This window comes from Amycolatopsis saalfeldensis (genome assembly GCF_900110575.1).
GTDB classification, from domain to species: domain Bacteria; phylum Actinomycetota; class Actinomycetes; order Mycobacteriales; family Pseudonocardiaceae; genus Amycolatopsis; species Amycolatopsis saalfeldensis.
On the sequence record NZ_FOEF01000017.1, the window covers coordinates 169,626 to 226,219 of the forward strand.

55 protein-coding genes and 1 pseudogene (2 of these 56 cut by a window edge) are annotated in these 56,594 nt (G+C 71.2%); 28 read left to right on the forward strand and 28 right to left on the reverse strand.

All coding sequences use genetic code 11. The features are described from left to right. Together BMY97_RS32020 and BMY97_RS32025 are read right to left on the reverse strand one after the other, a co-directional pair. Positions 1-254, reverse strand: the start of a protein-coding gene (locus BMY97_RS32020; protein WP_091624147.1) for a TetR/AcrR family transcriptional regulator. 343 nt of this gene lie to the left of the window's left edge; 254 of the gene's 597 nt are visible here — the first part of the coding sequence; it begins with the start codon at positions 252-254; its stop codon lies beyond the left edge, outside the window. 38 nt (positions 255-292) lie between these two features. After that, positions 293-1,189: an esterase/lipase family protein gene (locus BMY97_RS32025; protein ID WP_091624150.1), complete on the reverse strand. Its 897-nt coding sequence runs from the start codon at positions 1,187-1,189 to the stop codon at positions 293-295. A 120-nt stretch (positions 1,190-1,309) separates the two neighbouring features. Between BMY97_RS32025 and BMY97_RS32030 the strand changes: the two genes are divergently transcribed. The 10 genes from BMY97_RS32030 to BMY97_RS32075 all read left to right on the forward strand — a co-directional run bounded on the left by BMY97_RS32030 (position 1,310) and on the right by BMY97_RS32075 (position 11,774). Continuing rightward, a complete protein-coding gene (locus BMY97_RS32030; RefSeq protein WP_091624153.1) occupies positions 1,310-1,936 on the forward strand; it encodes a TetR/AcrR family transcriptional regulator in 627 nt (208 codons plus the stop codon). A 56-nt stretch (positions 1,937-1,992) separates the two neighbouring features. Then, positions 1,993-2,394 carry a MerR family transcriptional regulator gene (locus BMY97_RS32035; RefSeq protein WP_091624155.1) on the forward strand — a complete coding sequence of 134 codons (402 nt, stop codon included), beginning with the start codon at positions 1,993-1,995 and terminating at the stop codon, positions 2,392-2,394. Next, complete coding sequence (locus tag BMY97_RS32040) at positions 2,391-3,371, forward strand: aldo/keto reductase (protein ID WP_177231636.1); 981 nt, start codon at positions 2,391-2,393, stop codon at positions 3,369-3,371. Before BMY97_RS32035 ends, BMY97_RS32040 begins: the two co-directional genes overlap by 4 nt. Before the next feature lie 29 nt (positions 3,372-3,400). Further along, entirely contained in the window at positions 3,401-4,402 is a 1,002-nt protein-coding gene (locus tag BMY97_RS32045; protein ID WP_091624158.1) for an aldo/keto reductase, read from the forward strand. 138 nt (positions 4,403-4,540) lie between these two features. Further along, a complete protein-coding gene (locus BMY97_RS32050) occupies positions 4,541-6,091 on the forward strand; it encodes an NAD(P)-binding domain-containing protein (protein ID WP_091624161.1) in 1,551 nt (516 codons plus the stop codon). 2 nt (positions 6,092-6,093) lie between these two features. Continuing rightward, positions 6,094-7,137: an alpha-hydroxy acid oxidase gene (locus BMY97_RS32055; RefSeq protein ID WP_091624163.1), complete on the forward strand. Its 1,044-nt coding sequence runs from the start codon at positions 6,094-6,096 to the stop codon at positions 7,135-7,137. Then, positions 7,134-8,534 (forward strand): cytochrome P450, encoded by a 1,401-nt coding sequence (locus BMY97_RS32060; protein ID WP_091624166.1) that lies wholly within the window; start codon positions 7,134-7,136, stop codon positions 8,532-8,534. The genes BMY97_RS32055 and BMY97_RS32060 overlap by 4 nt, the downstream gene beginning before the upstream one ends. Then, entirely contained in the window at positions 8,534-9,814 is a 1,281-nt protein-coding gene (locus tag BMY97_RS32065; RefSeq protein WP_091624168.1) for a cation:proton antiporter, read from the forward strand. The genes BMY97_RS32060 and BMY97_RS32065 overlap by 1 nt, the downstream gene beginning before the upstream one ends. A gap of 93 nt (positions 9,815-9,907) precedes the next feature. Continuing rightward, a complete protein-coding gene (locus BMY97_RS32070; RefSeq protein ID WP_091624354.1) occupies positions 9,908-10,555 on the forward strand; it encodes a response regulator transcription factor in 648 nt (215 codons plus the stop codon). Between the two features lie 13 nt (positions 10,556-10,568). Continuing rightward, positions 10,569-11,774 (forward strand): sensor histidine kinase, encoded by a 1,206-nt coding sequence (locus BMY97_RS32075; protein WP_091624171.1) that lies wholly within the window; start codon positions 10,569-10,571, stop codon positions 11,772-11,774. Positions 11,775-11,783: 9 nt separating this feature from the next. Here BMY97_RS32075 and BMY97_RS32080 read toward each other — a convergent pair whose 3' ends face one another. Next, positions 11,784-13,283 carry an FAD-dependent monooxygenase gene (locus BMY97_RS32080; protein ID WP_091624174.1) on the reverse strand — a complete coding sequence of 500 codons (1,500 nt, stop codon included), beginning with the start codon at positions 13,281-13,283 and terminating at the stop codon, positions 11,784-11,786. Further along, complete coding sequence (locus BMY97_RS32085) at positions 13,280-13,891, reverse strand: PadR family transcriptional regulator (protein ID WP_091624177.1); 612 nt, start codon at positions 13,889-13,891, stop codon at positions 13,280-13,282. The genes BMY97_RS32080 and BMY97_RS32085 overlap by 4 nt, the downstream gene beginning before the upstream one ends. A gap of 378 nt (positions 13,892-14,269) precedes the next feature. Here BMY97_RS32085 and BMY97_RS32090 point away from each other — a divergent pair, with 378 nt between their 5' ends. Together BMY97_RS32090 and hisS are read left to right on the forward strand one after the other, a co-directional pair. Then, a complete protein-coding gene (locus BMY97_RS32090; protein ID WP_091624357.1) occupies positions 14,270-14,653 on the forward strand; it encodes a hypothetical protein in 384 nt (127 codons plus the stop codon). A gap of 36 nt (positions 14,654-14,689) precedes the next feature. Beyond that, positions 14,690-15,988 carry a histidine--tRNA ligase gene (gene hisS, locus BMY97_RS32095; RefSeq protein WP_091624179.1) on the forward strand — a complete coding sequence of 433 codons (1,299 nt, stop codon included), beginning with the start codon at positions 14,690-14,692 and terminating at the stop codon, positions 15,986-15,988. Here the strand turns inward: hisS and BMY97_RS32100 are convergent. From BMY97_RS32100 to BMY97_RS32135, 8 genes are all read right to left on the reverse strand, one after another. Continuing rightward, entirely contained in the window at positions 15,985-16,713 is a 729-nt protein-coding gene (locus BMY97_RS32100; protein ID WP_091624181.1) for an alpha/beta fold hydrolase, read from the reverse strand. The genes hisS and BMY97_RS32100 overlap by 4 nt on opposite strands. Beyond that, positions 16,710-18,374: an FAD-binding dehydrogenase gene (locus BMY97_RS32105; protein ID WP_091624184.1), complete on the reverse strand. Its 1,665-nt coding sequence runs from the start codon at positions 18,372-18,374 to the stop codon at positions 16,710-16,712. The genes BMY97_RS32100 and BMY97_RS32105 overlap by 4 nt, the downstream gene beginning before the upstream one ends. A 1-nt stretch (position 18,375) precedes the next feature. After that, positions 18,376-18,993, reverse strand: coding sequence for a TetR/AcrR family transcriptional regulator (locus BMY97_RS32110; protein WP_091624186.1), 618 nt, complete (start codon positions 18,991-18,993; stop codon positions 18,376-18,378). Between the two features lie 68 nt (positions 18,994-19,061). Next, complete coding sequence (locus BMY97_RS32115; protein WP_091624190.1) at positions 19,062-20,207, reverse strand: amidohydrolase family protein; 1,146 nt, start codon at positions 20,205-20,207, stop codon at positions 19,062-19,064. Positions 20,208-20,211: 4 nt separating this feature from the next. After that, the gene (locus BMY97_RS32120; RefSeq protein ID WP_245787607.1) at positions 20,212-21,306 is read right to left on the reverse strand and encodes an MAB_1171c family putative transporter; all 1,095 of its coding nucleotides are present in this window, start codon (positions 21,304-21,306) and stop codon (positions 20,212-20,214) included. An 11-nt stretch (positions 21,307-21,317) separates the two neighbouring features. Further along, positions 21,318-21,839: a hypothetical protein gene (locus BMY97_RS32125; RefSeq protein ID WP_091624193.1), complete on the reverse strand. Its 522-nt coding sequence runs from the start codon at positions 21,837-21,839 to the stop codon at positions 21,318-21,320. Beyond that, positions 21,836-22,243, reverse strand: a complete 408-nt coding sequence (locus BMY97_RS32130) for a transcriptional regulator (RefSeq protein WP_091624196.1) — start codon at positions 22,241-22,243, stop codon at positions 21,836-21,838. The genes BMY97_RS32125 and BMY97_RS32130 overlap by 4 nt, the downstream gene beginning before the upstream one ends. A 353-nt stretch (positions 22,244-22,596) precedes the next feature. Continuing rightward, complete coding sequence (locus BMY97_RS32135) at positions 22,597-23,049, reverse strand: flavodoxin family protein (protein WP_091624363.1); 453 nt, start codon at positions 23,047-23,049, stop codon at positions 22,597-22,599. A gap of 51 nt (positions 23,050-23,100) precedes the next feature. On the opposite strand from BMY97_RS32135, the gene BMY97_RS32140 reads away from it, so the two are divergent. Continuing rightward, positions 23,101-23,442 carry a hypothetical protein gene (locus tag BMY97_RS32140; protein WP_091624199.1) on the forward strand — a complete coding sequence of 114 codons (342 nt, stop codon included), beginning with the start codon at positions 23,101-23,103 and terminating at the stop codon, positions 23,440-23,442. Here BMY97_RS32140 and BMY97_RS32145 read toward each other — a convergent pair. Beyond that, a complete protein-coding gene (locus BMY97_RS32145; protein WP_091624202.1) occupies positions 23,423-25,054 on the reverse strand; it encodes a phospho-sugar mutase in 1,632 nt (543 codons plus the stop codon). The two genes, BMY97_RS32140 and BMY97_RS32145, sit on opposite strands and share 20 nt — an antisense overlap. A gap of 102 nt (positions 25,055-25,156) precedes the next feature. Between BMY97_RS32145 and BMY97_RS32150 the strand changes: the two genes are divergently transcribed. Beyond that, entirely contained in the window at positions 25,157-26,305 is a 1,149-nt protein-coding gene (locus BMY97_RS32150; protein WP_091624205.1) for a glycosyltransferase, read from the forward strand. 7 nt (positions 26,306-26,312) lie between these two features. After that, entirely contained in the window at positions 26,313-26,822 is a 510-nt protein-coding gene (locus BMY97_RS32155; protein WP_091624208.1) for a GNAT family N-acetyltransferase, read from the forward strand. Between the two features lie 43 nt (positions 26,823-26,865). Here BMY97_RS32155 and BMY97_RS46315 read toward each other — a convergent pair whose 3' ends face one another. The 3 genes and pseudogenes from BMY97_RS46315 to BMY97_RS32165 form a co-directional block, all read right to left on the reverse strand. Beyond that, positions 26,866-27,651: a purine-nucleoside phosphorylase gene (locus BMY97_RS46315; RefSeq protein WP_143086349.1), complete on the reverse strand. Its 786-nt coding sequence runs from the start codon at positions 27,649-27,651 to the stop codon at positions 26,866-26,868. A 114-nt stretch (positions 27,652-27,765) separates the two neighbouring features. After that, a pseudogene (locus BMY97_RS48740) lies at positions 27,766-28,077 on the reverse strand (ABA4-like family protein); the annotation flags it as partial. After that, complete coding sequence (locus BMY97_RS32165) at positions 28,074-29,033, reverse strand: hypothetical protein (protein ID WP_091624214.1); 960 nt, start codon at positions 29,031-29,033, stop codon at positions 28,074-28,076. The gene BMY97_RS32165 and the pseudogene BMY97_RS48740, both read right to left, overlap by 4 nt. 104 nt (positions 29,034-29,137) lie before the next feature. Here BMY97_RS32165 and BMY97_RS32170 point away from each other — a divergent pair, with 104 nt between their 5' ends. After that, the gene (locus BMY97_RS32170; protein ID WP_218156926.1) at positions 29,138-29,776 is read left to right on the forward strand and encodes a MerR family transcriptional regulator; all 639 of its coding nucleotides are present in this window, start codon (positions 29,138-29,140) and stop codon (positions 29,774-29,776) included. Here BMY97_RS32170 and BMY97_RS32175 read toward each other — a convergent pair. Beyond that, a complete protein-coding gene (locus tag BMY97_RS32175) occupies positions 29,773-31,671 on the reverse strand; it encodes a serine/threonine-protein kinase (RefSeq protein ID WP_245787609.1) in 1,899 nt (632 codons plus the stop codon). The two genes, BMY97_RS32170 and BMY97_RS32175, sit on opposite strands and share 4 nt — an antisense overlap. A gap of 191 nt (positions 31,672-31,862) precedes the next feature. Between BMY97_RS32175 and BMY97_RS32180 the strand changes: the two genes are divergently transcribed. The 5 genes from BMY97_RS32180 to BMY97_RS32200 all read left to right on the forward strand — a co-directional run bounded on the left by BMY97_RS32180 (position 31,863) and on the right by BMY97_RS32200 (position 38,880). Further along, the gene (locus BMY97_RS32180; protein ID WP_177231637.1) at positions 31,863-33,731 is read left to right on the forward strand and encodes a methylmalonyl-CoA mutase family protein; all 1,869 of its coding nucleotides are present in this window, start codon (positions 31,863-31,865) and stop codon (positions 33,729-33,731) included. Next, positions 33,728-35,899: a methylmalonyl-CoA mutase gene (gene scpA, locus BMY97_RS32185; protein WP_091624220.1), complete on the forward strand. Its 2,172-nt coding sequence runs from the start codon at positions 33,728-33,730 to the stop codon at positions 35,897-35,899. Before BMY97_RS32180 ends, scpA begins: the two co-directional genes overlap by 4 nt. A 3-nt stretch (positions 35,900-35,902) precedes the next feature. After that, positions 35,903-36,898, forward strand: a complete 996-nt coding sequence (gene meaB / locus BMY97_RS32190; protein ID WP_091624222.1) for a methylmalonyl Co-A mutase-associated GTPase MeaB — start codon at positions 35,903-35,905, stop codon at positions 36,896-36,898. Between the two features lie 151 nt (positions 36,899-37,049). Further along, the gene (locus tag BMY97_RS32195; RefSeq protein WP_091624225.1) at positions 37,050-37,385 is read left to right on the forward strand and encodes a hypothetical protein; all 336 of its coding nucleotides are present in this window, start codon (positions 37,050-37,052) and stop codon (positions 37,383-37,385) included. Positions 37,386-37,578: 193 nt separating this feature from the next. Further along, a complete protein-coding gene (locus BMY97_RS32200) occupies positions 37,579-38,880 on the forward strand; it encodes an amidohydrolase (RefSeq protein ID WP_091624227.1) in 1,302 nt (433 codons plus the stop codon). Between the two features lie 1,025 nt (positions 38,881-39,905). Here the strand turns inward: BMY97_RS32200 and BMY97_RS32205 are convergent. Then, positions 39,906-40,358, reverse strand: a complete 453-nt coding sequence (locus tag BMY97_RS32205) for a gamma-glutamylcyclotransferase (RefSeq protein ID WP_218156927.1) — start codon at positions 40,356-40,358, stop codon at positions 39,906-39,908. A 129-nt stretch (positions 40,359-40,487) separates the two neighbouring features. On the opposite strand from BMY97_RS32205, the gene BMY97_RS32210 reads away from it, so the two are divergent. From BMY97_RS32210 to BMY97_RS32230, 5 genes are all read left to right on the forward strand, one after another. Further along, the gene (locus tag BMY97_RS32210; protein WP_091624231.1) at positions 40,488-41,891 is read left to right on the forward strand and encodes an NAD(P)H-quinone dehydrogenase; all 1,404 of its coding nucleotides are present in this window, start codon (positions 40,488-40,490) and stop codon (positions 41,889-41,891) included. A gap of 59 nt (positions 41,892-41,950) precedes the next feature. Beyond that, complete coding sequence (locus BMY97_RS32215; protein WP_425425352.1) at positions 41,951-42,421, forward strand: hypothetical protein; 471 nt, start codon at positions 41,951-41,953, stop codon at positions 42,419-42,421. 205 nt (positions 42,422-42,626) lie between these two features. Beyond that, complete coding sequence (locus BMY97_RS32220; protein ID WP_218156928.1) at positions 42,627-43,157, forward strand: hypothetical protein; 531 nt, start codon at positions 42,627-42,629, stop codon at positions 43,155-43,157. 279 nt (positions 43,158-43,436) lie between these two features. Beyond that, complete coding sequence (locus tag BMY97_RS32225) at positions 43,437-44,039, forward strand: class F sortase (RefSeq protein WP_091624234.1); 603 nt, start codon at positions 43,437-43,439, stop codon at positions 44,037-44,039. Between the two features lie 99 nt (positions 44,040-44,138). Next, a complete protein-coding gene (locus tag BMY97_RS32230) occupies positions 44,139-44,945 on the forward strand; it encodes a VOC family protein (protein WP_091624237.1) in 807 nt (268 codons plus the stop codon). Positions 44,946-44,990: 45 nt separating this feature from the next. On the opposite strand, the gene BMY97_RS32235 is transcribed toward BMY97_RS32230, so the two are convergent. From BMY97_RS32235 to BMY97_RS32245, 3 genes are all read right to left on the reverse strand, one after another. Beyond that, positions 44,991-45,770, reverse strand: a complete 780-nt coding sequence (locus BMY97_RS32235) for a polysaccharide lyase family 7 protein (protein WP_091624239.1) — start codon at positions 45,768-45,770, stop codon at positions 44,991-44,993. 281 nt (positions 45,771-46,051) lie between these two features. Then, entirely contained in the window at positions 46,052-47,560 is a 1,509-nt protein-coding gene (gene glpK / locus BMY97_RS32240) for a glycerol kinase GlpK (RefSeq protein WP_091624242.1), read from the reverse strand. Positions 47,561-47,592: 32 nt separating this feature from the next. Continuing rightward, positions 47,593-48,339 (reverse strand): MIP/aquaporin family protein, encoded by a 747-nt coding sequence (locus BMY97_RS32245; RefSeq protein ID WP_177231638.1) that lies wholly within the window; start codon positions 48,337-48,339, stop codon positions 47,593-47,595. 234 nt (positions 48,340-48,573) lie between these two features. Here BMY97_RS32245 and BMY97_RS32250 point away from each other — a divergent pair, with 234 nt between their 5' ends. After that, positions 48,574-50,313, forward strand: a complete 1,740-nt coding sequence (locus tag BMY97_RS32250) for a glycerol-3-phosphate dehydrogenase/oxidase (RefSeq protein WP_091624245.1) — start codon at positions 48,574-48,576, stop codon at positions 50,311-50,313. Between the two features lie 43 nt (positions 50,314-50,356). Here the strand turns inward: BMY97_RS32250 and BMY97_RS32255 are convergent, their stop codons facing one another. The 7 genes from BMY97_RS32255 to BMY97_RS32285 form a co-directional block, all read right to left on the reverse strand. Further along, entirely contained in the window at positions 50,357-50,890 is a 534-nt protein-coding gene (locus BMY97_RS32255; protein WP_091624248.1) for a GNAT family N-acetyltransferase, read from the reverse strand. A 27-nt stretch (positions 50,891-50,917) separates the two neighbouring features. Continuing rightward, positions 50,918-51,535, reverse strand: a complete 618-nt coding sequence (locus tag BMY97_RS32260; protein ID WP_091624251.1) for a response regulator — start codon at positions 51,533-51,535, stop codon at positions 50,918-50,920. Next, positions 51,532-52,776, reverse strand: a complete 1,245-nt coding sequence (locus BMY97_RS32265; RefSeq protein ID WP_091624254.1) for a sensor histidine kinase — start codon at positions 52,774-52,776, stop codon at positions 51,532-51,534. Before BMY97_RS32265 ends, BMY97_RS32260 begins: the two co-directional genes overlap by 4 nt. A gap of 71 nt (positions 52,777-52,847) precedes the next feature. After that, complete coding sequence (locus BMY97_RS32270) at positions 52,848-53,237, reverse strand: DUF1707 SHOCT-like domain-containing protein (RefSeq protein ID WP_091624257.1); 390 nt, start codon at positions 53,235-53,237, stop codon at positions 52,848-52,850. Between the two features lie 8 nt (positions 53,238-53,245). Beyond that, complete coding sequence (locus BMY97_RS32275) at positions 53,246-53,809, reverse strand: DUF1707 SHOCT-like domain-containing protein (RefSeq protein ID WP_091624259.1); 564 nt, start codon at positions 53,807-53,809, stop codon at positions 53,246-53,248. Between the two features lie 54 nt (positions 53,810-53,863). Next, the gene (locus BMY97_RS32280; protein WP_091624262.1) at positions 53,864-55,654 is read right to left on the reverse strand and encodes an acetyl/propionyl/methylcrotonyl-CoA carboxylase subunit alpha; all 1,791 of its coding nucleotides are present in this window, start codon (positions 55,652-55,654) and stop codon (positions 53,864-53,866) included. A 93-nt stretch (positions 55,655-55,747) separates the two neighbouring features. Next, the gene (locus BMY97_RS32285) at positions 55,748-56,038 is read right to left on the reverse strand and encodes an SAV_915 family protein (RefSeq protein WP_177231639.1); all 291 of its coding nucleotides are present in this window, start codon (positions 56,036-56,038) and stop codon (positions 55,748-55,750) included. A 50-nt stretch (positions 56,039-56,088) separates the two neighbouring features. On the opposite strand from BMY97_RS32285, the gene BMY97_RS32290 reads away from it, so the two are divergent. Beyond that, positions 56,089-56,594 carry the 5' portion of a hypothetical protein gene (locus BMY97_RS32290; RefSeq protein WP_091624267.1) on the forward strand. It continues 223 nt past the right edge of the window, so 506 of the gene's 729 nt are visible here — the first part of the coding sequence; the start codon lies at positions 56,089-56,091; its stop codon lies off the right edge, out of view.

A 56,594-nucleotide genomic window follows, 5' to 3' on the forward strand; every position in this document is an offset into this window, starting at 1 on the left:
TCCGCCACGGCGTCGCCCGTGCGCTCGACCGCCGCCAGCCGCTCGCCGAACCGGCGGAAGCCCTCCACGTACAGGGCGTTGACCAGGTCGGGTTTGCTGCCGAACAGCGAGTAGACGGCGGTGGTGGACGTGCCCGCGTCCGCCGCCAGCTTGCGCAGGGAGAGCGCCCGGGGGCCGTCGGCCGAGATCAGCTCGCCGGCCCGATCGAGCAGCTTCAGCCGGAGCGCTTCGTCGTGCGTACGGGGACGGGGCATGCGCCCACCGTAACGCGACAGTGTTATGGATGCAGCCGTCAGCAGTGCACGGGCTCCGCGTGCGCGGGGTCGAGCGCGTTGCCGACCAGGCCGTACACCGTCTTCGAGTAGCTCAGCCCCGCGTGGTCGGCCAGGTCGGCCGGGCAGGTGTCCTGCACCCACAGGTTGTGCACGCCGGGCTCGTCGATGAACGCGGCGGAGCCGGCCGGGGTGACCACGAACTCGTTACGCGTCTCGATCACCGTGTAGTCCACATCGGACTGGGCGATCGGGCCGTCGCCGACGGCGCGGACCACCGGGGAGCCGACGATCTGGTCGGCGCAGGCCGGGCACGCGGCACCGACCAGTGCCTCGCCGCCGGGGAACGCCTTGGCCAGATAGGCCAGCCCGGCGAGGGTGGTGCCGTGGGTGGTCGGCGAAAGGCCGACGAAGCTGTGCACCTTCGACGCCCCGCCGAGCAGCTTCAGGTAGTACTCGCCGATCAGCCCGCCCTGTGAGTGGCCGATGAGATCCACTTGCGCCGCACCGGTTTCCGACCGGACCCGGTCGACGAGCGAGCTGATCTGCTGCGCCGAATCCGGCACCCGCCCGATCGTCTGCAGCACCGATTTCGGGGCACCGCCGATCGGGGTGCTGTAAACGCAGTAACCGGCGTTGGCCAGCGTCGGGCCGAGGCCGGCCCAGTCGTCGGTCATGTTCCCGAACGTGCCGGTGATCAGCACGACCGGGCGGGTGTGCGCGGCGCTGGGCTCGCACGAAGCCACGTTGACGCCGGGCGGCGGTGCCGACGGATCCCTGAGCGACTGCGCGATCCCGGCGAACAGGTTCGACGTCACCGGATAGGCGGGAGCGGCGACGGCCGGGGTGGCGAACGTGGTCAGCGCGATCGCCGCGAGGATCGCGGGGGACCAGCGGCGGAAATGCTTCGAGGACATCTTCGGCCTCCATTATCTGAATCATCGACGTTTCAGACTTGGACACGGACGGTAGCCCGCCGTGCACGCGGGTACAAGGCACGGTCGTCGGTGGATCGATCAACCGCTTAGGGTGACGTCGTGACCCAGCCCGGACCCCGTGGCCGCTACGCCGGCCGCACCGCCACCGAGCGTCGCGCCGAGCGGCGGGACCGCCTGATGGCCGCGGGCCTGGAGTTGTTCGGCACGGCGGGTTACGCGACGTCCACGGTCGGGCGGGTGTGCCGGGTGGCGAACCTGTCCACCCGTCAGTACTACGAGGAGTTCGCCGGCCGCGAGGCCCTCCTGATCGCGGTGTACGACCAGGTCAACAGCGAGGCGACCGCCGCGGTGGCCGACGCCTTGGCCGGGGTCGGCGGACAGCCGTTGGCCACGCGGATCCGAGTCGCGCTGACCGCGTACGCGTTGAGCACCGCGACCGACCTACGCCGCGCGCGGGTGGCGTACGTGGAGATCATCGGAGTGAATCCCGTCGTCGAAGCGCATCGGATGGCCACGCGCGCTCGCTGGGCCGGGTTGATCCGTGAGCTGCTCCGCACCGGTGTCACGGCCGGCGAGATCCCCGGCCGAGACTATCGGCTGGCCGCGAGTGCTTACATAGGTGCGGTCAACGGCCTGTTGCAGGACTGGTGCGCCACCGAGGACCGGGCGCCGCTGGCGGATGTGGTCGACGAGCTGGCCCGGATCTCGGCGGCCCTGACCGGCTGAAGTGCGCTGGTCGCGGATTTGACCTGGAGTGCACTCCAGGTCGTACTGTCGAGCGCATGAGCTACTCGATAGCGGAAGCCGCACGACGTAGCGGCCTGTCGATCGACACCCTCCGGTACTACGAGCGGATCAAGCTCCTCGACCCGCCGGCCCGCGACGGCGCGGGGCGGCGCGCGTACTCCGACGACGACCTGGGCTGGCTGGGGTTCCTCACCAAGCTCCGGCTCACCGGCATGCCCATCAAGAGCATGCGCGAATACGCCTCGCTGCGCCGCCACGGCGTGGCCAGCGCCGGGCGGCGCAAGGCGATCCTGGTCGAGCAGCGCCAGTCCGTGGCCGACCGGATCGCCGAGCTCCAGGGCTGCCTGGAGATCCTCGACTACAAGATCAGCAACTACGAGCAGATCGACCGCAAGGCGCTGGGCCAGCGGCCGGCCATGGAGGAGATCTCCGCGTGATCAGCAAGAGGAAGCTCGGCGAGCTGGAAGTCAGCGCGCAGGGCCTCGGCTGCATGGGCATGAGCCAGGCCTACGGCGTGCGCGACAACGACGAAGAGTCGATCGCCACCGTCCACCGCGCGCTGGAGCTCGGCGTGACGCTGCTGGACACCGCCAACGTCTACGGCGCGGGAGTGAACGAGGAGCTGGTCGGCCGCGCGATCGCGGACCGGCGCGACCAGGTCGTGCTCGCGACGAAGTTCGGCATCGTCTGGACCGAGGACGGCATGGCCGCGCGCGGCGACGCGGCGTACGTGAAGCAGAGCTGCGACGAATCCCTGCAACGCCTCGGCGTCGACCACATCGACCTCTACTACCAGCACCGGGTCGACCCGAACGTGCCGGTGGAGGAGACCTGGGGCGCGCTCGCGGAGCTCGTGCAGGCCGGAAAGATCCGGTATGCGGGCATTTCCGAGGCCAACGCCGCGACGATCCGGCGCGCGCACGCCGTGCACCCGGTGACCGCGCTGCAGAGCGAGTGGTCGTTGTGGACACGCGGGATCGAGGACGAGATCCTCGGCACCTGCCGTGAGCTGGGCATCGGCGTGGTGCCGTTCTCGCCGCTGGGCCGCGGGTTCCTCACCGGCCAGGTCACCTCGCTCAAGGACCTGCCCGAGGACGACATGCGGCGCGGCCTGCCGCGGTTCTCCGAGGAGAACTTCGAGCGGAACATGGCCATTGTCGAGGCGCTGCGGGCGCTGGCGGCGGAGAAGGGCGTGACCGCCGGGCAGCTGGCGCTGGCCTGGGTGCAGGCGCAGGGTGAGGACGTCGTCCCGATCCCGGGCACCAAGCGGCGGAAGTACCTCGAGGAGAACGTCGCGGCGGCCGGGCTGGAACTGTCCACTGAGGACATCGCCGCGATCGAGCGGGCGGCCCCGCAGGATGCCGTCGCCGGGGCGCGTTACCCCGAGCGGCTCGCGCGCGCAGCCGGCAAGTAACGGATTTTTCGCACCGCAGGGGAGAAAACATGAGTGGATCGACGCTGCCTGCCCGCAGGCTCGGCGAGCTGGAAGTCGGTGCGTTGGGCCTCGGCTGCCTGGGCATGAGCGAGTTCTACGGCGAGGGCGACGACACCGAGTCGACGGCCACCATCCACCGGGCGCTGGAGCTGGGCGTCACCCTGCTCGACACCTCGGACATGTACGGCATGGGGCGCAACGAGGAGCTGGTCGGCCGGGCCATCGCGGACCGGCGTGACCAGGTGGTGCTGGCCACGAAGTTCGGCATCGTGCGCGATCCGGAAGACCCGGGCAAGCGGGGCGTGCGGGGCGACGCGGAGCACGTGCGCTCGTCGGTCGAGAACTCGTTGCGGCGCTTGAACATCGACCACATCGACCTGTACTACCAGCACCGGGTCGACCCGAACGTGCCCATTGAGGACACGGTGGGCGCGATGGCCGAATTGGTGCGGGAAGGCAAGGTCCGGCACCTCGGGCTGTCGGAGGCGGGCCCGGACACCATCCGCCGCGCCCACGCCGTGCACCCGATCAGCGCCGTGCAGACGGAGTGGTCGCTGTGGTCGCGTGACATCGAGGAGGCCGTGGTGCCGGCGTGCCGTGAGCTGGGCATCGGCCTCGTGCCGTACTCCCCGCTCGGCCGCGGGTTCCTGACCGGCCGGTTCACCTCGAAGGACGACTTCGTCGAGGGTGATTTCCGGCAGCAGAACCAGCCGCGCTTTGCCGAGGGCAACCTCGAGAAGAACCTCGCCATCGTCGAGGCGCTGCGCGCGCTGGCGGCCGAGAAGGGGGTGACGGCCGGGCAGCTGGCGCTGGCGTGGGTCCAGGCCAAGGGGGACGACGTGGTCGCGATCCCGGGCACCAAGCGGCGCAGGTACCTGGAGGAGAACGTCGCCTCCGCCGCGCTGGAACTGTCCACTGAGGACGTCGCGGCGATCGAGGCCGCCTTCCCGGCCGACGCGGTGGCGGGCGCCCGTTATCCCGAGGCCGCCATGCGGATGGTTTCGCGCTGAGCCACGAGCGACGACGGCCCGTTTTCGTCCCGGCCATCGGGACGAAAACGGGCCGTCGCGGCACTCTGAGCCTTTTCTGAGATCTCCGGTCCAGGCTGACGCCGATCGGGTGACCGGGATCGGACGCAGGAGGCTTACGTGGCGGAGGACGTTCTGGACTATCTGGTGGTCGGCGCGGGGCTCGCGGGCCTGCAGCTCGGCCAGCAGCTCGACCGGGCGGGGCACAGCTACCTGGTCCTCGAAGCGGGCTCGGGGCCGGCGACGTTCTTCCGCACCTTCCCGCGGCACCGCACGCTGATCTCGGTCAACAAGAAGCACACCGGCTGGAGCGACCCGGAGCTGAACCTCCGGATGGACTGGAACTCGATGCTGGCCGCGGACGACCCCGATCCGCTGCTGTTCACCGACTACAGCGCCGAAATGTTCCCGCCCGCCGAGGTGCTGCTGCGCTACGCCGCCGACTACGCGGCCAAGCACGAGATCGCCATCCGCTACGACACCCGAGTGGGCCGCATCAGCCGCGCCGACGGGAACTTCGTGGCCACGGCCGAGGACGGCACCGCGTTCACCGCCCGGCGGCTGATCATGGCCACGGGCGTGACCAAGCCGTACGTGCCGGACGTCCCGGGCATGGAGCTGGTCGACCAGTACGCCGACTTCGACACCGACCCGGCGCAGTTCACCAATCAGCGGGTACTGGTGCTGGGCAAGGGAAACTCGGCGTTCGAGACCGCCGACAGCCTCAACGCGCACGCCGCCGTGCTGCACGTCGCAGGCCCGCGTCCGGTGAAGCTCGCCTGGCGCACGCACTTCGTCGGCCACCTGCGCGCGTACAACGCCGGCGTGCTGGACATGTACCAGCTCAAGCTGCAGCACGCGATCCTCGACGGCGACGTCCGCGAGATCACCAAGCGCGAAGACGGCTACCACGTGAAGTTCGCCTTCTTCCGGGCCGACGAGGTGATCAAGGAGCTGCGTTACGACCGGGTGATCGCCTGCACCGGCTTCCGGTTCGACGCCTCGATCTTCGACGAGGACTGCCGCCCGGAGCTGACCATCAACGACCGGTTCCCGGCGCAGACCTCGTCCTGGGAGTCGGTGAACGTGCCCGGGCTGTACTTCGCCGGCACGATCACGCAGGTCCGCGACTTCAAGAAGGCGACCAGCGCGTTCATCCACGGCTTCCGCTACGGCGTGCGCGCGCTGTCGAAGATCCTCGAGGAGCGCTACCACGGCACCGAGTGGCCGCACACGGTGCTGAAGACCGACATCGGCGACCTGGTCGACGCCGTGATCACCCGGATCAACCGCAGTTCCGCGCTGTACCAGCAGTTCGGCTTCCTGGCCGACGTGCTGGCGCTCGAACGCGGGCAGGCGCGGTACTACGAGGAGGTGCCGGTGGCGCGGGTGGCCGAGCGCTCGCCGGACGTCGAGAACGCGTTTGTGATCACCCTCGACTACGGGCCGGACCACGATCAGGTGGACCCGTTCGACTTCACCGTCAAGCGCGCGAGCCAGGACGTCGCCAACGACACCGGCGAGGGCCACTACCTGCACCCCATCGTCAAGCACTACCGGCGCGGCGAGCTGGTCGCGACCCACCACGTCACGGAGAACCTCGAGAACGAGTGGAACCGCGAGGTGCACGTGGACGCGCTCACGGCGTTCCTCACGAAGCAGCTGGCTTGACCATGCGCACGATCGCGGAGTTCGAAGCCGCGGCGCGCGAGCGGCTCGAACCGGCGCACTACGACTTCTTCGCGGGCGGGGCAGGCGACGAGCGGACCCTGCGCGCGAACGAGGCGGCGTTCGGCCGGCGTTCGCTTGTGCCGCGGGTTTTGCGCGGCAACGGAAAACGGGACCTGGCGGTCGAAATCGCCGGCTCGCCGTTGTCGATGCCGGTCTTGGTTTCGCCGACCGCGTTCCACCGGCTGGCGCACCCGGACGGCGAGCGCGCCACGGCCGAGGCGGTGGCCGCCGCCGGCACCGTCATGGTGGTGAGCATGGCCGCGACCACGGCGATCGAGGACATCGCGGCCGCCGCGCGCGCGGTCGCGGCCGACCCCTCGCTGTGGTTCCAGCTGTACCTGCAGCCGGACCTCGAGTTCACCGGGTCCGTGGTGCGCCGCGCCGAACGCGCGGGGGTGCGGGCGCTGGTGGTGACGGTCGACTCGCCGGTGTTCGGGCAGCGCGAGCGAGACCATCGAAACGGCTTCCACGATCTGCCGCCGGAGCTGGCAGTGGAGAACATGAGGGACGGCTCGGGTTCGGTGCGCGACATCGAGATGTCGGCCGAGCTGTCCTGGGACCACCTCGCCTGGCTGCGTGAGACGACCTCGCTTCCCCTGCTGCTCAAGGGAATCCTGCACCCGGAAGACGCGCGGCTGGCCGTCGCCGCCGGGGTCGACGGGTTGGTGGTCTCGAACCACGGCGGCCGCCAGCTGGACACGGCGGTGTCCACTTTGGACGCGTTGCCGGAGCTGGCCGCGGCCGTCGGCGGCGTGATCCCGCTGGTGCTGGACGGCGGCGTGCGGCGAGGCACGGACGTGGTGAAGGCGCTGGCGCTCGGCGCGAACGCCGTCGGGATCGGCCGTCCGGTGCTGTGGGGCCTCGCCGCGGCGGGCCGGGAAGGAGTGGCGGAAGTGCTGGCACGACTGCGGGAAGAGCTGGACCACACGCTCGCGCTGTGCGGGGCGGGAACCCCGGGCGAGCTGACCGCGGACCTCGTCCGATGACCCGGCTCCTGGTGCGGGTGCTGCTCGCCGGCCTTGTCCTGACGCTGCCCCGCTGGCTGCCGGGCCGGGTGGTGGCGTTGCGGATGAAGATCTTCGCCCTGGTCAACGGCGAAGAAGGGCTGCCGATCCCCGGCGAGCGCGTCGGGGTCGAGGACTTCCGGCGCGTGTACGCCGACCCGGCGGCCGGCGGGCGGAGCAAGGGCGCCGCGCTGTCGGACCTGTTCTGGTACTGGCTCGCGCCCGGTCCGCAGGTGCACCAGGAGCACCTGGAGGCGGGGCCGCGTTACGACGAGGTCGCCAAGACCACCCGCCACATCCTCGTGAAAACCAAGGCGGAGTCCGAAGAGCTGACCCGCCGCTGCGCCGCGCACGTGCTGGACCGAATCGAAATCGGCGAGGGCCGGACGATCCGGCTGCGGGACGAGATGATGCCGGTCTGGGCCGAGCTGTACTACGAGCTGGTGTTCGGCGAGCCCTGCCCGCCGCGGGCGCGGGACCTGATCGTCGGACACGCTGACGATGTGGTGTCGGCGCTGAAGTGCGTGCGGCCGCGGAACATGCGACGCCGCGCGCGGCTGACCGCGTACCTCCGCCGTCGCCTGGCCGACGTGCCGCACCCCATGCCCACCCGGCTCACCGCCGAGGAGCAGGTGTTCTACCTGCAGGGCACCTTCTTCAACACCGCCGTGGTGCAGATGTCCGAGGCGATGGCGCACCTGCTGATGATCATCGCGCAGCACCCGGACGTGCAGGCCCGGCTGGTCGCGAACCCGGACGACGACGAGTACCTGGACCGCGTGATCGACGAGGGCCTGCGCACGTACCCGCTGTTCGGCATCGCCCACCGGATCGCCACCGACGACATCGAGCTGGACCACACGAAGATCGACGCGGGTACCGTGCTGCTGTTCAGCTACCCAGACTTCCACCACGCGGGCTTCGAGCGGCCGGACGAGTTCGACCCGGAGCGCTGGAATCCCCAGCCGGCCGCCGGGTTCCCGGCCCGCACCGCGATCGCGCCGGTGCCGGCGAAGAAGGACGTCAACTTCCTGCCGTTCGGGGTCGCGCAGAACCGCGCCTGCCCGGCCCGCGGCCTCGCGCCGGTGACGATGCGGGTGGTGACGCGGGAGGTCCTGCGCCGGTTCTCGCTGGCGTCGAGCGCTGCCCACACCCGCTCGATCCCCAACCGCGGCCCGGTGATCCTCACCCCGCGCGGCTCGCGTCCCCCTTCGGCCACGGCGCTGGGCGCCCTCGCCGCCCGTGACCGCTGGGAAGACGTCTGGCGCAGCCTGGCCCAGCTCGTCTTCGGCACCTACATGGTGCTGGACGCCCGGCACAAACGCTTGTGCGCCAAGTACTTCGAGTCCCTCAGCAGTGAGAACCCCGGAGGCGAGTGATGACCCCGACCCAGGCGGCGCCCGCGTTTTTCCTGGCGGTGGTCGTGATCCTCGTGGTGTGCCGGCTGGTCGGCATGCTGGCGGTGAAGATCGGGCAGCCGCCGGTGGTCGGCGAGATGGTCTCGGGGGTGCTGCTCGGGCCGTCGCTACTCGGGCTCGTGCTGCCCGGTGTGCAGGCCGCGCTGTTCCCCGACACCGTGCGGATGCTGCTGTACCTGGGCGGCCAGATCGGGCTCGTGATCTACATGTTCGGCGCGGGCTACGAGTTCCGCGTCGGCGCGATCAAGGGCTCGGTGAAGTCCGTCGTGTCGGTTTCGGCGGCGGGCACGGTGGTCCCGCTCGTGCTGGGCGTCGGGGTGAGCGTGCTGGGCGCGAACTGGGTCGGCATCCTCAAGCCCGGGGTGTCGCCCGCGGTCTCGGCCGTTTTCGTCGGGGTGGCGATCGCCATCACCGCGTTCCCGATGCTCGCCCGGATCATCACCGAGCGAGGGCTAGGCGGCACCCGGTTCGGCTCGCTGGCGCTGGCCTGCGGCGCGCTCGACGACGTGCTCGCGTGGGTTCTGCTCGCCGTGGTGCTCGGCATGCACGCGGGCTCGAGCGGGCCGGTCGCGACGGCCGTCGGCGGCGGGGTGCTGTTCGCGCTGCTGGTGTGGCTGGTGGTGCGCCGGGTGCTGGCGAAGACGATGGCCAGCCCGCGGGTCAGCGCCGACCAGCGCATTCTCGTCACGGCGGTGTTCCTGTTCGGCGCCGCGTGGTTCACCGACGTGATCGGGCTGTACGCGGTGTTCGGCGCGTTTGTCCTCGGCATCGCGTTCCCGCGGGGCGAGGCGGCCGACGCCGTGCTCGCGAAGCTCATGCCGATCGGGCGGATCGTGTTCCTGCCCCTGTTTTTCACCTATTCCGGCCTGAACACCCGGTTCGCTTTGCTGGCGGATCCGAACCTGCTGGCGTACGCGGTGGTTGTCGTCGTTGTCGCGGTGATCGGGAAGCTCGGTGCTTCGTGGGCCGCCGCGCGATTGGCGGGGGAGCCGCAGCCGATCGCGTTACGCGTGGGCGTGCTCGTGAACGCGCGCGGGCTGATGCAGCTGATCGCGCTGAACGTCGGATTGCAGGCCGGGATCGTGTCGCCTTCGCTGTTCACGGTGCTGGTGCTGGTCGCGCTGGTCACCACGATCATGACCGCGCCGATCCTGAGCTGGCTGGACCGCCGCGACGGGCGCCGGTACGCGGGCCAGGAGCTGCCGGAGTTCCTCCGTTCGGCGCAACCGGCCCGATCATGACCGATTCCCGACGAAAGTTGAGGGTTCAAGCTAGAGATTCACTGCCAGTATGGAGCTGTGTACGAAGCGGTGGAAACTCAGGCTCCGGCCCGGGTGCTCCTGATCGAGGACGACCGTGAACTGGCCGGGATGCTCGCCGGCCTGCTCCGCGAAGAGGGCTATGAAACCGACCAGGCGCACGACGGCCAGCGCGGCCTGCACCTCGGGCTCACCGGGCACTACGACGTGATCGTCATCGACCGCCGGCTGCCGGTGATGGACGGGCTGGCCGTGCTCGCCGGGCTGCGGCGCAAGGCCGTCACGGCGCGGGTGCTGGTGCTCTCGGCGCTGGGCGAGCTGTCCGACCGCGTGAACGGCCTGGACGCGGGAGCCGACGACTACCTCGTGAAGCCGTTCGAGACCGACGAGCTGCTGGCGCGGCTGCGGGCGCTCTGCCGCCGCGACCTCGACGGCGCCGAGTCGATCCCGCTCGGCACGGCGGCACTGGACCTCCTGCGCCACGAGGTGGTGCTGGCCCGCGGCGAGCGCGTGACGCTGTCCGGGCGCGAGTTCGAGCTGCTGCGCACGCTGGCGCAGCGGCCGAAGGCGATCCACCCGCGGGCCTCGCTGCGCACCAACGTGTTCGCCGACTCGACCGGTGAGTCTATTGTAGACACCTATGTCTACTACCTGCGGCGGAAACTGGGGCGGAACGTGGTGAAAACCGTGCACGGCCTCGGTTACCAGATCGGGGCCATGTGACGGCGGTGGTGAAGTGACGGCGGTGGTCGATCCCGAAGCGCGGGTGCTGCGGCGCACGCGGCGGACGATCGCGGGCCAGATCGCCGTGGTGATCACGCTGGTGGTGCTGGCGGCGGGCGGGATCTCGTACTGGGTGCTGCTGAGCGGGCAGCACGACGAGGTCGACCGCACGCTGAACACCACCCTGGCCCGCGGCCTGTCGGTGACGCCGCCGGGCTGCGTCTACCTGGTGACGCCGGCCGGCCACGCGCCGTCCGGGCCGCTGCCGTTCGCCGTGCCGCCGCCCGCGCCGGTGCCGCACGACGGCGACGTTGTCACGCAAGAGCTTTCGCTCGGCGGCGGCACGTACACGATGCGCACGGTGAACCGCGGCGGCCAGGTTTCGCAGGTGTTCATGGACGAGTACTACCTGATCGCGGACCGCGAGCAGCTGGTGCTGGGGCTGGCCGTGGCCGAGCTGGCGGTGCTCCTGGTGGCCGTCCTCAGCGGTTACCTGCTGGCCGGCCGCGCGATCCGGCCGCTGGGCGAGGCGCTGCGGCGGCAGCGGACCTTCGTGGCGGACGCGTCGCACGAGCTGCGCGCGCCGTTGACGCGCCTGCACACGCGGACGCAGCTCATGGCGCGCCGGGCACAGGGCTCGGCGTCGTCCCCGGTGTCGCCGCAGGACTTGGACGCGCTGGTCGACGGCACCCGCGAGCTGGGCGAGGTGGTGGACGACCTGCTGCTGTCGGCGCAGGCGGCGTGCGACCGCCCGTCGCTGCAGCCGGTGGAGCTGGGCCTGCTGGCGGAGCAGGCGGTGGCCGCCGAGGCCGTCCGCGCGGGCGACCGCCGGGTCCGGATCTGCGTGCACCGTTCCCCGGGGCTGGCCGACGTCGTCCCCGGCGTGCCCACGGCGTTGCGCCGCGTGCTCTCGGCACTGCTCGACAACGCCATCGGCCACACCCCGCCGGGCGGCTCGATCGAGGTGAGCCTGGCCAACCCGGACGACCGGCACGTGGAACTGCGCGTGCAGGACACCGGAACGGGTTTCGCCCAGCGTGACGCGGAGCGTCTCTTCGAGCGTTTCGCCCACGGCACCAACGGGGAGGGCCGCCGGTTCGGCCTTGGCCTCGCCCTGGTCCACGAGGTCGTCACCGGCCACGGCGGCACCATCGCGGCCGCCGGTGCTCCTGGCGTGGGCGCGACCTTCACCCTGCGTTTCACCCGCGCGGCCCAGTAGCGGCTCCGGTCAACGCGTCCCGAGCTGCTCACCGTCGGCCGGGTGCAGTGCGTGGTCGATGGCGTTCGTGAGATCGCTGGCCGAGGCGGACCCGGTGGAACGCCAGGCGATGTAGCCATCGGGGCGGATGAGCACGGCACCGCGCCCGTAGTGTTGCGACCAGCCATCGGCGTTTTCGGCGCGGTGGGCGCGTACTGGCACCGTTCGAGCTGCTTCCATCCACTCGGGACTGTCGCAGAGCAGGACGAAATCGCCGACGCACAGGTCGTGCAGGGCGGTATCGCCGAGCCAGAGGTGCGGTGCCCTCCTGCCGACGCGTGCCTGCCGGCCGAACCCGGAATCGAACACGGGACCGGCACCGTAGCCGCCGCCGAATGCCTGGGTGCGCCCGTCCATTTCCTCCGGTTCGGGCGCGCCACTGTGCCTGGCCCGCTGATGGGCCACGATCATGGGCGCCAGGGTTTCGGCCAGCGGCCGGCGTTCGGCATCGTAGGTGTCCAGGAGGTCGTCGCCGGCCTGGTCCTTGAGCACCGAGGCGAGCTTCCACGCGAGGTTGTGCGCGTCCTGGACGCCGGTGTTCGCGCCGAGCGCACCCGCGGGCGGCCACACGTGGGCGCTGTCCCCGACCAGGAACACCCGCCCCGCGCGGTATCCCTCCGCGACGCCGACGCTTTGCTCCCAAGCGGCGACCCCTTCGATGTCGACGTCGATTTCCTTGCCCACGGCCGTGTGGACGAGCCGTACACACCGCTCCCGCGTGAAGTCGGCACTGGACTCGGTGGCGGGGTCGTAGCCGACGGACAGCTGCCAGCGATTCGGGTCGGCGCTGCTGACCAGACCGCCGAAGAACCCGTCCGGGTTGGCGATCATCCAGAAAAGGGCTCGGCGAGGAAGAAATTCGGACAGCTTCGCGCGGAACACGATGTTCATGGAGTGCTGGAACGTCATCTCGCCGGTACGAGCGATGCCCAGCCGCTGCCGGATCGGGCTCCGGTTGCCGTCGGCGGCCACCAAATAGGTCGCCCGCACGACCTGACGATGACCGGTGTCGCGGTCTTCGACCGTTGCCCGCACCCCCTCGCCGTCGGTGTCGAAGTCGAGCAGTTCGGTGTTGAACAGATGCTCGGCCCCGGCCGTCCGGGCGGCCTCGATCAGGATCGGCTCCACCGTGTTCTGGTCGGCCATGCAGAACACGCCGGCGGTCAGCTCGGGCCAGGCCCGTGGCTCCTCGGCGTCGAAGAGCCATTCCCATTCGCCCGCGAGCGAGGTGCAGCGGGCGACCCCCGATTCGGCGTCGAACGGCGCACCGGCCCGCTCGATCGCGTCGGCGACTCCGTAGGCGCGGTAGATCTCCATCGTCCGCTGGTTGATCCCTCGCGCCCGGCCGTGGATCGACACACCCGCGTGCCGGTCCACCAGTAGCGACGGGATGCCCTGTCTGGCCAGGAAGAGCGAACTGGTGAGGCCGGCGAGGCCACCACCGACTATCAGGACGGGCGCGGTCTTCATGATTGTTCCTCCTGTCGGGCGTTGAACTCCGCGGCGGCCTGCCGCAAAGACTCCTCGGACCAGGTAAGGGATCCGGTGTGCAGATCGGCGACGAGGGCGCGGAGCCAGCGCTGCTCGGCGACCAGCAACGCGTGCCCGTATTCCTCCTCCACCAAGAAGATCCGGGCCAGATCGGCCGAACCGCCGAGCATGGGTGCGATCTCGGCGAGCCGCGCGTCAACCGCGCTCAGCCGCGCCTGGAGCTGCTCCGCCGCTTCCTCCGGGGTCAGCATCATCAGGAAGGACAGGCCGACGGGAAACTCCGGGAACTCGTTCCCGGTCGTGGCGAGCATGTCCTTGATCCACGCCTTCGCGGTCGTCAACCCGGCGTCGGTGATGCCGTAGACCGTGCGTTCCGGGTGCCCCTCGACCCGCTCGACCCTGATCAGCTCCAGCTTCAGCAACCGCTCGATCGCCTGGTACACGCTCGCCCGCTGCCGGACGTTGACGACACGGTCCTTGCCGTAGTCCTTGATCAGCTTCTGGATCCGGTAAGTGTGCATCGGCTCGCCCGCGAGGATGCCGAGCACCGTCAGCCCCAGCGCGGAACGCTTGTTCGTCGTACCCATAGTCATGACATTACTATTCATGTCATGACTATGCAATGGCCCATCTCCTGCCGCCGGGCAGGTGCGCCGGCGTCTGGGTTGGCCAGGCAGGCAACCGGTTGGTGGGCCTCCGAGGCGGCGCGCTGTTCACCACCGCGGCCGCCATCGTGTCCATCGGGTGGTGCCTCGGCTACGTCGGCGAGGCGAGGCTCGTCACTGCCGCCGAGCCGGGGAAGACGGCTGCAACACGCGGGCTCGCGCCGGGGCGGCTTCGGGACCCCGGGTCGCTCCGAGCTGTCCGCCAACCACTCGATGCAGTCCGGCCGAGGTTTCGTGACAGTGTTTCAAAACAGTGTTATGGTTGCGGCGCCCGACCTGGAGCAGCCGAAGGAGAGCACCATGCACGGCCCTGTCCAGTTGTTCACCGTGATCGCCCTGGTCTCGTTGCCGACCGTGATGTACGGCGGGTACGCGCTGATGGGGGTGCTCCGGCGCGGGGACCTCACCGAGGCCCAGCGCGGGATGTTCCGCGCCGGCCACGCGCACGCCGGGGTGCTGCTGGTGCTGGTGCTCGCGGCGTTGCAGGTGCTGGACCGCGGCGGGCTCGGCGACTCCGCGCGGTGGGTGGTCTGCCTGCTGCTGCTGTTCGGGGTGCTGGCGCAGTCCGGCGGGTTTTTCCTGGCCATGCTGAAAAGCCGCGTCGGAATGCGGGTGACCACGGCCGGGGCGGTGCTGCTGGGGGCCTCGATGCTGATCACGGCGTACGGCGTCGCGTTCCCCTGAGGAAAGAGTTCGCGCCCGGTCGTTAAGCTTGGTGACGTGCCTGAATACCTGTCGACCGCGCCTGTCAAGGGGACCCGAGACTTCCTCCCCGCCGAAATGTCCGTCCGCACGCAGGTGTTCGGCCATCTCTACGAGGTGCTGGAGAGCTACGGCTTCCTGCGCTACGACGGCCCGATCCTGGAGCAGGCCGAGGTCTACGAGCGGAAGTCCGGCCAGGAGATCGCCGACCAGCAGCTGTACACGCTGACCACGCGGGGCGGCGAGCGGCTGGCGCTGCGCCCGGAGATGACGCCGTCGGTGGCGCGGATGATCGCGGGCAACGCGAAGTCGCTCTCGTTCCCGGTGCGCTGGTACAGCCACCCGAACTGCCACCGTTACGAGCGCCCGCAGCGCGGCCGCGTCCGTGAGCACTGGCAGATCAACGCGGACATCTTCGGCTCGGACAGCGCGAACTGCGAGATCGAGATGTTCGAGCTGATCCACGACCTGATGGGTGCGCTCGGCGCGTCGCCGGACACGTTCGCGGTGCGCGTGAACGACCGGAACCTGCTCTCGTCGGCGCTCACCGACGTCGTCGGCGTCACCGCCGAGCAGCTGCCGCAGGTGTTCGCGCTGGTGGACCGCTGGGAGAAGACGGCGGCGGACGACCTCGCCGCGAGCGCCGCGGAGATCGGGCTCGCGGACAAGCAGTTCGAGAAGCTGACCGAGACGCTCGCCGCGGGACCGGCGCTGCTCGACGAGCTGCCCGCCGAGGTCAAGGAGAACTCGAACCTGGTGAAGGTGCTCTCCAGCAGCGCCGCGAGCCTGGTGCGCTTCGAGCCGATGATCGTGCGCGGGCTGGCCTACTACACGTCCACCGTGTTCGAGGTCTTCGACACCTCGCCGCAGAACCGCCGCGCCCTCTTCGGCGGCGGCCGGTACAGCGACCTCGCCTCGCTGTTCACCAAGGAGCAGATCACCGGCATCGGCTTCGGCATGGGCGACGTGACGCTGATGGACTTCCTCGCCACGCACGGCCTCACGCCGTCGCCGCGCAGCGAGGTCGACGTGGTGGTGATCCCGGTGGACGAGCAGCTGGCCGATGCGGCGCGTGAGGTCGCGACGTCGCTGCGGCGCGCGGGCCTGCGCACGTCCACCCCGCTGGAGCTGCGCAAGCTGGGCAAGGAACTGACCCGCGCCGACAAGGCCGGGGCGGCCGCCGTGGTCATCGTCGGCCAGGAGGACTGGGCGGCGGGCACCGTGACCGTCCGGGGCCTGGCCACGCGGGAACAGCAGCAGGTCGCGCTGGCGGAGGTGCCGGGCGTGGTTTCCGCGTTGCTGGCCCCTACGGCCTAACCGTCCGCGAGCAGCTTCCTGAGCAATAGCGCAACTTCGGCCGGTCGGGCGCCGGCCACGGAATGGCCGGCGCCCGCCACCACCTCCACTCGCGCACCCACCGCCGCGTAACGGGCCGCGGTTTTCGCGCAGTCGTACAAGGTGTCGCGGGCACCGAGGATCACCAGCGCGGGCAGGCCCAGCTCGCGCAGCTGGACGTCCAACGGCCGGGCCGCGAGCGCGTGCCGCCGGTCGACCAGCACGGTCCGGTCCATCGCCGGACTGGTCGCGGCGAAGTCGGCGCCGAACCGCCGCACCCACGGGAGGGACGCGAGCAGCCGCAGCGGGCCACCAACCCACGGGAGAAGCCCGTGGCCCGGCGGGAACGTCGCGTAGCTGTAGTCCGGCGCCTGCCCGATCACCACGACCCGCTCGACCAGGCCCGTCTGCTCGGCCAGCGCGAGCACCACGTCGGCGCCGAAGGAGTGCCCGACGGCCGTGACCGCCGAACAACCGAGTTCCTTCAGCGCCCGCGCCAGCGCTGAGGCCTGGGAGAACGCGTCGAGGCCGGCGTGCCCGCCCGTCGAGCCGTGCCCGCGCAGGTCGACGCGCACCACGCGGTAGTCGTCGGCGAGCAGCGGGACGAGCCGGTCGTACGAGCGCACTGAGCCGCAGAACCCGTGTACCAGCAACACAACCGGCGCGTCCGGAGGCCCGTCTTCCCGGACGTGCAGCGGCGCCGTCATCCCACGGCTCGCGCCATCGCCCGGCCCGCGGCGCGGCCGGAGAAGATGCAGCCGCCCAGGAACGTGCCCTCCAGCGCGTTGTACCCGTGGACGCCACCGCCGCCGAAGCCCGCGACCTCACCCGCGGCGTACAGGCCGGGGAACGGCGAGCCGTCGTCGCGCACCGCTTGGGAGTCCAAAGTGGTCTGGACGCCGCCGAGGGTCTTGCGGGTCAGGATGTTCAGCCGGACGGCGATCAACGGCCCGTGCGCGGGGTCGAGGAAACGGTGCGGCTTGACCACCCGCGCCACCCGGTCGCCGATGAACCGGCGCGCGTTCGCGACGGCCATCAGCTGCAGGTCCTTCGAGTACGGGTTCCCGACCTCCAGGTCACGGGCGACGATCTGGCGCGCCAGCTCCGCGGCGTCGATCCGCGGCCCGCGCGAGAGCTTGTTCATCCCCTCGACCAGCGTGGGAACGTCTTGTGCGACAACGAAGTCCACGCCGTGCTGCTTGAACGCGTCGACCGGGCCCGGCGCGCCGCCGCTTGCGCGCGCGACCAGCGTCTGCCTGAGGTCCTTGCCGGTGATGTCCGGGTTCTGCTCGGAGCCCGAGAGCATGAACTCCTTCTCCAGGATCGTCTGCGTCAGCACGAACCACGAGTAGTCGTGGCCGGTGGCGAGGATCGTCTTGAGCGAGCCGTTGGTGTCGAAGCCGGGGAAGTTCGGCGCGGGCAGGCGTTGCCCGGTGGCGTCGAACCAGAGCGAGGACGGGCCGGGGATGATCCGGATCGCGTGGTCCGGCCAGATCGGGTCCCAGTTGTGGATGCCCTCGGTGTAGTGCCACATCCGGTCGCGGTTCACCACGTTCGCGCCGGCCGTCTCGGTGATCGCGATCATGCGACCGTCCACATGGGCCGGCACGCCGGGGATCATCGTGGTGGGCACCGGGCCCAGCCGCTCGACCGGCCAGTTGCGCCGGACCAGCTCGTGGTTGTGGCCGATGCCGCCGGAGCTGACCAGCACCGCCTTCGCCCGCAGCTCGAACTCGCCGGCCTTTTCGCGTGACGACTTGTGGCCGCGCTCCTCCTCGGAGGGCACCAGCACGGTGCCGCGGACGCCGACCGCCGCGCCGTCCTCGACGACCAGCTCGTCCACCTGGTGCCGGAACGCGAACCGGACCAGCCCGCGCCGCTCGCCGTCGAGCACCGGCTCGGCGAACACCCGCACCACCTCGGGTCCGGTGCCCCAGGTCAGGTGAAACCGCGGCACGGAGTTGCCGTGCCCGCCCGCCGCGCCGCCGCCGCGCTCGGCCCAGCCGACCATCGGCGTCACGCGCAGGCCCAGGTCACGCAGGTACTGGCGCTTCTCGGTGGCGGCGAAGCGCACGTACGCCTCGGCCCACTTCCGCGCCCAGTGGTCCTCGTCCTCGCGGTCGAAGCCCGCGGAATCGAGCCAGTCGCGCAACGCGAGTTCGTAGGAGTCCTTCACGCCGAGCCGGCGCTGCTCGGGGCTGTCGACGAACATCAGCCCGCCCAGCGACCAGAACGCCTGGCCGCCGAGGTTGGCGCGGTTCTCCTGGTCCAGCACGAGCACCCGGCGGCCCGCCTTGACCAGCTCGTGCGTCGCGACGAGCCCGGCGAGGCCCGCCCCGACCACGATGACGTCCGGTTCGAAGGTCATTTCACGCTCCTCGGCTTTCGGCGCTGTAGGCCGTCACGACGTGCACGGCGAGTTCGGTGCGGCGCTGCCACACCACGGGGTCCCCGGGTTCCATCAGGCACTGCACGGTGGTGCCGTCGTGCACCGCGATCAGGGCCTGGCCCAGCGCGGCGCGGTCGGGCACGGTGCGTCCGATCCGGGTGAGCAGGCCTTCGAGGAACGGCATCAGCGCCTCGGCGATCGAGTCCTCACGTGCCGTCATCCTCCGCCGCAGGCCGGGGTTGCGCAGGGCGTGCGCGGTGAACTCGGCGCTGACGCGGTACCAGGCGTCGTCCACGGGGATGGCCGGCAGCAGCAGCTCGACGGCCGAGCGCACGTCGGTGACCTCGCCCGCGCCCGCTTCGTCGAACGCCGCGCGCAGCCCGTCGATCATCGTCGCGGACCGCTGTTCCCACATGGCCAGGAACAGCTCGTCCAGCGAGGCGAAGTTCGAGTAGAACGCGCCGCGGGTGTAGCCCGCGCGCTCGCAGACTTGCTCCACAGTGGACCGTCCGAAGCCCTCTTCGGCGAACACTTCGAGGGCGGCGTCCAGCAGCCGTCGCCGGGTCTCGGTCCGGCGCCGGGGCACGCGAGTGGTCATGAGTGAGCCCCTTTCGATGCACCAACGTACTCAATACACCGGCGTATCGAAAGGGTTTGTGACGTGGCTCAGACGACGCGGCCCTCGGCCATGACCAGCAGCGGGTGCCGCAGGGCGTCGAGTTCGGCGAGGGGATCGCCGTCGACGACCAGCACGTCCGCGGCCAGCCCGGGCTCCAGGCGGCCGGTGACGCCGGCCAGGCCGAGGCCCTTGGCGCTGTCTTCCGTCGAGATCTCCAGGATCCGGCGGCGCGAGAAGCCGAGCCATTCGTACAGCTCCAGCGCGCCGACCGGGTCGTCGAAGACCGAGCCGGGCAGGCCCGCGTCGGTGCCCGCGATCAGGCGGACGCCGTGCTCTTCGAGCCAGGGCAGCCGGCCGTAGACGATGGCGGCCCGTTCTTCGCCCATCCGCTCGGCCATCATCCGCCAGTTCCGGCTGCTGGTGGAGCAGGCGGAGATGTCCGCCGCGGCCATCCGCCGGGCGACGTCCGGGCGCAGGTCCGTCTGTCCCGGGCCGGTCATGAAGGTGCAGTGCTCGATCGTCGCGACGCCCGCGTTCGTGCAGTCCTCGATCGCGTCCGCGCCATGGGCGTGCGCGGCCACCGGCAGGCCGTGCCGGGCCGCCTGCTCGACGATCACCCGCAAGGCGGCGGCGTCGAACTGCGACTCCCACATGTCCGCGCCGCCCTCGGTGATCTGGCCGCCGCTGGCCATCACCTTGATCACGTCGGCGCCCGCCGCGGCGTTGGCGTCGACCAGCGCGCGGATCTCGCTGTCCCCGGACACCGCGCCGCCGAAGAAGTGGCAGTGACCCTCCGGCACGGTCAGCGGCGGGCCGGACGCCAGCAGCCGCGGTCCGGCGCCGGGCTTCGAAACGGTGCGGCCGCCCAGGTCCCGGACCGTCGTGACCCCGCTGCGGACGAGCTGCTCCAGCCGGTCCCGCGCGCCGTCGGCCAGGGTTGGCTCGTCCGCGGCCAGGAAGTTCGGCAGCATCTCGCGGCTGGCGTCGAACGACAGGTGGACGTGGACGTTGAACAGCCCGGCGAGCACCGTCGCGCCGGGGAAGTCGCGGGTCACCGGGTCCAGCGCCAGCGGTGCCACCTCGTCACGGCGGCCCACGGCGACGATCTCGCCGTCCCGGACCAGCACCGCGCCGTGCTCCAGCGGGGTGTTCGGCCGGGGCAGCACCCGGTCCGCGGTGATCAGCGTGTCCACGGTCTCAATCGTCCTTTCCTGATACGGCCGCCGAAAGCGCCAGCAGCGGCCGGACGTCCGACTCCAGGTCGCTCGCGCCGCCGGGCAGGACCAGCTTCGCGCGGCCGTCGTTCGCCTCGCCCGCCGCGTGCCGGTCGAGCGCCCGCCGCAGCGCTTTCGCCGCCGCAGCCGGGTCTTCGGCCGTCAGTGCGGCGAAGTCGGTGTCGAGGTACGGGCTGAGCTGCACGAGCCCGTCGCGGATCTCGATCACGCGCCGGTAGTAGCGGCGGTGCACGGCGAGCCGGTCGCGCACCCCGCCCGGCGGGGTGCGCAGCACGATGGTCGGGTAGGCCGTCGCCAGCAATGTCCACAGTGGAGCGAGGCGTTCGAGGTCGTCGCGGCGGCGACGGCGGTGGCCGAGCGCCGAGAACCGCGCGCGGACGCCGGGGTAGCTGATCCCGGCCAGGAACAGGACACTGCCGAGGATCACGAACGGCACGCCGAGCAACAGCAGCGTGGGCACCGCCGGCCCGAACGCCCAGGCGACCACGATGTACAGCGCGCGGAACGTGCTGCCGATCGACGCCGATGCCAGGCCCGCCGCGGCCAGCCGCAGGCCGGTGCGCAGATGCCGGTCGGCCGTGCGCTGGTATCGGGCGATCCACCAGACGCACGCCGTGATCGCGTAGATCAGGTACAGCCCGGCGCCGAGGTAGAACAGCGCGATGCCGGAGACGTGCACGTTGGCCGGGCTCAGCGCTGCGCCCCGCAGCGGCACCGGCGTCACGGCCGTCGCCACGAACATCAGCACGACGGCGGCCGCGAGCGGCACCAGCTCCAGTAAGACCCGGCGCACGTGACCCGCACCGAGCGCGGAGCCGTGGAAGAAGATCAAGAGCGCGCAGGCGGCGCACGCCAGCAGCACGTTGTTCGCCAGCCGCGAGCCGCCGGGGGCGGTCAGCGCGTCGAACCAGTCCGAGATCCCCTTCTGCTGGAACAGGAACGCCGCGGTGAAGGCGGCGATGGTGGCCGTGACGGCCCAGTTCGGCAGCCGCGGCGAGCGCACCAGCTGGTACACCCGCCAGCCGAGCGCGAGGACGAAGAGCAGGAGAGCGAGCAAAGACGCGGAATTCACAGCCAGCCTTGGTGGTCGCCGAGCACGCCCTGGATCCGGCGCAGGTCGTGGTCGGCCGCGCGGCGCGGGATCGTGTAGTTCAGCACCGAGGCCCACTCCAGGATGATCGTGGCGACCGTCTCGGCCTCCCACTCGTGGGCCTCGTCGTAGGAGGTGCGGCGCAGGGCGCGGTGCACGGCGTCGTCCTCGAGGCCGGTGGCCGGGCCGCGCAGGAAGTCGGCCGGCTCGGCGTCGCCGCCCGGCTCGTGCTCGGCCAGCAGGTGGCCCAGCTCGTGCAGGATGATGTGGTCCTGGTGGGCCTTGGTGGTCTCCTGCTGGAAGAAGATGTAGTCGGCGGAACCGGTCGCGATCCAGCAGCCGAACGGGCCGGGCACCTCCAGCGGGTACGGCATGAGCCGGATCGGCCGCGCCCGGCTCACCCCGAGCCGCTCGCACAGCTGGACGACATCCAGCGGCGGGCTGATGTCGAGGTCGTTGAGCAGCCGTCGGCAACGCCTGCGCAGTTCGCGTTCCTTCACGTGCCTCCCGGGCCTTCCCGCTCCGCCTTCTCGTAGCGCTCCACCAGGTCCAGCAACGCCATCACCTGACGGCGGCCCTGCGGCGAAAGCTCCTGCGCGCGCATGGCCATGACCTTCACTTCGACGTCGGCGCCACCGGTCCCGGTTCCCCGTTCGGCCTCGTCTTCGAAGAAGTAGGTCACCGGCACGGCGAACAGCTTCGCGAGTGCCTCGACGTAGTGGATTTTCGGGTTGACCCGCTTGCCCGTGGCCAGTTGCTGCAAGTACGCGGGCGACATCGCGGGACCGCCGGCCCGCTCGATCGCCGCCGACATCTCCCGATAGCTGTGCGGCGCGTGGCCGTCGGCGCGGGCGGAATCGATCAAAGTGCTCAGTTTCTCCGCGAAGGTGCGCTGCGCTGGCATTGCCCGCCCCCTTCTCCCTCAGTGACCGGATAGTAGCTGCGCATCCACTGTACGCACCTGTTGACAGGTCTTGTATGCAGTGGTTTACAGTGGCCGCGTCCCGCTCCGGAGGTCCGCACTCTGGGGGTGTCCGGAACCCGGAGCGGGATCTTGTCCTGCCGCCTGGCTCGTCATGATCGGCCTGTCTGTAGTACGCTTGGCTGGGTCAAGGTCGATCGCCTCGTTGCGAACCCTTGATTTGGCCTGTTGCCGGAGGTCGACCCCCAGGGCTTCCGGTGACAGGCCCCTTACTTTTCCAGGGCTTTTCCGGTAGTCGGCTTTGTTTCCGCTCAAATGAGCATTTCCGCATCCGTTCAGGACATCAGTGTCGCCGCCAATGTGCCGCCCAATTCCTGAAGTGCTTCCAGCTCCGTTTTGCCCGGTTCGCCCGTCACGAGCACCGGTTCCGCCACCTGTTCCCAGCCCAGGCCGGTGGTGATGGCGCCGAGCTGGCGGACCGTGCCCGCGGTGTCGTTGTTGCCGTGCACGTACGCGCCGAACGGCCGCCCGCGCGTGGCGTCGAGGCAGGGGTAGTAGACGGTGTCGAAAAAATGCTTCAGCGCACCGCTCATGCTGCCGAGGTTCGCCGGGGTGCCGAGCAGGTAGCCGTCGGCGGCGAGCACGTCGGCGACGGTCGCGCCGAGCGCGGGACGGCGGACGACGTCGACCCCCTCGATGTCCGGGTGCTTGGCGCCGGCGAGCACGGCCTCGAACATCGCCTGCATCGACGGCGAAGGCGTGTGGTGCACGATCAACAACGTGGCCATGGCCAGAGCCTGCCACTTGTGCGGGCGCCCGCGCGCGGGCAAGCTGCGCAGATGATGGGGGAGATCCGCCGTCCGCGCCTCGACGTCCTCGTGCTCGGCCTGCTGGCCCTGGCCGGCCTGGTGGGCGCGCTGCTCATGGTGGTGGAGGCGTTCCTGGCCGCGCTGTCCCGGCCCTTCGAGAACTGGACGGGCGAGCTGAGCGGGCAGTGGCCGTGGCTGCTGCCGGTGCTGGTCGGGCTGGCCGGCGCGTTCCTGCTGCGGCGACGGGGATTCGCCGCCGCCTTCGCTGTGCTGCTGGTGATCGACCTGGCCGGCCTGTTCGGCCCGGGGCTGCTGGAGCCGGACCCCGAGCCGCCCTGGAACCCGGTGCCGGTCAGCTCAGCAGTGCGTTGATGTCCGCCCGGACCGCGGCGAGGCGGGCGGCCGCGGTCTCCCGCGCCGCGGCGAGGCCGTCGGTCACCGGCTGCACCGACTGGAGGTAGGCCTTGAGCTTCGGCTCGGTGCCCGACGGCCGGATCACCACGCGCAGGCCCTCGCCGCGCAGGCGCAGCACGTCGGCGTCCGGCAGCAGGTCCTCCAGCGTCACCGGGACGCCGCCGAGTGCGGACGGCGGCTGCGCGCGCAGCCCGGCCATCAGCTTGCCGCGCACGGCGAGATCGGTGACCCGCAAGGAAACCTGGTCGGTGAGGTGGACGCCGTGGCGGACGGCGATCTCGTCGAGCACGTCCAGCGGGCTCCGGCCCTCGGCCTTGAGCGAGGCGGCCAGCCCGGCGGCGACCACCGCCGCGGCGATGCCGTCCTTGTCCCGCACGAAACCGGGGTTCACGCAGAGCCCGAGCGCCTCCTCGTAGGCGAAGACCAGTCCCTCGCCCGCGCGCACCAGCCACTTGAAGCCGGTCAGCGTCTCGGCATACCGGGCGCCGGCGGCCTTCGCCAGCTCGCCGAGCAGTGAGGACGACACGATGGTGGTGGCCACCAGCGGGTCCGTACTGTCCGTTGTGGACAGAAGGTGCGAGCCGAGCAGCACGCCCGTCTCGTCGCCGCGGAGCATGCGCCAGCCGCCCTCGCGGTCGCGGACGCCGAGGGCGCAGCGGTCGGCGTCCGGGTCGAGGGCCACCGCGAGGTCGGCGTCCACTTCGGACGCCAGCGCCAGCAGCAGGTCGGTGGCGCCGGGCTCCTCCGGGTTGGGGAAGGAGACCGTGGGGAAGTCCGCGTCGGGCTCGGACTGGGCGGCGACCAGGTGGACGTCGGTGAACCCGGCCCCGGCCAGCGCCGCGCGGACCGTCTCCGCGCCGACGCCGTGCAGCGCGGTCGCGGCGATCCGGATCTCCCGCGCCGAGCCGTGCGGCAGGGCGGCGACTTCCGCGAGGTACGCGGCGCGCGGGTCGACGACCTCGGCGCCGGGCGCGCGCGGCACGCTCACCGCGGCCGGCACGGCGTGGATCGCGCGCTCGATCTCCCCGTCCGACGGCGGCACGATCTGGCCGCCGGTGCCGTCGTAGAGCTTGTACCCGTTGTCCGCGGGCGGGTTGTGCGAAGCGGTGATCTGGATGCCGGCCACCGCGCCGTAGTGCTTCACGGAGTACGCGAGCAGCGGCGTCGGCAACGGTTCAGGCAGTGTCTTCACGGCGAAACCGGCGGCGGTGAGCACCTCGGCGGCGGCCGTGGCGAAGGCCTCCGAGCCGTGCCGCGCGTCGCGGCCGATCACCACGACGCCACCGGCGTGGCCGTGCGCGGCCAGCCAGTCGGCGACTCCCGCGGTGGTGCGCGTGACCACCGCGACGTTCATGCCGTTCGGCCCCGCGCGCACCGGCCCGCGCAGGCCGGCGGTGCCGAACTCCAGCGGGCCCGCCATCCGGTCGGCGAGTTCTTCGGCCGCACCGGGCTCCTGGCCCAGCGCGCAGGCGAGGATCCGCTGCAGCTCGTCACTCGTCGCGTGATCGGGGTCGTCGGCGATCCAGCGGTAGGCGGCGTCGCGCAGCTCGGTGGTGAGGTTCTTCGGCACCGCGCCAGCCTACGACCCCTTCGCGGCGGACGTCCGGTTGATCCGGGCCGGGGTGGGTTAATCCCGGGCCACGGCGGGCCGGAAGCCGCTACTGTCGGGACAGTGCGATTGCTCTTCACCGCCCTCGGGGCTCATGGCCACCTCTACCCGTTGATGCCGCTCGCGGTCGCCGCGCGCGAAGCCGGGCATCAGGTCGTCTTCGCGACGGCCGACGATTTCCGTGCCACGCTTGAGAAAGCGGGCCTCGAACCGGCCAAGGCGGGCCTGACGATCGGGGAGGCCTTCGCCTCTCAGTTCCCCGGCTTCACCCCCGGCCTGGCCCGCCGCGAGCTGCCGCCGCAGGAGCTGGCCGCGACGATCGGCAGGGTCTTCGGCCGGGTGATGCCGGAGCAGTTCGCCACCGACCTCCGGGCCCTGTTCGAGCAGCACCGGCCGGACCTCGTCGTCTACGAAGTCGGCAACCCCGGCGGGCTGTTCGCGGCGAAGTCCGCCGGAATTCCGGCAGTAGGCCACGGATTCGGCCGGGTTTCGAGCGATGGCTTGATGGCCGAGATCGACCGCTCGGTGCGGGAGTACGCCGGCGAGCTGGGCATCACCGAGGAGGGCCCCGCGTGGGGGACTCCGTTCGTCGACATCTGCCCGCCTTCGGCGCAGTCGCCCGAATTCCTCGCGAGCGCCCACCGCGTTCCGCTGCGCCCGGTCGGCTGGAGCGACTCGGGTGACCTGCCGGACGGTGTCACGGACCGCTCGCGCCCGCTCGTCTACCTCACGCTCGGCACCAGCCCGATGAGCCAGGCGGGCGTCCTGGCCGCGGCGATCACCGGACTGTCCGGCCTCAACGCCGACGTGCTGGTGGCGACCGGCCCGTCGCTGGACCCCGCCGCTCTGGGCGAGGTGCCGCCGAACGTCCGGCTGGAGGCCTGGGTGCCGCAGTCGGCGCTGCTGCCGCACGTCGACCTGGTGGTCCACCACGGCGGCAGCGGCACCACGCTGGGCGCCTTCTCCGCCGGCGCGCCGCAGCTCGTGCTCCCGCAGGGCGCGGACCAGTTCGCGAACGCCGAAATGGTGCTGGCCTCCGGCGTCGGCGCCCGCCTCCTCGGCGAGGAGGCGACCGCCGAGTCCGTCCACGAGACCGCCGTCCGCCTGCTCGGCGATTCGACCGTGGCGGACGCAGTTCGTGGACTGGCTGCCGAGGTCGCGGCCATGCCGTCACCGGCGGAGGTCGCGGCGCAACTGCCGCAGTACATCTGACGACGTGATGGCGCCGAGCGCCGAACCAGCGGTACGGAAGGCCGACCACGACGACGTGGCCGCGGTCTGCCGATTCGGCGAGTCGCACATCCGGCCGCACTACGGCCCGCTGATCGGCGCGGCCGCGGCGGATGCGCAGGTCCGCCGGTGGTGGAACGAGACGCAGATCGAAACGGCCGTGGCCGGGGTCCTGCTGGTCGTCGCCGACGTCGGCGGGCAGCTCGTCGGCGTCGGGCAGCGCGGTCGCCGCGGGGCTGATCACGTGGTCTACAAGCTGTACACCGACCCCCGGCATCGGGGCCGCGGGCTGGGTCGACAGCTGCTCGACGCCCTCACCAGGCAACTGCCTGCCGACGCCGAACGGCAATACGTCGAACACTTCGCGGCCAACGAGCGCGCGGGCGCGTTCTACGAGCGCGAGGGCTTCGCCGTGGCGCGGATCGAGCCGAGCCCCACCGGCAACCCCGCGCTCGGGGTGGTGTGGCGCGTCCGTCCGCTGCCCGCAGAAGACTCGTGAGTGTTTGTGCCGGTTAGAACCGGCACAAACACTCACGAGCGGTTCAGGCGCGGGTGACCAGTTCCCGCAGCAGGGAGCCCATCCGGGTGGCGGCGTTGCGGCCCGCCTCCAGGACCTCTTCGTGGTTCAGCGGCTCGCCCGTCATGCCGGCGGCGAGGTTGGTCACCAGGGAGAGGCCGAAGACTTCGACGCCGGCGGCGCGGGCCGCGATGGCTTCCAGGACGGTGGACATGCCGACCAGGTCCGCGCCCATCGTGCGCAGCATCCGGATCTCCGCCGGGGTCTCGAAATGCGGGCCCACCAGGCCGGCGTAGACGCCTTCCTCCAGTGAGCCGTCGATCTCCTTCGCCAGGCCGCGCAGCCGGGCGGAGTAGAGGTCGGTGAGGTCGACGAAGTTCGCGCCCGCGATCGGCGAGCGGGCGGTCAGGTTGAGGTGGTCGGAGATCAGCACGGGCTGGCCGACGCGGAAGCCCTCGCGCAGGCCGCCGGCCGCGTTGGTGAGCAGCACCGTGCGGGCGCCGGCCGCGGCGGCCGTGCGCACGTTGTGCACCACCGGGTCGATGCCCTTGCCCTCGTAGAAGTGCGTGCGCCCCAGCAGCACCAGCGCGCGCTTCCCGCCGACGTCGAGCGAGCGCACCGTGCCGCCGTGCCCGACGGCTCCGGGAGTGGTGAAACCGGGCAGCTCGCCGAACGGGATCTCCGCCTCGGCCGGGCCGATCACGTCGGCGGCCGGGCGCCAGCCCGAGCCCAGCACCACGGCGATGTCGTGCTTCTCGACGCCGGTGCGCTCGGCGATGACGGCGGCGGCCGCCTCCTCGTGGTTACTCATGCCGCCGAGCGTATCCGGGCACTCCGGACGGCCAGGAACACGACCAGCCCGAACGGGGACGCCGAAGATCGTCAGCACCAGCACCGGGCTCAGCACCCACCACGGCACACCGTGCGCACGCGCCTCGAAGAACATCCAGCGGCCGAGGAACAGGTCGAACGCGATCAGCTGCGCCCACAGCAGCGCGGCCCCGTACGACGAGCCCGCAAACGCTTGCAGTACCCCGAGATCCGGTCGGCTGACCGCGGTCCACAGCTCGCCGAAGTGGGACAGCGCGAGCACGAAGTAGCAGGCCAACGGCAGCAGCGGCACCCACGGCGACGCCAGCACCCGCCGCGTCCACCGCCAGCCCGGCAGGAAGATCATCAGCGCCCAGAACGGCACGGCGATCGGGAACGTCCAAGCGAAGTCCGTCAGATCCGTCATCGGGCCAGCTCCCGGACCGGGCGGGACACCGCGACCAGGCCGCCGAGCACCACCGCGCCGACCAGCAGCGCGAGCGCCGTGAGCGTCGCGCCGCCCGGGTGGACCAGCGATTCGCCGCGCTCGGCCTGCCAGGCGACCAGTGCGACCAGCCCCGCGTACCCCGCCGAGCCGACCCACACCAGCCGCGTGCGGACGGCGCTCTCCCGCAGCTGCGGCAGGCGCGTCGCGAGCAGCCCGAGCCCGAGGGCGAGCAGCGGCAACGCCTGCAGCGCGTGCATCCCGATGAAGTGCGGGATCCGCAGGTCGCCGCCGGTGGTGCTCCAGCCCAGCAGCGGCAGCCCCGGTCCGCCGTCGGGGATGCCGACGCTGTGCGCCCCGATCAGGTCGGACATCCCGGTGGCCTTCAGCGAAGCGCTCTGCTGCGGCGTCGGACCCACCATCAGCGCGCCGAGCCCGGCCCCGATCAGCGAAACGACCGCGCCGGTCCGCACGGCCCAGTACGTCGCGCGGTCTTCGATCCGGCTGAACATCAGCAGGACGGTGAGCACCAGCGTGGCGACCCAGAGCGCGGCGACCATCACCCCCATCACCTGGAACAGGGCGGCGTCGAACGGCGTCGCGTTGTTGAAGTGGCTCGCGCGGCCGCGGACCGCCTGGAACACGATCAGCACGTACTCGCCCCCGAACAGCGCGAGGGCGACGTCGGTGGCGATCCCGGCGCCGCGGCGGAAGCGCGGCAGCAGCGAGACGAGCCAGCTCCAGGTGAAGAAGTACAGGGCGCCGGAGATGGCGAACTTGAACGGCTTGGCCCAAACCGGGGCGCCCAGCAGCGTCCGCTGGTCGAGCAGCAGCAACGCGACGCAGCCGACGGCGATGACCGCCAGCGCGCCCGCGAAAAGGGCAGACGGCCGGTGCCAAGTGCTCGTTCTGCCGCGGTGATCGGTCAGGATGGTCATAGTTGATCCTCCCAGTATGGATAGTGAAGCTCTCCGTTATGGGAAGCTAAACTATCCATCCTGAGAAGTCTTCAGGGTTGTCCCTGAGATCGGAGTCGTGTCCCGTGCGGATGGCGGAACTGAGTGCGGCGTCGGGCATGCCGGTGGCCACGGTGAAGTACTACCTGCGCGAAGGCCTGTTGCAGCCCGGCGAGCGGACCAGCCCCAACCAGGCCCGCTACGGCGAGGAGCACGTCCAGCGGCTCAAGCTGATCCGGGCCCTGCTGGACGTCGGCGGGCTGTCGGTCGCCACGGTCGGCGAGGTCCTCGCCGCGGTCGATTCGCACGCTCCGACGCACGAGGTGCTGGGCCTGGCCCAGCGCGCCCTGGTCGGCTCGGCGAAGGACGTCGACGAGGAGCCCCGGGCCTGGGCGCTGGGCGTGGTGACGGACCTGGCCACCCGCCACGGCTGGAAGGCCGAGCCGGAGAGCCCGACGGTCGCCGCCCTGGTCCTCACCCTCTGCACCATCCGCGACCTGGCCCAGGCCCACGACGGCCTGCTCGCCCGCCTGGACGACTACGCCACCCTCGCCGACCGCATCGCGGAGGTGGACCTGGACACCGTGACCTCGCTGCCGTCACTGGACGGCATCGTCGAAGCCACCGTGATCGGCACTGTGCTGGGCGATCGGCTCTTCTTCGCCCTGCGCCGCCTGGCCCAGAGCGCGGAATCAGGCCGCCGCTTCGTTCCTCAGGAGGGCTAGGAGGACGACAGCGTCAGGGTCGGCTCTATCTGCCCGAACGTGTTGACCGCGGTGTCTTCCTGCTCTGAAGGCGCGGTCAGCGACAGCACCCACAGGTTGTTCCCGGCCTGCCGCAACGACGCGAACGTCACGCGAGTGACCGGGGTCGGCTCCTGCTGCCGGCCGGACGTGGCTTTCTCGACGTTGCGGTAGGTCAGGTCCACGCCGTCGGCCGTGGCGGTGGGCTCCTTGGCGATGGTGAACGAGTCCGGGCTGTAGGTCAGCGGCAGGTTCTTGACGTAGTCGTTGATCTCGTGCGACGCGAAGTAGCGGGGGAAGCGCTCCAGCCGCAGCGACTGCCGGCCGTCCGGCGAGACGTACTGGACGACGGTCGAGGGCCCCAGCTGGCTGGTGCGCCCGGCGACGAACCGCTTCCAGCCGTCCGGCACCGACACCGTGTACAGGCTGTCCGGCGTCGGGTTCGCGGTGTCGCTCGCGTCGCCCTTCTGGGGCGCCAGCTTCAGCGGCGCCTGCGGCTGAGTGCTCACCGGGGGGCTCTGGGTGCCGGCGGGGACGCCCTCCGGCGGCAGCAGCGACTGCCCGCTGACCACGCGGGCCAGCGCGAACCCGCCGCCGCCGGCGACCAGGAACAGCACCACCGCGGCCAGCACCAGCACCACGGACGCCGCGACCCCGCGACGGGCGGGCCCGGACGGTGCCGGAACGGCGGCCGGAGGCTGGGCCGCGGTGCCGGAAGCCCCCGGACCGTACGCCCCGCCGCCGGACGCCCCGGGGCCGTAAACCCCGGGTGATCCGGTGCCGGGCGCCCCGAGGCCGGACAGCGCCGCGCCGAGCGACGCCATGCCGGATGTCCCGGAGCCGGGCCCGGAACCGGATGACCCGGCGCCGAACGACCCGGAGGCGCCGGACGACCCGCGCAGGAACGGCAGCGGCCCGGGGTCCGCGGCCAGCTCGGCGCTGGCCGCGGCCTTCGGCTCCGCTTCGGCGTCCGGCGTGACGGTCTTGATCACCTGCGTGTCGGTGGCGTCGAGGTGCGCCGAGGTCTTCTTCCCGTCCGGCGTGCGGAACAGCTCCGGCCCGAACAGGTCCAGCGCCGTCTTGCCCTGCAACGGGTACAGCCGGTGGCGCACCTCGCGCAGCGAGATCCGCTTCTCCGGCTCCTTTTTCATCAGCGCGCCGATGACGGCGGCCAGCGGCCCGGGGTTCGGCTTGGGCACCTTGCCGTTGACGACCTTGCCGACCGTCTCCAGCGGGTCGCCGTCCGCGTCGTACGGCGGGGCGCCCTGCGCGGCGGCGAACAGCGTGGCGCCGAGGCCCCACAGATCCGCGTTCGGCGTGACCGCGCCGCCTGAGGCGACCTCGGGCGCGATGTACGCGGGGGAGCCGAGCATGATCCCAGTGCGCGTCATCGTCGCCTCGGAGACGTTGCGCGCGATGCCGAAGTCGGTGAGCTTGATCCGCCCGTCGCCCGCCACCAGCACGTTGCCCGGCTTCACGTCGCGGTGCGTGATGCCCGCCGCGTGCGCCGCCTCCAGCGCGGCGGCGACCGCGATGCCGACGGCGGCCGCCTGCTCCACGTTCAACGGGCCGTGGTCGCGCAGGATGTGCGCCAGGCTGCGCGAGGGCAGCAGCTCCATGACCACGAACGGCTCGTTGTTGTCGCGGGCCACGTCGTGCAGGATGATCACGTTCGGGTGAGAGAGCACCGCGATGGCGCGCGCCTCGCGCAGGGTCCGCTCGCGCAGCTCGTCGGCCTGCGCCGCGGGCACGCCCGGCGGCAGCTTCATCTCCTTGACCGCGACCGGCCGGTGCAGGAACTCGTCGTAGGCGGACCAGACGGTGCCCATGGAGCCGGCCCCGAGCACCGACCGCAGGCGGTACCGGCCGGCGACCACTCGCGAGGTCTCGCGGGAAGGGGATTCGCTCGAGGACGACACCCCCTGATTGTGTCGTAAGGCACCGACAGTCTTCGACTCAGTGGGGGTGTCCAGCCCTTCCGGCCCAAATCCGGGGTACCCCTGGATACTCCCGGCAGGCGACTAGAGTCACAGGTGCCGGGACTGGCGTGCCTCTACCATCACTGGGTATGACGAACGTGGCTGGCCCGGAGTCAGTGCCGACCGCCGAACCGGAGCTCGTCCTGGCCGCCGAATTCCCGGCCGCCGGGCGGGACCGGTGGCAGGAGCTGGTGGCCGGCGTCCTGCGCAAGAGCGGGCGCCTGCCGGAGGACTTCGACGGCGCGCCGGAGAGCAAGCTCGTCACCCGCACGTACGACGGCATCGAGATCCAGCCGCTCTACACCCGTGAAGACACCGTCGGCGAACTCGGTTTTCCCGGCCTGCCGCCGTTCGTCCGCGGGGCGAAGCCCGAAGGCGTCATCGGCACCGGTTGGGACGTCCGCGTCCGCCATGCCGGCGTCGATGCGAAGGCCGTCAACGCCGCCGTGCTGGCCGACCTCGAAGGCGGGGCCTCCTCCGTGTGGCTGCGCCTCGGCGATGGCGCCCTGCCGGTGACCGCGCTGGCCGACGCGCTGAACGAGGTCTACGTCGACCTCGCGCCCGTGGTACTGGACGCCGGTGCCGAGTACGAGGCCGCGGCGCAAGCGCTGCTGGACGTGTTCGCGGAGCGGGCGATCCCCGCCAGTGAGGCGGTCGGCACGCTGGGTGCGGACCCGATCGGCGTGACGGCGCGGACCGGCGAGGCCCAGCCCGTCGCCCCGGCGGCCGAGCTGGCCGCGCGCGTCGCCGCGAAGTACCCGAAGCTGCGCACGCTCGTCGCCGACGGCCTGCCGTTCCACGAAGCGGGCGGCTCCGACGCACAGGAGCTGGGCGCCACCATCGCTGTCGGCGTCGCGTACCTGCGCGCGCTCACCGAAGCGGGCCTGGGCGTCGACGCGGCCGCGGCACAGCTGGAGTTCCGGCTGGCCGCGACCGCCGACCAGTTCCTCACCATCGCCAAGCTCCGCGCCGCCCGGCGCCTGTGGGACCGCGTCCTCGAGGTCTCCGGGGCCGAGCCGGCCGCGCGCGGCATGCATCAGCACGCCGTGACCTCGCCCGCGATGCTGACCCAGCGCGACCCGTGGGTGAACATGCTGCGCACCACCGTCGCGTGTTTCGGCGCGGGGGTCGGCGGCGCGGACGCCGTCACGGTGCTGCCGTTCGACTCCGCGATCGGCCGGCCGGACGCGTTCTCCTCGCGGATCGCCCGCAACACCAACGCCGTGCTGCTGGAGGAGTCCCGGCTCGGCGGCGTGATCGACCCGGCGGGCGGCTCCTGGTACGTCGAGAAGCTGACCGACGACCTGGCGAACGCCGCGTGGGCCGAGTTCACCGCGATCGAGGCCGCGGGCGGGGCCGAGGCCGAGCTGGCTTCCGGCGCGCTGGCCGGACGGCTCGCCGCGACCTGGGAGAAGCGCGCCCAGCGCCTGGCCACCCGCCGCGACCCGATCACCGGCGTCAGCGAGTTCCCCAATCTGGCCGAGAAACCCGTGCAACGCGAGCCACTGGCTGTGTCTGATTTGGACAGTGGCCTGCCGAGCCACCGTTACGCCGAGGGCTTCGAGAAGCTGCGTGACGCGTCCGACGCGCACCTGGCCGCGCACCGCGAACGGCCGAAGGTCTTCCTCGCCACGCTCGGCCCGGTCGCCGCGCACACCACGCGCGCCGGGTTCGCCGCGAACCTGTTCGCCGCGGGCGGGATCGACGTGGTCAACCCGGGCGCGACCGACGACCTGCCCGGCGCGTTCGCCAAGAGCGGCGCGACGATCGCCTGCATTTGCGGCACCGACGGGGCGTACGAGGAGCAGGCCGCCGACGTCGCCGCGTCACTCGGCGCTGAATCCGTGCTGCTGGCCGGAAAAGGCCGTTACGACGGCGTGAGCGGAAACATCTTCGCCGGCTGCGACGCACTCGAAATCCTGACCGGCATCCACGCACAGCTGGGAGTGACGGCATGAGCATCCCGAATTTCGCCGACGTGCCGCTCGGCGCGCCCGAGCCGGCCGGCCGCGCCGCGTGGGCGCAGGCCGTGCAGGACGCCACCGGCAAGGGGCCGGACGCGCTGGCCTGGGAGACGCCTGAGGGCATCGGCGTGAAGCCGGTGTACACCGCCGACGATCTGTCCGATGTGGACTTCCTGGGCACGTACCCCGGCATCGCGCCCTATCTGCGCGGACCGTACCCGACGATGTACGTGAACCAGCCGTGGACCATCCGCCAGTACGCCGGGTTCTCCACCGCCGAGGAGTCGAACGCCTTCTACCGCCGCAATCTCGCGGCCGGGCAGAAGGGCCTTTCGGTCGCCTTCGACCTGGCCACCCACCGCGGTTACGACTCGGACCACCCGCGGGTCTCCGGCGACGTCGGCATGGCCGGCGTGGCGATCGACTCGATCTACGACATGCGCCAGCTGTTCGACGGCATCCCGCTGGACAAGATGTCCGTGTCGATGACCATGAACGGCGCCGTGCTGCCGGTGCTCGCGCTGTACGTCGTCGCGGCGGAGGAGCAGGGGGTGAAGCCGGAGCAGCTCGCGGGGACCATCCAGAACGACATCCTCAAGGAGTTCATGGTCCGCAACACCTACATCTACCCGCCCCAGCCGTCGATGCGGATCATCTCCGACATCTTCGCCTACACCTCGTCGCACATGCCGAAGTACAACTCCATCTCGATCTCCGGCTACCACATGCAGGAGGCCGGGGCGACCGCCGACCTGGAGCTGGCGTACACGCTCGCGGACGGCGTCGAGTACATCCGCGCGGGGGTGGAAGCCGGGCTGGACGTGGACAAGTTCGCGCCGCGGCTGTCGTTCTTCTGGGCGATCGGGATGAACTTCTTCATGGAGGTCGCGAAGCTGCGCGCGGCCCGGCTGCTGTGGGCGAAGCTGGTCAAGCAGTTCGACCCGAAATCGGCGAAGTCCTTGTCGTTGCGGACACATTCGCAGACGTCGGGCTGGTCGCTGACCGCGCAGGACGTCTACAACAACGTCACCCGCACCTGCGTCGAGGCGATGGCCGCGACGCAGGGGCACACACAGTCGTTGCACACCAACGCTCTTGACGAAGCGCTGGCGCTGCCCACCGACTTCTCCGCCCGCATCGCCCGCAACACGCAACTGTTGCTACAGCAGGAATCCGGCACCACCCGCGTGATCGACCCATGGGGCGGCAGCGCTTTCGTCGAGAAGCTGACCTACGACCTGGCGCGCAAGGCGTGGGGGCACATCACCGAGGTCGAGGGCGCGGGCGGCATGGCGCGCGCGATCGACGAGGGCATCCCGAAGCTGCGCATCGAGGAGGCGGCCGCACGTACCCAGGCGCGGATCGACTCCGGCCGCCAGCCCGTGATCGGCGTGAACAAGTACCAGGTCACCGGGGCCGAAGAGCAGATCGACGTGCTCAAGGTCGACAACGCGGGCGTGCGAACGCAGCAGCTGGAGAAGCTGCGGCGGCTGCGTGAGGAGCGCGATTCCCAGGCCACCGAGGACGCGTTGCGCCGGCTCACCGAGGGCGCGCAGAACGGCGGCAACCTGTTCGCCCTGGCCATCGACGCGGCCAGGGCCAAGGCCACCGTCGGCGAGATCTCCGACTCGCTGGAGAAGATCTGGGGCCGCCACTCCGGCCAGATCCGCACGATCTCCGGGGTGTACCGGGAAGAGGTGGGGAAGTCGGACAACGTCGAGAAGGCCCGTGAGCTGGTCGCGAAGTTCGCCGAAGGCGAGGGCCGCCGCCCGCGCATCCTGGTCGCGAAGATGGGCCAGGACGGGCACGACCGCGGCCAGAAGGTGATCGCCACCGGCTTCGCCGACATCGGCTTCGACGTCGACGTCGGCCCGCTGTTCTCCACCCCGGAGGAGGTCGCGCGGCAGGCTTCGGAGGCCGACGTGCACGTGATCGGCGTGTCTTCGCTCGCCGCCGGGCACCTTTCGCTGGTGCCCGCGCTGCGCCACGAGCTGGCCGAGCTGGGCCGCGAGGACATCATGGTCGTGGTCGGCGGCGTCATCCCGCCGCAGGACTACGACGAGCTGCGCGCGGCCGGCGCCGCGGCCATTTTCGGGCCGGGCACGGTGATCGCGGACGCCGCGATCGGCCTGCTCGAGCAGCTCGCCAAGCAGGAGTCCTGAGCCTTGCCGCGCAAGATCGACGTCGCCGCGTACGCGAAGGGCGTCCTCGCCGGTGACCGCGGAACGCTGTCCAAGGCGATCACGCTGGTCGAGTCCCAGCGTGCCGACCACCGGGCGCAGGCGCAGGAACTGCTCGTCGAGCTGCTGCCGCACGCCGGGGGCGCGCAGCGGGTCGGCATCACGGGCGTGCCCGGGGTCGGCAAGTCGACCTTCATCGACCAGCTGGGCACGGACCTGACCACGGCCGGGCACCGGGTCGCGGTGCTGGCCGTCGACCCGTCGTCCACCCGCACGGGCGGCTCGATCCTCGGCGACAAGACCCGCATGGCGCGGCTCGCGGTGGACGACCGGGCGTTCATCCGCCCTTCGCCGACGTCCGGCACGCTCGGCGGCGTCGCCAGGGCCACGCGCGAGACGATCGTGCTGATGGAGGCCGCGGGCTTCGACGTGGTGCTGGTGGAGACCGTCGGGGTCGGACAGTCCGAAGTGGCCGTGGCCAACATGGTCGACTGCTTCCTGTTCCTCACCTTGGCCCGCACCGGCGACCAGCTGCAGGGCATCAAGAAGGGCGTGCTGGAGCTGGCCGACGTCATCGCCGTCAACAAGGCGGACGGGCCGCACGAGAAAGACGCGAAACGGGCGGCGCGGGAGCTTTCGGGCGCGCTGCGGATGATCTACGGACGGGACGCGCCGTGGACGCCGCCCGTGCTGACCTGCAGCGCGCTCGAGGCGACCGGCCTCGACCAGGTGTGGGGCGAGATCGGCAGGCACCGCGACCAGCTCACGGAGTCCGGCGAGCTGGCGGCCCGCCGCCGTCAGCAGCAGGTCGACTGGACCTGGTCGATGGTCCGCGAGCAGCTGCTCGACCGCCTGACCTCGCACCCCGGCGTGAAGGCGCTGGTCGGCGACCTGGAACGCGCGGTGCGGGCGGGCGAGCTGACGGCCACGCTGGCCGCCGGCCGGATCCTGGACGCCTTTGCCACGCCGGCCGGCGATTGAATCGCCCGGCCCGGCGGCGGACGGCGAACGACCGCCCGGCGGCGCCCGGCGGTCGGCGACGGGGGCCGAGCGGGGAGTCTCCACCGCGTGGCGGCTGACGGAGGGGCCGTTCGGCGGGCACAATGCCCTTCAGTGCCGTAGAAGGGGAGTCATGGCGAAGGTGCGTGGTCTGCTGCTGGTGGGGCTGCTGGGTGTGCTGTTGCTTTGTGCGCCGCCCGCGCAGGCCATGGTGGTCGTGCCGGCCGGGGCCGCGACGGTGCCGGCCCAGGCCGCGGCGAGCGGGGAATCGCTGCTCATCGCGCCGCGGCAGGTGCAGCCGGGGCCGGTGATCGACCCGGCGCAGACCGACGCCGCGAACGCCGCCAAGACCCGGAACAAGCTGATCGCGGGCGGGGTCGCGGTGGTGCTGCTGGCGATCGTCTTCTTCGGACGGCGGTCCCGCGCCAAGAAGCGCAAGAAGAGCAAGGACCAGGCCGCGGGCAAGTAGCGGTTTCCGTTCGCCCTGACCGAATTCCGGCAAGCCGTTCAACGCAGATCCGGTACCGGCCGTCTCGGATGCCCGCCGGCGGCGCGACTGTTGCCACCTGCATGGTGCACGATCGTCGGCAGATGCATAAGACTGCAACGATCGGCACGCTGCGTGACCCCTGGGCCACCCGTGTTGCGGGAGGAGGCGCGGCGTGACTGTGCTTGATTCACGACCGGACGTTCCAGGCGACCCCCAGGGTCCTATTGCCAACCCGAACGAGGTGCCCGCCGCGCTGATCACCGAAGCCGGGGTCAGCATGGCACCCGTGGAGGATTTCGGCGCGGGGCGCGGACCGTTCTGGCTGGACGACTGGCTGCGCGCCAACGCCACCGACGTGCTGGCCTGGCGCCGCCACATCCACGCCCACCCGGAGCTGTCGCGGCACGAGTTCGCGACCACCGAGCTGGTCGTTTCGCTGCTGCGCACGGTCGGGCTGAAGCCGTGGGTGCTGCCCGGCGGCACCGGCGTGGTGTGCGACATCGGCAAGGGCGAGCGCTGTGTGGCCCTGCGCGCGGACATGGACGCGCTGCCGCTCACCGAGGACACCGGCCTGCCGTTCGCCTCGACCACCGAAGGCGCCGCGCACATGTGCGGCCACGACGCGCACACGGCGATCCTGCTGGGCGCGGCCCGCGCGCTGGCCGGCGCCCCGGAGCTGCCCGGCCGCGTGCGGCTGATCTTCCAGGCCGCCGAGGAGGTCATGCCCGGCGGCGCGCTGGACATGGTCGCGGCCGGCGCACTCGACGGCGTCGAGCGGATCTACGGCCTGCACTGCGACCCGCGGCTGGAGGTCGGCAAGGTCGGCACCCGCGTGGGCGCGCTGACGTCCGCGGCGGACCTGATCGAGCTGCGCCTCACCTCGCCCGGCGGGCACACCTCGCGGCCGCACTTGACCGCTGACCTGGTGTACGCGCTCGGCACGGTCATCACCTCGCTGCCCTCGGTGCTTTCGCGCCGGGTCGACCCGCGCTCGGGCACCGTGCTGGTGTGGGGCGCGGTGCACGCCGGCCAGGCCGCCAACGCCGTGCCGCAGGACGGTGTCCTGCGGGGCACGCTGCGCACTGCGGATCACGAGGTGTGGAAGCAGCTGGAGCCGTTGGTCGCGGCCTCGGTGGAGTCGCTGCTGGCGCCCACCGGCGTCGGCTTCTCCCTGGACTACCGCCGCGGCGTCCCCCCGGTCGTCTCCGACCAGGAGTCGACGACGCTGATGCGCGCCGGCGTCGAGGCCGCCGTCGGCGAGCAGGGCCTGGCCGGCACGGAACAGTCCTCGGGCGGCGAGGACTTCGGCTGGTACCTCGAACACGTCCAGGGCGCCTTCGCCCGCCTCGGCGTCTGGCCGGGCGCCCCCGCTCCGCAGTCCGACATCCACCGCCCGACGTTCACCCTCGACGAGCGCGCCTTGCTGGTCGGGGTCCGGACCCTGGTGCACACGGCATTGGCCACACTGGCCTGACCTCGGGCCGCGGCCTGGTGCCTCAGCGGCAGTTCCGGCTCGCCGGGCGGGTGGAGCATCCGTCGATCAGGCTCCGGCCAGCGCGGCGCGGTGGCCGTTCGGTCATGGTGACGGTGGCGCGGCGGCCGTTCGGTCGGGGTGATGGCGGCGCGGCCGCTCGGCCAGGGTGACGACGGCCCGGCGGCCGGTCATGGTGATGGCGGCGCGGCGGTCGGTCGGTCGTGGTGACAGCGCCGCGGCCGTTCGGCCGGGTTGATGGCGGCGCGGCGATCGTCAGGGTGACGGCGGCGCGTCCGTTCGGCCAGGGTGACGATGGCGCGGCGGTCGGCCAGGGTGACGGCGGCGCGGCGGTCGGCCAGGGTGACGACGGCGCGGTGGTCGGCCAGGGTGACGACGGCGCGGTGGTCGGCCAGGGTGACGACGGCGCGGTGGCCGTTCGGTCAGGGCGGTGGCGCGGCGGTCGGTCGGCCATGGTGACAGCGGCCCGGGAACCGGATCAAGCAACTGGATCCGGCGCCCGTCCGGTTGCGAGCGCCCCCGATTCCGGCAGGTCACCAAGGGCCCTCAAGCCGTGGTCGAGCACTGTCCCCGACCTGCGCGGCCGTCGGCTGTCCACATATCTGTCCACAGCCCGCCGAACCATCCCGGCCCAGGTTGTCCACAGGCGACCCTCGGCTGTGGACAACTCCGGTAGGTGATTTCCGCTGCTATCCCCAGTCCTGTGGACGGTCATTTCACCCGGTCTCGTGACGCATGATCACGACCGTGGATGATCTATTCACCCCGGGTGATTCCGCACCCCCGGGAGACCCCTCGAAGGCAAGCCGTAGACGGCCGATTTCCCTTGCGTCCCAACGAATTCCGCAACCACGAACGCCGCGCCCCAAGATCGGCGGAAGCCCCGGGACGGCACCCGCGGCGAAACCGGGCACGAAACTTGTGCCCGACCTAAACCCAATAATGGTGAACGCTGTTCACGATGCCCTGGTCGGCGGCTTGAACCACCGAGTTATCCACAGGCTGGGTCAGCCGGTGATCCCGGAGCACGGCCGGGTGCGCAGGTCATCCACATAGTCGGCCGGGGCGCCGGCGGCCTCGGCGGCGTCGGCCAGCACGCCCAGGTAACGGGCCGAGGGCAGGCCGCCCTCGTAGGCGTCCAGGACGTACAGCCACGGCAGCACCGAGCCGTCCATGGTCTGCACCCGGAGCCGTAGCTTGGTGTGCATGCCCAGCTCGCCGCCCTCCCACCGGTCGAGGCGTTCCTCGTCGAGCGGGGTGACGTCGTAGATCACCACGAACACGCGCGAGCCGGCGTCTTCGACGATGGTGGCCAGCGCGCCTTCCCAGCCCAGGTCCTCACCGCCGAAGGTCAGCCGCCAGCCTTCCAGCCAGCCGGTGGTGGCCATCGGCGAGTGCGGGGCGCGCTCCAGCATCTGGGCGGGCTCCATGTTGGATCCATAAGCGGCATACAACGGCACGGGCGACAGCCTAGCGACCCACCCGCCCCGCAACGGGAAGCACGTGCCGTGTCCGGCCACTCAGTATCACCGGCCCTCCTCCGCGTACGGTTAGAGCACCGCAAGCACGGCCGGCTAGGAGGACTTCAGGTGACCAGGATCGTGATCATGGGCGGAGGCCCGGCAGGTTACGAGGCCGCTTTGGTCGCCGCGCAACACGGCGCGGACGTGACGATCGTCGAACGCGACGGCCTCGGCGGCGCGTGTGTCCTCTATGACTGCGTGCCCTCGAAGACGTTCATCGCCTCCTCCGGCGCGCTCGCCAAGATGCACGACCTCGGCGAGCTGGGCATCAACACCGACATGGCCGACACGAGTGTCGACCTGCCGACCGTGCACGGCCGGGTGAAGGGGCTCGCGCTCGCGCAGTCCGCGGACATCCGGGCGCGGGTGCAGCGCGAGGGCGTCCGCGTGGTCATCGGCGAAGCGCGCTTCTGCGACGACGAGCCGGGCCTGGCCACGCACAAGGTCGCGGTCACGCACACGGACGGCACCACCGAAGCGCTGAACGCCGACGTCGTGCTGATCGCCACCGGCGCCACCCCGCGGGTGCTGCCCGGCGCCGTGCCCGACGGCGAGCGGATCCTCGACTGGCGCCAGCTCTACGACCTCAGCGAGCTGCCCGAGCACCTCGCCGTGATCGGCTCGGGCGTGACCGGCGCCGAGTTCGCCTCGGCCTACACCGAGATGGGCGTCAAGGTCACCGTGATCTCCAGCCGCGATCGCGTGCTGCCGCATGAGGACGCCGACGCCGCCGCCGTGCTGGAAGAGGTCTTTTCCCAGCGTGGCACCACAGTCGCGAAGCACGCCCGCGCGGAGCGGGTGGAGCGCACGGACAAGGGCGTCGCCGTCCACCTCGCCGACGGCCGGGTGATCGAGGCCAGCCACGCGCTGATGACCGTGGGCTCGATCCCCAACACCGCCGACGTCGGCCTCGACCGGGTCGGCATCGAGCCCGGCCCCGGCGGGTTCATCACCGTGGACCGGGTTTCGCGCACGAGCGTGCCCGGCATCTACGCCGCGGGCGACTGCACCGGCCTGCTGATGCTCGCGTCGGTGGCCAGCATGCAGGGCCGCATCGCGATGTGGCACGCGCTGGGCGAGGGCGTCGCGCCGATCAAGCTCAAGACCGTGGCCGCGAACGTGTTCACGCACCCGGAGATCGCGACCGTCGGCATCAGCCAGCACGCGATCGACTCCGGCGAGGTGCCGGCGCGCACGATCATGCTGCCGCTGGCGACCAACGCCCGCGCCAAGATGGAAGGCCTGCGCCGCGGCTTCGTGAAGCTCTTCTGCCGCCCCGCCACGGGGGTGGTGGTCGGCGGCGTCGTGGTGGCGCCGTCGGCGAGCGAGCTGATCCTGCCGATCGCGCTCGCGGTGCAGAACCAGCTGACCGTGGACCACCTGGCGCTGACCTTCTCGGTGTACCCCTCGCTGTCCGGGTCGATCACCGAGGCGGGCCGCCAGCTCATGCGCCACGACGATCTGGACTGAATCTCCCGGCGCGGGCAACCCCGTCGAGGAGCCCCGCGTCTTGCTCGGTGACAGGTGCGATGGCTGAAGTGCGGGACAAGGGGCCGAGGGTGCGCAAGAGGGCGTTTTTCGTTGCGGTGGCGGCGATCGGGGCGGCCGCGGTGGCCGGTCCGGCGACGGCGGCGACCGGTGGGCCTGCGGTGTCGGTCCAGCTGAACCAGGACACCGCGGGCCAGCAGACACTGAACAAGTTCCAGCGCGGTGACGACAACGTCGCGCTCGCCCAGTGCCCCGGGGCCAAGGCGGGCGCCACCTCGTTCAGCTCGCCGGTGCTGACCTTCGCGAACTACGACTTCGGCCCGTTCATCGGGGTGGAGGCCACCGTGAGCGCCGACGCGCTGCTGGTGCCGGGCACGCCCGCGGGCAGTTACCAGCTCACCGTGAACTGTGGCGGGAAGCCGTACAGCGCGAAGTTCACGGTCCCGGCCGCGCAGGTCGCCAAGGTGCCCGCGGGTGCCGCGAAAGCGGGCGACGGGAGCCTCGCCGAATAAGCACGTCGAACGATCAGGAGCCGCCGGGAATCCGTTCCCGGCGGCTCTTTCGTTTTTCCCCGGACCGGCTGGCAACCCCGGTACCAGCCGAGACGTCTCTAGGTTGTCGGAGGAAAAAGCACCCGGACGCCAGGGGGAACTGCGCGGCGGGGTGTGGGGATCTCCGTGTCGAATATCGGGAAGAATTCATTCATCGGGGTAAATCATGAAGCGTATTGTTGTTTTCTCGACCGTGCTGGGCGCGGGTCTGCTCATGGCGGCGCCGGCGTTCGCCGCCGGCAGTACCACCACTCCCACCACTCCCACCACTCCCACCGCGCCGCCGACCTCGGCGACGGGCACCCCCACCAGCTCCCCGACGGAGACGGCGCCGAGCGACGACAGCGCGGGCGTCCCGAAGGCGTTCCTGCGGCTGCTGCCGGCGGCGGGCCGTCCGGGCGCCCACATCGCGGTGCGCGTGGGCTGCGAGGCCGGGTACATCGAGAAGCTGAGCTCGCCCGTGCTGGACTTCGGGAAGCTGACCGCCGGCCCGCAGAACGACCCGTCCGTCGCGCCCGTCTCGAAGGGCACGGCGACGGTGAAGAAGAACGCGAAGCCGGGCACGTACACCGCGTCGTACGAATGCGGTGGCGCGAAGATCACGTCGAAGTTCACCGTGCTGCCCGCGAAGCAGGTCGTGAAGGTGCCCGCGGGCGCTCCGCAGACCGGTGGCAGTGACGGCTACGTCGTCGATTGAAGGAAACCGGGGGGCCGGGCCATGGCTTCGGCTCCGCGCAGCGATGACGAGTATCCGGCGGCGGCCGCGATGGGTGCGCTGGCCCTCGGCAGCGCCGGAATCGCGTTGGCGCGTCACAAGATCCGTCGTTGACGGGTGAACTGCCGCCCGGTCGCGGGCCCGGTGCCGCAGGGGGGTGCCGGGCCCGCGACCGGGCGGTGTGGCCCGCTCGGGGACGAGCGTGGCGGGGCTGGTTTGCTGGGGCCGTTCCACTCGGCCTTCGGAGCTGGAGGGGGAGACATGATCAGGAAGTCGTTCGCCGCGATGGTGGCCGGGGCGGCGCTGCTGCTCGGCGGGTGCGGGGCGGGGCCCGGGACCGCGCAGGCGCCGCCCGCCACGCCGGTCCAGGCCGCGGCCCCGTCGACGGCCGTGGCGGAGATGCCCAAGTCGGACCCGGTTTCGCTGGACATCCCCAGCATCGGGGCGCACTCCTCGCTGGTGCCGCTCGGGCTGAACGCCGACAACACCGTCCAGGTGCCGCCGGTGAGCACCCCGTTGCAGGCCGGCTGGTACAAGTTCGGGCCGACGCCGGGGGAGACCGGCCCGGCCGTGGTGCTCGGCCACGTCGACGGCAACAAGCACAAGGGCATCTTCTACCGGCTCAAGGAGATGAAGCCCGGCGACGACGTCGCGATCGCGCGCCAGGACGGCACCACCGCGCACTTCAAGGTGACGAAGGTGGACGAGGTCCCCAAGGACGTCTTCCCGAGCGACGCGGTCTACGGCGACACCGCGGGCCCCGAGCTGCGCCTGATCACGTGCGGCGGCGTGTTCGACCACTCCTCGCACAACTACGTGGACAACATCATCGTCTACGCGGGACTGGTCGCCGACGGTCACTGATCGCACCTCGTCCGTGGTAGTTCGGCTCGAGGCCGCGTTTTTGTCGGTGCCCGGTGCGAGACTGTGGCCACTGACACAATCGAGGAGCAGGAGAGGCGAATGTTGTTCCGAGACGAGCGCTGGGCAGACGGCACGCCGTGCTGGGTGGACTTGATGGTGCCCGACCGGGCGAAGGCCGTGGAGTTCTACCAGGGCCTGCTGGGCTGGCAGGTCGAGGTCGGCGGCGCCGACACGGGGTTCTACGGCATGGCGACGGTGGCCGGGCGCCCGGTCGCGGGTGTGGGGGAGACACCGCCGGGCCAGGAGGGCATGCCGCCCGCGTGGACGACGTACCTGGCTGTGTCCGATGTGGACAAGACCGTCGCGGCCGTCACCGAGGCCGGTGGCGCCGTGCTCGCGCCGCCGATGGACGTGATGACCGCCGGTCGCATGGCGATCGCGCAGGACGCGGCCGGTGCCGTCTTCGGGCTGTGGCAGGCGGGTGACCACTACGGCACGCAGGTGCTCGACGCGCCCGGCGCGCCGGCCTGGAACGAGTGCATGAGCCGCGACTTCGCCGCCGCGAAGGCCTTCTACGGCGACGTTTTCGGTTACGGGTTCGGCGACCTGTCCGGCGGTGGCTTCGTTTACACGACGCTGGACCTCTCGGGCCGTCCGGTGGGCGGGCTGGGACAGCTGCCCGCGGAGGCGCCGGCGGACGTCCCGTCGAGCTGGCTCACGTACTTCTGGGTGGCCGACGCCGACGCTTCCGCCGCGCGGGTCACCGAGCTGGGCGGCCAGGTCGTGGAGGCGCCGGTCGACAGCCCGCACGGCCGCATGGTCGCAGCGACGGACAACCAGGGCGTGTCGTTCCGGCTGATGGCGCCGAACGAGCAGTCCGGCAAGCCCGCGGGCTGGGCCGACTGAAGGGGAGCAGGGTGCGCCGGACAACCCGGCGCACCCGGTCACCATTCAGCTGTGGGAAAGCGAGAGTGAATAGAAATGCACTCGCGCGCCCACCGAAGAACTGCTTCCGCTGGTCTGGTCGTAGTCACCCGCTTTGAAATACATCGGGTAACTCTTGAACGAGGACGGCAGGGGCCAGGTCGTGTTCTTGCCGTTCACGGTGAGCCCGAGGGTGTCGCCGCCGGTGAGGCTGATCGTGTACGACCATTGGGTGCCGAGCGGCACGTTCCCGACCTTGTGCTGGTCCTGGCCGCCGTCCGGGCCGCGCTCGACGCCCATCTTGATGTCGCCGTTCTGGTAGTAGTACAGCTCCACCACCGGCTTGGTCGAGCCACTGCCCTCGGCGAGGTGGATCTGGCCGACGCACACGTGGTCGGGCACCTCGCTGACCTTCACGGTGGCGTTGAGCTTGTGCGTGCCGGGAACGCTCCAGCTCGCCGCCTTGCCCGAGGACGTCATCTCGCGCAGCTCGGAGCGCGAGTAGTTGGAATTCGGTGTGGTGACACCGTTTTCCGGGTCCCAGAAGGTCATCGAGCCGTCGCCGGAGTCGGTGTAGAAGTACTTGTCCTGGAAGCCGCCCTTCAGCTTCGAGGGCGAGATGGTGTCGGGGCTGCCCGGCGAGCCGGTGGGCTCCTGCAGCTCCCAGAGGGACAGGTCGAAGTTGCTGCCGGGAGGGGAGCCCGGGTCGAGCGAAGCCGCCGAAGCGGGGACGACCTGGACGGCCAGCGCGCCGAGGACCACGGCCGTGGAGCAGGCGAGCACCCGGGCCACGCGAATGGTGGACATGATTCTCCTGTGGGGGGAGGGAGAGTGAGCGGTTTCTGCCGTGTTCCGGATCACGTTGCCGACCAGTGTGTGTGGTCTGAACCAAAAAGGTCAAGGGATGGACACCGATTTTCCGGCCGGGGAATGGGGTGAGCCACGTAGGTGAACTGTCATTCATCGGACTGAATAAAAATCGGATGTTTCGGGCGAAATCCCGGCTGACGGTGAAAAAGCAAAAGGCCCCGCGCTCACCCTCCCGGGGGTGTGCGCGGGACCTTTCGCCTTCAGGGCGTGCGGAGCGCTCAGTCCTCCACCCAGTCGAAGGTCTTGGTCACGGCCTTCTTCCAGTTGCGGTACTCGGACTCGCGCCGGGCCTCGTCCATCGACGGGTCCCACTGCTTGTCCTGCGCCCAGTTGGTGCGGATGTCGTCCTCGGACTCCCAGAAGCCGACGGCCAGCCCGGCGGCGTACGCGGCGCCTAGCGCGGTCGTCTCGGCCACCACCGGCCGGATCACCGGCACGCCGAGGATGTCGGCCTGGAACTGCATCAGCAGCTCGTTCACGACCATGCCGCCGTCGACCTTCAGCGACTTGAGCGGCACGCCGGAGTCGGCGTTCATCGCGTCGATCACCTCACGCGACTGGAACGCCGTGGCCTCCAGCACCGCCCGCGCCAGGTGGCCCTTGTTGACGAACCGGGTCAGCCCGACGATCGCGCCGCGCGCGTCCGAGCGCCAGTACGGCGCGAACAGGCCGGAGAACGCCGGCACGAAATACGCGCCGCCGTTGTCCTCCACCGTGCGGGCGTACTCCTCGACCTGGGCCGCGTTCGTGAGCAGGCCGAGGTTGTCGCGCAGCCACTGCACCAGCGAACCGGTGACCGCGATGGAGCCCTCCAGCGCGTACACCGTGTCGTTGGAGCCGATCTTGTAGCAGACGGTGGTGAGCAGGCCGTTGTCCGACATGACTTTTTCGGTGCCGGTGTTGAGCAGCACGAAGTTGCCGGTGCCGTAGGTGTTCTTGGCCTCGCCGGGGGAGAGGCAGGCCTGGCCGAACGTCGCCGCCTGCTGGTCGCCGAGGATGCCCGCGATCGGCACGCCGGCGAGCGCGCCCCGCTCGCGGACCTTGCCGTACTCCTCCGAAGAGGACCGGATCTCCGGCAGCATCGACAGCGGGATGCCCATCTCGGCCGCGATGCCCTCGTCCCACTGGAGGGTGTCGAGGTCCATCAGCAGCGTGCGGGAGGCGTTGGTCGGGTCGGTGACGTGGATGCCGCCGTCGACCCCGCCGGTCATGTTCCACAGCACCCAGGTGTCCATGTTGCCGAAGATCAGGTCACCGGCTTCGGCTTTCGCGCGGGCGCCTTCGACGTTGTCGAGGATCCACTTCACCTTCGGGCCGGAGAAGTAGGTCGCCAGCGGCAGGCCGACCTTCTGCCGGTACCGCTCCTGGCCGCCGCCGAGTGCGCCCAGTTCGGCGACGATCTTGTCGGTGCGGGTGTCCTGCCAGACGATCGCGTTGTACACCGGCTTGCCCGTGTGGCGGTCCCACACCAGCGCCGTTTCGCGCTGGTTGGTGATGCCGACGGCGGCGATGTCACTCGGCTTCAGATCGGCCTTCGCCAGCGCGCCCGCGGCGACGGCGCGCGTGTTCTCCCAGATCTCTTCGGCGTTGTGCTCGACCCAGCCCGCCTTGGGGAAGATCTGCTCGTGCTCACGCTGGTCGACGGCGGCCACCCGGCCGGAGTGGTCGAAGATCATGCAGCGGGTCGACGTGGTGCCCTGGTCGATCGCGGCTACGTACGAGGTCATAGGTTTCGCTCCGAAAGGCTCGGCGGTCGGGGTCAGGTCAGGTTGTGCACGGCGAGGTACAGCAGCGCGGCCAGCGCGCCGCCGACCAGCGGGCCGAGGACGGGGATCCACGAGTAGCCCCAGTTCCCGTCGCGCTTGTTCTTGATCGGGAGGATGAAGGCGTAGGCGATGCGCGGGCCGAGGTCACGCGCCGGGTTGATGGCGTAGCCGGTCGGCCCGCCGAGCGAGATGCCGATGACCAAGACCACAAAGGACACACCCGCGTAGCCGAGCGCGGAGTTGCCGAAGTTCGGCGTGCCGCCGCTCGCGGCGTAGGCCGGGCTCAGCAGGATCCACGCGACCAGCACGAACGTGCCGATGATCTCGGTCACCAGGTTCCACGCCTTGTTCGGGATCTGCGGGGCGGTGGAGAAGATGCCCAGCGTCTCGGCGGGCTCGGGGTGATCGTCGAACTGCAGCTTGTACACCGCCCAGCACAGCACCGCGCCGAGGATGGCGCCGACCAGCTGGCCGAGGATGTAGTACGGCACGTCGGACCACGGCGTCTTGCCCGAGATGGCGAGCCCGAGGGTGACGGCCGGGTTCAGGTGCGCGCCGCTGGGCGCGGCGATGCTGGCGCCCGCGAACACACCGAAGGCCCAGCCGAAGGTGATGAACAGCGTCCCGGCGCCATGGCCGTTGTTCTTTCGCAGCACGTGGTTGGCCACGACGCCGTTACCCAAGAGGATCAGCACTGCTGTTCCCAGCAGCTCCCAGATGAAAATCGCTCCGGCACTCAAGCTCGTTACCTCCACACTGGACACTCTGCGCAGGGTCGATCACTCGGTGCCACGGCATCGTCGCCGACCCAGATCGGCTGGACGTTACCTGTGCGTACAAGATCATTCCAGGCGCCGACGGCACCAATGTCACCAAGATCTTGGAGGGTTACGCCACACGTGTCACACCGAGGCGAGCGCGCCCTCACCGGGCCGTGCGATGCTGGACTCCGGTAGCACGAGGAGGAGTGACTGGTGACGAGTTCTCAGCACGAAGCCGATCAAGCCGCGGCCCGGCTGGGCCCGCTCCGCCGGGAAGAGACCTGGGAGCGCCTCGGCAAGGAGACCTTCGACCTGGTGGTCATAGGCGGCGGCGTGGTCGGTGCCGGAACCGCGCTCGACGCGGCCACCCGCGGCCTCCGGGTCGCGCTGGTCGAGGCCCGCGATCTCGCGTCCGGCACGTCCAGCCGGTCGAGCAAGCTCTTCCACGGCGGCCTGCGGTACCTGGAGCAGCTCGAGTTCGGGCTGGTCCGCGAGGCACTGCACGAGCGTGAGCTGATGCTGACGAAGCTGGCGCCGCACCTGGTGAAGCCGGTGAGCTTCCTGTACCCGCTGACCCACCGCGGGTGGGAGCGGCCGTACACCGCGGCCGGGCTGCTGATGTACGACACGATGGGCGGCGCCCGCTCCGTGCCGGGGCAGAAGCACCTCACCCGCGCGGGTGCCCTGCGGATGGTGCCGGCGCTGAAGCGCTCGTCGCTGATCGGCGGAATCCGGTACTACGACGCGCAATCCGACGACGCCCGCCACACCATGACCGTCGCCCGCACGGCCGCGCACTACGGCGCCGTCGTGCGCACGTCGACGCAGGTCGTCGGGTTCCTGCACGAGGCCGACCGGATCTCCGGCGTCCGCGTGCGCGACGTGGAAGACGGGCGTGAGACGGAAATCCAGGCCGGCGCCGTGATCAACTGCACCGGCGTGTGGACCGACGAGCTGCAGCGCCTTTCCGGCGGCCGCGGCCGGTTCCGAGTCCGCGCGAGCAAGGGCGTGCACATCGTCGTGCCGCGCGACCGGATCGTTTCGGAGTCGGGGCTGATCCTGCGCACGGAGAAGTCGGTGCTGTTCGTGATCCCGTGGCGCAACCACTGGATCGTCGGCACCACCGACACCGACTGGAACCTCGACCTGGCACACCCCGCGGCCACCAAGCACGACATCGACTACATCCTCGAACACGTCAACAAGGTGCTGGCGACACCGCTTTCGCACGACGACATCGAGGGTGTGTACGCGGGCCTCCGGCCGCTGCTGGCGGGAGAGAGCGAGGAGACCTCGAAGCTCTCTCGCGAGCACGCCGTCGCGCGGGTGGCGCCGGGCCTGGTCGCGATCGCGGGCGGCAAGTACACGACGTACCGGGTGATGGCGGCCGACGCCGTCGACGCCGCGGTGGTGGACCTGCCCGGCCGCCCGCCGTCGTCCATCACGGACAAGGTGCCGCTGATCGGCGCCGACGGTTACCACGCGCTGGTCAACCAGGCCGATCACCTGGCCTCCGAGCACGGGCTGCACCCGTACCGCGTGCGGCACCTGCTCGACCGCTACGGCTCGCTGGTGCACGAGGTGCTGGCGCTCGCCGACGGACGGCCGGAGCTGCTCAAGCCGATCGAGTCGGCGCCGGACTACCTCGGCGTCGAGGTCGTGTACGCGGCCACCCACGAGGGCGCGCTGCACCTCGAGGACGTGCTCGCCCGCCGCACGCGTATCTCCATCGAGTACGCCCACCGCGGCGTCGACTGCGCGAAGCAGGTCGCCCAGCTGGTCGGCGAGGTGCTCGGCTGGCCGGCGGAGACGGTCGACCGCGAGGTCGAGGTCTACACGGCCCGGGTGCAGGCGGAGAAGGAGTCGCAGTCGCAGGCCACGGACGATCTGGCGGACGCCCTGCGCGCCGCCGCGCCCGAGGCCAGGGCGGGCATCATCGAGCCCGTCAGCTGACGTCGTCGTGAGTGTTGATGACGGTTCTCACCGTCATCGACACTCACGAGCTTTTGTGCAGCCAGCGGATCAGGGGCTCGCCGGACGGCGACGGGTCGCGTTCCGGCCCCACGAGCGTGAAGCCGCACCGGGCCGCGAGGGCCGCGGAGGCGGCGTTGCTCTCCTCGTGCCGGTAGCTGATCTCCTGCAGGCCGAGCCCGCCGAAGCCGTAGCGCAGGGCCGCGGCCAGCGCCGTCGCCGCGATGCCCTGGCCGCGCTCGCCGGGGTGCGTCCACACGGACGCCTCGGCGGTGTTGAAGGTGAGGTCCAGCTCGCGCAGCCCGACTTCGCCGAGCAGCCGCCCGGTCGTCGGCTCCGCGACGGCCCACGAGCACCGCTCGTCGCACGCCCACTGCGCGGCACGCAGCGCGACGTACTCGGTGGCTTCGTCGAGCGTCCGCAGCCGGTAGTTCAGCACGTACCGCCGGTGCGCCGGGTCGGCGAAGGCCTCCATCAACGCGGTCCGGTCGTCGAGGTGCCGGTCCGCCCGCAGCTGGCGCAGGTAGTACGCGCCCGCGTTGATCTCCACGGGTTCCACTCCACCAGCGTAACCGCGCGCGAGCCGTCAGAGGAGGCCGCGCCGGTAGGCCTCGGCCACAGCGGCGGCGCGGTCGTTCACGCCGAGTTTCGCGTAAGCGTGCAGCAGGTGGGTTTTCACGCTCGCCTCGCTGATGAACAGCCTTCGCGCGGCCGCCGCGTTGGTCGAGCCCTCCGCGACCAGACGCAGGACTTCGAGTTCCCGCGGCGTCAGCTCACCCGCCGGGGCACGGCGGAGCGGGGCCATCAGCCGCGCCGCGACGCTCGGCGCGAGCACGGACTCGCCGCGGGCGGCCGCGCGGACGGCCCGCAGCAGGTCCGCCACCGGCGCGTCCTTGAGCAGGTAGCCGGTCGCGCCGGCCTCGACCGCGGGCAGCACGTCGGAATCGGAGTCGTACGTCGTGAGCACGAGCACCCGCACCGCCGGATGCTCGACGGCCAGCCGCCGGATCGCGCCGACGCCGTCGAGCTCCGGCATCCGCAGGTCCATCAGGACGACGTCGGGATGGTGGCGCGCGACGAAGGCCAGTGCCTCGGCACCGTTGGCGGCCTCGCCGGCCACCTCGATGTCGGGCTCGCCCTCGAGCGCGCCACGCAGGCCGTCGCGGACCACGGGGTGGTCGTCGGTGAGCAGGACGCGGATCACGGGTCCCGCACCAGGGGGATCGCCGGGACCTGCACGTTCACCGCGGTGCCCTCACCCGGCGCGGACTCGATCGCCAGCGTGCCCGCGACCCGTCGCACACGCTGGCGCATCGCCTGGAGGCCGAAGCCCGTGCCGTCGCCGCGGGCGGGTTCGCCGGGGGTGAAGCCGGCGCCGTCGTCGCGGACGTCGAGCAGCACCACGTCGTCGGCATAGGTCAGCGTGACGCCGATCCGCGACGCCCGCGCGTGTTTTTCCGCGTTGGCCAAGGCTTCCTGCGCGACGCGGTACAGCGTCACCTCCAGCTCCGGCAGCAGCGGGCGCGCTTCGCCGGAAGTCTCCGCCGCCACGGCGACGCCGGACGTGTCCGTGACGCGTCGTGCCAGATCGGCCAGCGCCTCCGGCAGCCGCGAGTCCGCGAGGGGCTCGGGTCGCAGGGCCTGCACGGCACGGCGCGCCTCGGTGAGACTGTCCTTCGCCAGCGTGTGGACCTGCGTCAGATGCCGTTCCCGGGACGCTTCGGAAGTGGCGCGGTCGGCGGCCTGGAGCTGCGTGACGATACCGGTGAGGCCCTGTGCCAGGGTGTCGTGGATTTCGCGCGCCATGCGCTGGCGCTCGTCGAGCACTCCGGCCTCGCGCGCCTGCGTCAGCAATTGCGCCTGGAGCCCGGCGTTCTCCTCCATCGCGGTCTCGAGCCGGGCGTTGGCCTCGGCCAGTTCCGCGTTGGCGCGCTTTCGCCTGTCGTTCTCCACCCCCACGAACCAGGCGACGAAGAGCATCGGGCCGATCACCGACATCACGACCACCCAGGCCGGCGTGGTGGCGTCCGGGCCCCAGCCGCCGCGGGACATCATCGGGACCATCGCCGTCGCGGTGACCGCGAAGATGCTCCACCGAGCGGTGAAGATCGAGAAGGCGATCGGGTAGCCGACGGACGCGAAGGCGGTGAACGTCTCCACTCGCGAGCCCAGCACCGCCGCACCGGCGAGCAGGCCGAGGAAAAAGACCGCCGTGAGCCACGGGCGCCGATGCCGGCGCGGGAACAGCGGGACGATCGTCAGGATCCACGCGGCGGTGACCGCGACGAAAACCAGCGTGAGCCGCCACTGGGCGGGTTCGCCGTGCGGCAGCGCGGCGGCGATGATCGTGCAGATGCCGAGCCCGGTCAGGCCGACGCCGGCCAGGATCCGCCCGCCGAGCCGTTCGGCCCGCGGGTCGACCTCGCCCGGCCGGAGACCCATCATGGGGAGATTCTTGCAGCCCGGGCCGCGCCGGGGAGTCCGCCGTTCGACCGCGGCATCCACCGATCGGTGGATCAGCGCCGCCGCCAGCCCGTGATGAGCAGAACGGCCAGTGGCAGCGCGAAAACCAGGATCAGCCGACCGCGCGAGAGCACGAAGACCGCGATGGCCAGCACCACGGCGATCGGCACCGCACTGCGCAGCGCCCAGCGCGTCAACGGGCTCTCACCCACGGGCCGGGCCACCGGCGCGCCGTTGTCCCGAGGCACGGTCAGCAGCGCGCTCGGCCGCGGCGACGGCAGGTCGTCGAAGAGGGGAAGCAGGTCGCTGACGCGTTTCGCGGCCGTCACCTTCGCCGAGCGCGTGCCGTACTCGTCGACGTCGAGCCGCCCGGTGCGGACGTGCTCGCTGAGGACGTCGAGGGCGTCCTGCCGCTCGTCGTCGCTCAGCCGCATGTCGGTCACGGTGGTCCTCAGCGGTCGAACCGGCGCTGGCGACGGAACTCGTCACGCATCTCACGACGCCGGTCGCGGTGGTCGAGCCGGTGCTCGCGGTGGTCCAGCCGACGGTCGCGGTCGTGGTGGTCGGAGCCGTGTCCCCACAGCGCCCGGCCGAAGATGGTGCACGCGATCGGCAGGGCGATCATCGGCCAAGGGGCGACCACACCGGTGGAGATGAGCACGATGGCCACCAGCCAGGCCAGCGGCACGATCGAGGCGGCCGCCCGCTGACCGCCGGACCACCCCTGCGGCGCGGCCACGGCAGTCGAGGGCTCCGGCTGGGGAGCCGGGGCCGGGTCCACGGCCGGTGGCGGCGCGGCCACCGCCGCCCCGCCGTACGCCGGGTGCGGCTGGGGCAGGTCGGCGAACAGCTCGCCCAGCTCACCCCGGGTCTTGGCCGCGGTGATCCGGGCCGAGCGCTCGCCGTATTCGTCGATGTCGATCCGCCCGGCGGTCATGTGCTCGCCGAGCGCGCTCAGTGCGGATTCCCGCTCCTGGTCGCTGATCCGCAGCTGCGGAGACGGAACCTCTGTCACGTCACCGATGGTATGCCGCCGAGCGCCCGCCGACCCACGACATTCGGCACAACTTCAGTCCTTGAGCTCCAGAAGCGACGTTCCCTGGGTCACGGCCGCGCCGACCTCGACCGAAAGCCCGGTGACGGTGCCCGCTTTGTGCGCGGTGACCGGGTTTTCCATCTTCATCGCCTCGAGCACCACGATCAGCTCGCCCGCCTCGACCCGCTGGCCCTCTTCGACGGCGATCTTGACGATCGTGCCCTGCATCGGCGCCGTGACCGCGTCACCACTCACGGTCGCCTTCGCACCGCCCGCGCGCTTGCGCGGCTTGGCTTTCGTCGCCGTCGCCGCGCCGCCTTCGAGGGCGAAGCCGCCCGGCAGCGAGACCTCGAGCCGCCGTCCGCCGACCTCGACGACGACGTTCTGCCGCGGCGCCTCTTCCTCGGCGTCCGCCTCCGCCGCGGTGAACGGCTCGATCCGGTTGTCGAACTCGGTCTCGATCCAGTCGGTGTACACGCCGAAGCCGTTCTCGTCGCCGATGAACGCCGGGTGGTCCACGATCACGCGGTCGAACGGCAGCACGGTCGCCATGCCTTCGACGACCATCTCGGCCAGCGCCCGGCGGCTGCGCTCCAGCGCGTTGGCCCGGTCGGAGCCGGTGATGATCAGCTTGGCCAGCATCGAGTCGAACTGGCCGCCGATCACGCTGCCGGACTCCACCCCGGAGTCGACGCGCACGCCGGGACCGCTCGGCGCCACGAACTTCGTCACGGTGCCCGGCGCCGGCAGGAAGCCGCGCCCGGCGTCCTCGCCGTTGATGCGGAACTCGATGGAATGCCCGCGCGGCTCGGGGTCTTCGGTGATCCGCAGCTTCTCGCCGCGCGCGATGCGGAACATCTCGCGCACCAGGTCCAGCCCGGTCGTCTCCTCCGAGACGGGGTGCTCCACCTGCAGCCGGGTGTTCACCTCGAGGAACGAGATGGTGCCGTCGGTGGCCACCAGGTACTCGACCGTGCCGGCGCCGTAGTACCCGGCCTCCTGGCAGATCGCCTTGGCCGAGGAGTGGATCCGGGCCCGCTGGTCATCGCTGAGGTACGGCGCGGGCGCCTCCTCGACCAGCTTCTGGTGGCGGCGCTGCAACGAGCAGTCACGCGTGCCGACCACGATGGCGTTGCCGTGCTGGTCGGCCAGCACCTGCGCCTCGACGTGCCGCGGCTTGTCCAGGTAACGCTCCACAAAGCACTCGCCCCGCCCGAACGCGGCGACGGCCTCGCGGGTGGCGGACTCGAACAGCTCGGGGATCTCTTCACGCGTGCGCGCCACCTTGAGGCCGCGCCCGCCGCCGCCGAACGCGGCCTTGATCGCCACGGGCAGGCCGTGCTCGTCGGCGAACGCGAGGATCTCGCCCGCGTCCTGCACCGGCTCCTTGGTGCCGGGGACCAGCGGCGCGCCGGCGCGCATCGCGATGTGCCGCGCCGTCACCTTGTCGCCGAGGTCGCGAATGGACTGCGGGCTCGGCCCGATCCACGTGAGGCCCGCGTCGAGCACCGCCTGGGCGAACTCGGCGTTCTCGGACAGGAAGCCGTATCCCGGGTGGACGGAGTCCGCGCCGGCCCGCTTCGCCACGTCGAGCAGCTTGTCGATGGACAGGTAGCTCTCCGCGGCCGTGCTGCCGCCGAGCGCGAAGGCCTCGTCGGCCAGGCGCACATGGGGGGCGTCACGGTCGGGGTCGGCATACACGGCGATGCTCGTCAGCCCCGCGTCCTTCGCCGCCCTGATCACGCGGACCGCGATCTCACCCCGGTTGGCGACCAGGATCCTGGTCACCGGACCACCCGTGCTCGCGACGTCCTGCTCGCTCACCCCGTACCTCCCCGTGCGTTACGTCAGCTCCGCTGCTGGTAATCCGGGAGTCTACGGACCGCCGTACCCGCCGGGATGAGAGCTGGACCACCGTTATACCCGCGAGCGGTGACGCAGCTCGACCGGGAGCTCGGAGTCCAGCACGATCACGTCGTAGGGGTTGACCTGGTGGATCCGCGGCAGGTGCTCGGTGTTGATCATGATCCACGGCTGGTGCTCGCCGCAGCAGTCGACCAGCCGGTCGAGCGCGGTGAAGGCGACCAGCGCCACCCGCCCGTCCGGGGTGCGGCGCAGCTCGACGTTCGCGCCGGTGCCGCCGTCGGTCGTGGCGGAAACCGGACCGGTCGGGAGGTACAGGGCCGGGGGCAGGTTGGGGTTCGTCACTGGGACAACATAGACGGCCACTCAGCGCAAGGTCGCCTACAGTCTCGGATATGGGGACTTCGCTGAAGCGGACACCACGATCGGCGCTGCTCACCGCGCTGCTCGCGGCCTTGGTGACAGCGGGGGCGCTCGTCGCCGTGGTCGTCTTGCGCTCGTCGCCGGTGGAGGACGGGGCTCCGGGCGCGGCGCCGGTCGCCGCCCCGGGGACGGACCAGCCGACGGCCACGACCTGTGGCACGGGGCCGTGCCGTGAGCTGGCGGCCATGACCGTCGGCGGCACGCCGGTCTCGTTGCTGGCCGATGCCACCGGCGGCTGGGGCCGCGTGCGTGTCGGCGCGAAGCCGGACACCGAGTTCGAGCTGGCGATCACCGGGATGGGGGCGAAACTCGCGCCGAACTCGCTCCAGTGCATCGCCGGGACCACGTCCGCCTGCCTCGTGCGCGGCGACGTCAGCGGTGGCGCCTTCGGTGAGCTGCTGATCGAGTCGAGCGGCGTCTGGCGCGACTTCGGCCAGCCCTACTTCGCCGACGCCGGCACCCTCTCCCTCGACGACGT

Bases quoted from the DNA above. Each gene is read 5' to 3' on its own strand.
- BMY97_RS32140 (WP_091624199.1), top strand. From the start codon at position 23,101: ATGATGGGGGAGATCCGCCGTCCGCGCCTCGACGTCCTCGTGCTCGGC.
- BMY97_RS32035 (WP_091624155.1), top strand. From the start codon at position 1,993: ATGAGCTACTCGATAGCGGAAGCCGCACGACGTAGCGGCCTGTCGATC.
- BMY97_RS32225 (WP_091624234.1), top strand. From the start codon at position 43,437: ATGATCAGGAAGTCGTTCGCCGCGATGGTGGCCGGGGCGGCGCTGCTG.
- BMY97_RS32110 (WP_091624186.1), bottom strand. From the start codon at position 18,993: ATGACCACTCGCGTGCCCCGGCGCCGGACCGAGACCCGGCGACGGCTG.
- BMY97_RS32080 (WP_091624174.1), bottom strand. From the start codon at position 13,283: ATGAAGACCGCGCCCGTCCTGATAGTCGGTGGTGGCCTCGCCGGCCTC.
- scpA (WP_091624220.1), top strand. From the start codon at position 33,728: ATGAGCATCCCGAATTTCGCCGACGTGCCGCTCGGCGCGCCCGAGCCG.
- BMY97_RS46315 (WP_143086349.1), bottom strand. From the start codon at position 27,651: ATGAGTAACCACGAGGAGGCGGCCGCCGCCGTCATCGCCGAGCGCACC.
- BMY97_RS32220 (WP_218156928.1), top strand. From the start codon at position 42,627: ATGAAGCGTATTGTTGTTTTCTCGACCGTGCTGGGCGCGGGTCTGCTC.
- BMY97_RS32135 (WP_091624363.1), bottom strand. From the start codon at position 23,049: ATGGCCACGTTGTTGATCGTGCACCACACGCCTTCGCCGTCGATGCAG.
- BMY97_RS32060 (WP_091624166.1), top strand. From the start codon at position 7,134: ATGACCCGGCTCCTGGTGCGGGTGCTGCTCGCCGGCCTTGTCCTGACG.
- BMY97_RS32130 (WP_091624196.1), bottom strand. From the start codon at position 22,243: ATGCCAGCGCAGCGCACCTTCGCGGAGAAACTGAGCACTTTGATCGAT.
- BMY97_RS32065 (WP_091624168.1), top strand. From the start codon at position 8,534: ATGACCCCGACCCAGGCGGCGCCCGCGTTTTTCCTGGCGGTGGTCGTG.
- BMY97_RS32045 (WP_091624158.1), top strand. From the start codon at position 3,401: ATGAGTGGATCGACGCTGCCTGCCCGCAGGCTCGGCGAGCTGGAAGTC.
- BMY97_RS32215 (WP_425425352.1), top strand. From the start codon at position 41,951: ATGGCTGAAGTGCGGGACAAGGGGCCGAGGGTGCGCAAGAGGGCGTTT.
- BMY97_RS32090 (WP_091624357.1), top strand. From the start codon at position 14,270: ATGCACGGCCCTGTCCAGTTGTTCACCGTGATCGCCCTGGTCTCGTTG.
- BMY97_RS32235 (WP_091624239.1), bottom strand. From the start codon at position 45,770: ATGTCCACCATTCGCGTGGCCCGGGTGCTCGCCTGCTCCACGGCCGTG.
- BMY97_RS32155 (WP_091624208.1), top strand. From the start codon at position 26,313: ATGGCGCCGAGCGCCGAACCAGCGGTACGGAAGGCCGACCACGACGAC.
- BMY97_RS32265 (WP_091624254.1), bottom strand. From the start codon at position 52,776: ATGATGGGTCTCCGGCCGGGCGAGGTCGACCCGCGGGCCGAACGGCTC.
- BMY97_RS32180 (WP_177231637.1), top strand. From the start codon at position 31,863: ATGACGAACGTGGCTGGCCCGGAGTCAGTGCCGACCGCCGAACCGGAG.
- BMY97_RS32230 (WP_091624237.1), top strand. From the start codon at position 44,139: ATGTTGTTCCGAGACGAGCGCTGGGCAGACGGCACGCCGTGCTGGGTG.
- BMY97_RS32165 (WP_091624214.1), bottom strand. From the start codon at position 29,033: ATGACCATCCTGACCGATCACCGCGGCAGAACGAGCACTTGGCACCGG.
- BMY97_RS32195 (WP_091624225.1), top strand. From the start codon at position 37,050: ATGGCGAAGGTGCGTGGTCTGCTGCTGGTGGGGCTGCTGGGTGTGCTG.
- BMY97_RS32025 (WP_091624150.1), bottom strand. From the start codon at position 1,189: ATGTCCTCGAAGCATTTCCGCCGCTGGTCCCCCGCGATCCTCGCGGCG.
- BMY97_RS32105 (WP_091624184.1), bottom strand. From the start codon at position 18,374: ATGACCTTCGAACCGGACGTCATCGTGGTCGGGGCGGGCCTCGCCGGG.
- BMY97_RS32100 (WP_091624181.1), bottom strand. From the start codon at position 16,713: ATGACGGCGCCGCTGCACGTCCGGGAAGACGGGCCTCCGGACGCGCCG.
- BMY97_RS32055 (WP_091624163.1), top strand. From the start codon at position 6,094: ATGCGCACGATCGCGGAGTTCGAAGCCGCGGCGCGCGAGCGGCTCGAA.
- BMY97_RS32085 (WP_091624177.1), bottom strand. From the start codon at position 13,891: ATGGGTACGACGAACAAGCGTTCCGCGCTGGGGCTGACGGTGCTCGGC.
- glpK (WP_091624242.1), bottom strand. From the start codon at position 47,560: ATGACCTCGTACGTAGCCGCGATCGACCAGGGCACCACGTCGACCCGC.